52 protein-coding genes (2 of these 52 only partly in view) are annotated in these 56,824 nt (G+C 68.4%); 28 read left to right on the plus strand and 24 right to left on the minus strand.

What is annotated here, in order from left to right:
* On the minus strand, positions 1-16 hold the 5' end (the start) of the coding sequence (locus ABTV68_RS02325) for an ROK family protein (protein WP_433676007.1). Its footprint begins 1,127 nt before the window's first position; the window shows 16 of its 1,143 coding nt (coding positions 1-16); its start codon is at positions 14-16; the stop codon falls past the left edge of the window.
* 321 nt (positions 17-337) lie between these two features.
* On the opposite strand from ABTV68_RS02325, the gene ABTV68_RS02330 reads away from it, so the two are divergent.
* From ABTV68_RS02330 to ABTV68_RS02360, 7 genes are all read left to right on the plus strand, one after another.
* A complete protein-coding gene (locus ABTV68_RS02330; protein ID WP_433676008.1) occupies positions 338-1,108 on the plus strand; it encodes an SDR family NAD(P)-dependent oxidoreductase in 771 nt (256 codons plus the stop codon).
* Between the two features lie 196 nt (positions 1,109-1,304).
* A complete protein-coding gene (locus ABTV68_RS02335) occupies positions 1,305-2,591 on the plus strand; it encodes a M18 family aminopeptidase (RefSeq protein ID WP_433676009.1) in 1,287 nt (428 codons plus the stop codon).
* Between the two features lie 670 nt (positions 2,592-3,261).
* Entirely contained in the window at positions 3,262-5,160 is a 1,899-nt protein-coding gene (locus ABTV68_RS02340; protein WP_433676010.1) for an MDR family MFS transporter, read from the plus strand.
* Between the two features lie 423 nt (positions 5,161-5,583).
* The gene (locus ABTV68_RS02345) at positions 5,584-7,047 is read left to right on the plus strand and encodes a purine-cytosine permease family protein (RefSeq protein ID WP_433676011.1); all 1,464 of its coding nucleotides are present in this window, start codon (positions 5,584-5,586) and stop codon (positions 7,045-7,047) included.
* Positions 7,044-7,601 (plus strand): cysteine hydrolase family protein, encoded by a 558-nt coding sequence (locus ABTV68_RS02350; RefSeq protein ID WP_433676012.1) that lies wholly within the window; start codon positions 7,044-7,046, stop codon positions 7,599-7,601. Before ABTV68_RS02345 ends, ABTV68_RS02350 begins: the two co-directional genes overlap by 4 nt.
* Positions 7,602-7,709: 108 nt before the next feature.
* Positions 7,710-8,309 (plus strand): GNAT family N-acetyltransferase, encoded by a 600-nt coding sequence (locus ABTV68_RS02355; protein WP_433676013.1) that lies wholly within the window; start codon positions 7,710-7,712, stop codon positions 8,307-8,309.
* 74 nt (positions 8,310-8,383) lie between these two features.
* A complete protein-coding gene (locus ABTV68_RS02360; RefSeq protein ID WP_433676014.1) occupies positions 8,384-8,578 on the plus strand; it encodes a hypothetical protein in 195 nt (64 codons plus the stop codon).
* A gap of 2 nt (positions 8,579-8,580) precedes the next feature.
* Here the strand turns inward: ABTV68_RS02360 and ABTV68_RS02365 are convergent, their stop codons facing one another.
* The 4 genes from ABTV68_RS02365 to ABTV68_RS02380 all read right to left on the minus strand — a co-directional run bounded on the left by ABTV68_RS02365 (position 8,581) and on the right by ABTV68_RS02380 (position 11,340).
* A complete protein-coding gene (locus ABTV68_RS02365; RefSeq protein ID WP_433676015.1) occupies positions 8,581-8,934 on the minus strand; it encodes a hypothetical protein in 354 nt (117 codons plus the stop codon).
* Positions 8,935-8,943: 9 nt separating this feature from the next.
* Positions 8,944-9,999, minus strand: a complete 1,056-nt coding sequence (locus ABTV68_RS02370; RefSeq protein ID WP_433676016.1) for a hypothetical protein — start codon at positions 9,997-9,999, stop codon at positions 8,944-8,946.
* Positions 9,996-10,328 carry a PadR family transcriptional regulator gene (locus ABTV68_RS02375; RefSeq protein ID WP_433676017.1) on the minus strand — a complete coding sequence of 111 codons (333 nt, stop codon included), beginning with the start codon at positions 10,326-10,328 and terminating at the stop codon, positions 9,996-9,998. Before ABTV68_RS02375 ends, ABTV68_RS02370 begins: the two co-directional genes overlap by 4 nt.
* A gap of 136 nt (positions 10,329-10,464) precedes the next feature.
* Complete coding sequence (locus ABTV68_RS02380) at positions 10,465-11,340, minus strand: LysR family transcriptional regulator (RefSeq protein ID WP_433676018.1); 876 nt, start codon at positions 11,338-11,340, stop codon at positions 10,465-10,467.
* Positions 11,341-11,466: 126 nt separating this feature from the next.
* On the opposite strand from ABTV68_RS02380, the gene ABTV68_RS02385 reads away from it, so the two are divergent.
* Complete coding sequence (locus tag ABTV68_RS02385) at positions 11,467-14,895, plus strand: bifunctional proline dehydrogenase/L-glutamate gamma-semialdehyde dehydrogenase (RefSeq protein ID WP_433676019.1); 3,429 nt, start codon at positions 11,467-11,469, stop codon at positions 14,893-14,895.
* A gap of 118 nt (positions 14,896-15,013) precedes the next feature.
* Here ABTV68_RS02385 and ABTV68_RS02390 read toward each other — a convergent pair whose 3' ends face one another.
* The 4 genes from ABTV68_RS02390 to ABTV68_RS02405 form a co-directional block, all read right to left on the minus strand.
* A complete protein-coding gene (locus ABTV68_RS02390; RefSeq protein ID WP_433676020.1) occupies positions 15,014-15,511 on the minus strand; it encodes a GNAT family N-acetyltransferase in 498 nt (165 codons plus the stop codon).
* Positions 15,512-15,670: 159 nt separating this feature from the next.
* Positions 15,671-15,952 (minus strand): hypothetical protein, encoded by a 282-nt coding sequence (locus tag ABTV68_RS02395; protein ID WP_433676021.1) that lies wholly within the window; start codon positions 15,950-15,952, stop codon positions 15,671-15,673.
* A gap of 39 nt (positions 15,953-15,991) precedes the next feature.
* Positions 15,992-16,414: a DUF1801 domain-containing protein gene (locus ABTV68_RS02400; protein WP_433676022.1), complete on the minus strand. Its 423-nt coding sequence runs from the start codon at positions 16,412-16,414 to the stop codon at positions 15,992-15,994.
* Entirely contained in the window at positions 16,411-16,983 is a 573-nt protein-coding gene (locus ABTV68_RS02405) for an HhH-GPD-type base excision DNA repair protein (protein ID WP_433676023.1), read from the minus strand. The genes ABTV68_RS02400 and ABTV68_RS02405 overlap by 4 nt, the downstream gene beginning before the upstream one ends.
* Positions 16,984-17,026: 43 nt before the next feature.
* Here ABTV68_RS02405 and ABTV68_RS02410 point away from each other — a divergent pair, with 43 nt between their 5' ends.
* The 6 genes from ABTV68_RS02410 (at position 17,027) to ABTV68_RS02435 (ending at position 20,385) form a co-directional block, all read left to right on the plus strand.
* Entirely contained in the window at positions 17,027-17,533 is a 507-nt protein-coding gene (locus tag ABTV68_RS02410; protein ID WP_433676024.1) for a GNAT family N-acetyltransferase, read from the plus strand.
* Positions 17,534-17,605: 72 nt separating this feature from the next.
* A complete protein-coding gene (locus tag ABTV68_RS02415) occupies positions 17,606-17,839 on the plus strand; it encodes a type II toxin-antitoxin system VapC family toxin (RefSeq protein ID WP_433676025.1) in 234 nt (77 codons plus the stop codon).
* A complete protein-coding gene (locus ABTV68_RS02420) occupies positions 17,815-19,197 on the plus strand; it encodes a protoporphyrinogen/coproporphyrinogen oxidase (RefSeq protein WP_433676026.1) in 1,383 nt (460 codons plus the stop codon). Before ABTV68_RS02415 ends, ABTV68_RS02420 begins: the two co-directional genes overlap by 25 nt.
* A 121-nt stretch (positions 19,198-19,318) precedes the next feature.
* Positions 19,319-19,708: a hypothetical protein gene (locus tag ABTV68_RS02425; protein WP_433676027.1), complete on the plus strand. Its 390-nt coding sequence runs from the start codon at positions 19,319-19,321 to the stop codon at positions 19,706-19,708.
* A gap of 1 nt (position 19,709) precedes the next feature.
* Positions 19,710-20,120: a phage holin family protein gene (locus ABTV68_RS02430; protein ID WP_433676028.1), complete on the plus strand. Its 411-nt coding sequence runs from the start codon at positions 19,710-19,712 to the stop codon at positions 20,118-20,120.
* A complete protein-coding gene (locus ABTV68_RS02435) occupies positions 20,110-20,385 on the plus strand; it encodes a hypothetical protein (protein WP_433676029.1) in 276 nt (91 codons plus the stop codon). Before ABTV68_RS02430 ends, ABTV68_RS02435 begins: the two co-directional genes overlap by 11 nt.
* Before the next feature lie 12 nt (positions 20,386-20,397).
* Here ABTV68_RS02435 and ABTV68_RS02440 read toward each other — a convergent pair whose 3' ends face one another.
* Positions 20,398-21,405, minus strand: a complete 1,008-nt coding sequence (locus ABTV68_RS02440; RefSeq protein ID WP_433676030.1) for an FUSC family protein — start codon at positions 21,403-21,405, stop codon at positions 20,398-20,400.
* A gap of 255 nt (positions 21,406-21,660) precedes the next feature.
* On the opposite strand from ABTV68_RS02440, the gene ABTV68_RS02445 reads away from it, so the two are divergent.
* Positions 21,661-22,458, plus strand: coding sequence for a uroporphyrinogen-III synthase (locus ABTV68_RS02445; protein ID WP_433676031.1), 798 nt, complete (start codon positions 21,661-21,663; stop codon positions 22,456-22,458).
* A complete protein-coding gene (gene cofD / locus ABTV68_RS02450) occupies positions 22,455-23,435 on the plus strand; it encodes a 2-phospho-L-lactate transferase (RefSeq protein WP_433676032.1) in 981 nt (326 codons plus the stop codon). Before ABTV68_RS02445 ends, cofD begins: the two co-directional genes overlap by 4 nt.
* 107 nt (positions 23,436-23,542) lie before the next feature.
* Here cofD and ABTV68_RS02455 read toward each other — a convergent pair whose 3' ends face one another.
* Both ABTV68_RS02455 and fgd read right to left on the minus strand, forming a co-directional pair.
* Positions 23,543-24,196, minus strand: coding sequence for a 2-phospho-L-lactate guanylyltransferase (locus tag ABTV68_RS02455; protein WP_433676033.1), 654 nt, complete (start codon positions 24,194-24,196; stop codon positions 23,543-23,545).
* Positions 24,193-25,215: a glucose-6-phosphate dehydrogenase (coenzyme-F420) gene (fgd, locus tag ABTV68_RS02460; protein ID WP_433676034.1), complete on the minus strand. Its 1,023-nt coding sequence runs from the start codon at positions 25,213-25,215 to the stop codon at positions 24,193-24,195. Before fgd ends, ABTV68_RS02455 begins: the two co-directional genes overlap by 4 nt.
* Before the next feature lie 125 nt (positions 25,216-25,340).
* On the opposite strand from fgd, the gene ABTV68_RS02465 reads away from it, so the two are divergent.
* On the plus strand, positions 25,341-25,796 hold the full coding sequence (locus ABTV68_RS02465; RefSeq protein ID WP_433676035.1) for a hypothetical protein: 456 nt from the start codon (positions 25,341-25,343) through the stop codon (positions 25,794-25,796).
* Here the strand turns inward: ABTV68_RS02465 and ABTV68_RS02470 are convergent.
* Together ABTV68_RS02470 and ABTV68_RS02475 are read right to left on the minus strand one after the other, a co-directional pair.
* Positions 25,786-26,817: an alpha/beta hydrolase family protein gene (locus ABTV68_RS02470; protein ID WP_433676036.1), complete on the minus strand. Its 1,032-nt coding sequence runs from the start codon at positions 26,815-26,817 to the stop codon at positions 25,786-25,788. The genes ABTV68_RS02465 and ABTV68_RS02470 overlap by 11 nt on opposite strands.
* Entirely contained in the window at positions 26,814-28,229 is a 1,416-nt protein-coding gene (locus ABTV68_RS02475) for a M28 family peptidase (protein WP_433676037.1), read from the minus strand. Before ABTV68_RS02475 ends, ABTV68_RS02470 begins: the two co-directional genes overlap by 4 nt.
* Before the next feature lie 88 nt (positions 28,230-28,317).
* Here ABTV68_RS02475 and ABTV68_RS02480 point away from each other — a divergent pair, with 88 nt between their 5' ends.
* Positions 28,318-29,358 carry an AsnC family transcriptional regulator gene (locus ABTV68_RS02480; RefSeq protein ID WP_433676038.1) on the plus strand — a complete coding sequence of 347 codons (1,041 nt, stop codon included), beginning with the start codon at positions 28,318-28,320 and terminating at the stop codon, positions 29,356-29,358.
* Positions 29,359-29,699: 341 nt separating this feature from the next.
* Here ABTV68_RS02480 and ABTV68_RS02485 read toward each other — a convergent pair whose 3' ends face one another.
* The 3 genes from ABTV68_RS02485 to ABTV68_RS02495 form a co-directional block, all read right to left on the minus strand.
* Positions 29,700-31,025, minus strand: a complete 1,326-nt coding sequence (locus ABTV68_RS02485; RefSeq protein WP_433676039.1) for an MFS transporter — start codon at positions 31,023-31,025, stop codon at positions 29,700-29,702.
* A 95-nt stretch (positions 31,026-31,120) separates the two neighbouring features.
* A complete protein-coding gene (locus tag ABTV68_RS02490; protein ID WP_433676040.1) occupies positions 31,121-31,945 on the minus strand; it encodes an ABC transporter permease in 825 nt (274 codons plus the stop codon).
* Positions 31,942-36,708 (minus strand): ATP-binding cassette domain-containing protein, encoded by a 4,767-nt coding sequence (locus ABTV68_RS02495; RefSeq protein WP_433676041.1) that lies wholly within the window; start codon positions 36,706-36,708, stop codon positions 31,942-31,944. Before ABTV68_RS02495 ends, ABTV68_RS02490 begins: the two co-directional genes overlap by 4 nt.
* A gap of 151 nt (positions 36,709-36,859) precedes the next feature.
* On the opposite strand from ABTV68_RS02495, the gene ABTV68_RS02500 reads away from it, so the two are divergent.
* Both ABTV68_RS02500 and ABTV68_RS02505 read left to right on the plus strand, forming a co-directional pair.
* Positions 36,860-37,918, plus strand: coding sequence for an enoyl-CoA hydratase/isomerase family protein (locus ABTV68_RS02500; protein WP_433676042.1), 1,059 nt, complete (start codon positions 36,860-36,862; stop codon positions 37,916-37,918).
* Complete coding sequence (locus ABTV68_RS02505; RefSeq protein WP_433676043.1) at positions 37,915-38,832, plus strand: DnaJ domain-containing protein; 918 nt, start codon at positions 37,915-37,917, stop codon at positions 38,830-38,832. The genes ABTV68_RS02500 and ABTV68_RS02505 overlap by 4 nt, the downstream gene beginning before the upstream one ends.
* A gap of 162 nt (positions 38,833-38,994) precedes the next feature.
* On the opposite strand, the gene ABTV68_RS02510 is transcribed toward ABTV68_RS02505, so the two are convergent.
* Positions 38,995-39,720 carry a FadR/GntR family transcriptional regulator gene (locus ABTV68_RS02510; protein WP_433676044.1) on the minus strand — a complete coding sequence of 242 codons (726 nt, stop codon included), beginning with the start codon at positions 39,718-39,720 and terminating at the stop codon, positions 38,995-38,997.
* Positions 39,721-39,764: 44 nt separating this feature from the next.
* Between ABTV68_RS02510 and ABTV68_RS02515 the strand changes: the two genes are divergently transcribed.
* Positions 39,765-40,625: an amidohydrolase family protein gene (locus tag ABTV68_RS02515; protein ID WP_433676045.1), complete on the plus strand. Its 861-nt coding sequence runs from the start codon at positions 39,765-39,767 to the stop codon at positions 40,623-40,625.
* Between the two features lie 340 nt (positions 40,626-40,965).
* On the opposite strand, the gene ABTV68_RS02520 is transcribed toward ABTV68_RS02515, so the two are convergent.
* On the minus strand, positions 40,966-41,718 hold the full coding sequence (locus tag ABTV68_RS02520; RefSeq protein WP_433676046.1) for an SDR family NAD(P)-dependent oxidoreductase: 753 nt from the start codon (positions 41,716-41,718) through the stop codon (positions 40,966-40,968).
* Positions 41,718-42,575 (minus strand): fumarylacetoacetate hydrolase family protein, encoded by an 858-nt coding sequence (locus ABTV68_RS02525; protein ID WP_433676047.1) that lies wholly within the window; start codon positions 42,573-42,575, stop codon positions 41,718-41,720. The genes ABTV68_RS02520 and ABTV68_RS02525 overlap by 1 nt, the downstream gene beginning before the upstream one ends.
* Positions 42,576-42,673: 98 nt before the next feature.
* Here ABTV68_RS02525 and ABTV68_RS02530 point away from each other — a divergent pair, with 98 nt between their 5' ends.
* Both ABTV68_RS02530 and ABTV68_RS02535 read left to right on the plus strand, forming a co-directional pair.
* On the plus strand, positions 42,674-43,969 hold the full coding sequence (locus ABTV68_RS02530; protein WP_433676048.1) for an L-fuconate dehydratase: 1,296 nt from the start codon (positions 42,674-42,676) through the stop codon (positions 43,967-43,969).
* The gene (locus ABTV68_RS02535; protein WP_433676049.1) at positions 43,962-44,939 is read left to right on the plus strand and encodes an aldo/keto reductase; all 978 of its coding nucleotides are present in this window, start codon (positions 43,962-43,964) and stop codon (positions 44,937-44,939) included. The genes ABTV68_RS02530 and ABTV68_RS02535 overlap by 8 nt, the downstream gene beginning before the upstream one ends.
* Positions 44,940-45,031: 92 nt before the next feature.
* On the opposite strand, the gene ABTV68_RS02540 is transcribed toward ABTV68_RS02535, so the two are convergent.
* Positions 45,032-45,676, minus strand: coding sequence for a bifunctional 4-hydroxy-2-oxoglutarate aldolase/2-dehydro-3-deoxy-phosphogluconate aldolase (locus ABTV68_RS02540; protein ID WP_433676050.1), 645 nt, complete (start codon positions 45,674-45,676; stop codon positions 45,032-45,034).
* A gap of 429 nt (positions 45,677-46,105) precedes the next feature.
* Here ABTV68_RS02540 and ABTV68_RS02545 point away from each other — a divergent pair, with 429 nt between their 5' ends.
* Together ABTV68_RS02545 and ABTV68_RS02550 are read left to right on the plus strand one after the other, a co-directional pair.
* Complete coding sequence (locus ABTV68_RS02545) at positions 46,106-47,833, plus strand: ABC transporter ATP-binding protein (protein ID WP_433676051.1); 1,728 nt, start codon at positions 46,106-46,108, stop codon at positions 47,831-47,833.
* Entirely contained in the window at positions 47,830-50,061 is a 2,232-nt protein-coding gene (locus tag ABTV68_RS02550; protein WP_433676052.1) for an ABC transporter ATP-binding protein, read from the plus strand. The genes ABTV68_RS02545 and ABTV68_RS02550 overlap by 4 nt, the downstream gene beginning before the upstream one ends.
* Before the next feature lie 75 nt (positions 50,062-50,136).
* Here the strand turns inward: ABTV68_RS02550 and ABTV68_RS02555 are convergent, their stop codons facing one another.
* Positions 50,137-50,343, minus strand: coding sequence for an AsnC family protein (locus ABTV68_RS02555; protein ID WP_433676053.1), 207 nt, complete (start codon positions 50,341-50,343; stop codon positions 50,137-50,139).
* 296 nt (positions 50,344-50,639) lie between these two features.
* On the opposite strand from ABTV68_RS02555, the gene ABTV68_RS02560 reads away from it, so the two are divergent.
* On the plus strand, positions 50,640-52,070 hold the full coding sequence (locus tag ABTV68_RS02560) for a serine hydrolase domain-containing protein (protein ID WP_433676054.1): 1,431 nt from the start codon (positions 50,640-50,642) through the stop codon (positions 52,068-52,070).
* A 207-nt stretch (positions 52,071-52,277) separates the two neighbouring features.
* Here the strand turns inward: ABTV68_RS02560 and ABTV68_RS02565 are convergent, their stop codons facing one another.
* Complete coding sequence (locus ABTV68_RS02565; RefSeq protein WP_433676055.1) at positions 52,278-54,314, minus strand: bifunctional aldolase/short-chain dehydrogenase; 2,037 nt, start codon at positions 54,312-54,314, stop codon at positions 52,278-52,280.
* 122 nt (positions 54,315-54,436) lie between these two features.
* Here ABTV68_RS02565 and ABTV68_RS02570 point away from each other — a divergent pair, with 122 nt between their 5' ends.
* On the plus strand, positions 54,437-55,204 hold the full coding sequence (locus ABTV68_RS02570; RefSeq protein WP_433676056.1) for a DeoR/GlpR family DNA-binding transcription regulator: 768 nt from the start codon (positions 54,437-54,439) through the stop codon (positions 55,202-55,204).
* A 2-nt stretch (positions 55,205-55,206) separates the two neighbouring features.
* Here the strand turns inward: ABTV68_RS02570 and ABTV68_RS02575 are convergent, their stop codons facing one another.
* Complete coding sequence (locus ABTV68_RS02575; protein ID WP_433676057.1) at positions 55,207-56,631, minus strand: D-alanyl-D-alanine carboxypeptidase; 1,425 nt, start codon at positions 56,629-56,631, stop codon at positions 55,207-55,209.
* 134 nt (positions 56,632-56,765) lie between these two features.
* Between ABTV68_RS02575 and ABTV68_RS02580 the strand changes: the two genes are divergently transcribed.
* Positions 56,766-56,824: the beginning of a glycosyltransferase family 2 protein gene (locus tag ABTV68_RS02580; protein ID WP_433676058.1), read on the plus strand. Its footprint extends 694 nt past the window's final position; the window shows 59 of its 753 coding nt (coding positions 1-59); it begins with the start codon at positions 56,766-56,768; the stop codon falls past the right edge of the window.

The raw sequence follows: 56,824 nt of genomic DNA on the forward strand, positions 1-56,824 counted from the left end.
GCGATGATGCGAACACAGCGGACTCCCTTCCGTTCGAGCGAGTATGACGGAAAGTGTCATACTCGCGCAAGAGGTGCCGTGCGATGCTCTCGCTCCCGGCGACGGGAGATGTCACGATCCGTCGCCGAGAGCCGCGATGCGGGCCTGTTCGCTCCCGCGCTCTCCGCTCCCGGCCTCCGTTGTGTCACGGTCCGTCGCTCGAGAGCCGCAATGCGGGCCTGTGCGGCTTGGTCCTCTTCGCACCCGGCCGCCCGATGTGTCACGATCCGTCACCGGATGCGGTGGGTCGGACTGCTCGGCCTAGCCTCGAATCATCCCCACACGAGAGCGAGGAACGATGTTCGAAGAGCTGCGCGCGCGCACGGTGCTGGTGACCGGCGGCGGATCGGGCATCGGAGCCGGGATCGTCGATGCGTTCCTCGAGCAGGGCGCCCAGGTGATCAGCGCGGACCTGTCGTTCTCGGAGGAGGTACTGACGCCCGCCCGCGAGCGCGAGTGGCGCGTGCGGCTGGATGTTTCAGACGCTGACGCTGTTGCGCGGGTGGTGACCGAAGCGACAGATGTTGTCGGAGTGATCGACACCGTCGTCACCGCAGCGGGGACGTCGACGATGGACTTCGCCATCGACACGGACCCGTCCGACTGGGATCGCAACCTCGACGTGAACGCGAAGGGTTCGTTCCTCGTCGCGCAGGCCGTCGCGCGGATCCTGGTCGAGCGTGGGCTGCCGGGCCGCGTGGTGTTCATCTCCTCGCAGGCGGGAAAGAACGGATATCGCGGGATGACCGCCTACGTCGCGTCCAAGCACGCCGTCCTCGGCGTCACGAAGTCGATGGCGGTGGAGTTGGCTCCGCGCGGCATCACGGTGAACGCGATCTGCCCCGGGATCATCGAGACGCCGATGAAGCATCGCGAGCGAATCCAGGGTGGCGTCCTGCGCGGGATGACAGCGGAGGAGATCGCCGCCGAGGACCGCTCGCAGGTGCCCCTCGGTCGTACAGGCACCGTCGAGGACGTCGCCGGCGTCGCCCTGTTCCTCGCCAGCGACCTCGCGAGCTACATGACCGGCCAGGGCATCAACGTCACCGGCGGCATGACCATGCACTGACCCGCGAGACTTCCGCCTGTGGGTGACAATCACCGCAACGCGGCGTTTCTCGCCCACATTCGGAATTCTCGCGGGGTTTTTCGGGTACCGCGGGGGCGTGCCGGTACGGGGGCGTGCCGGTGCCGCGGGGTGCGCCGGTACGGGGGCGTGCCGGTACCGCGGGGGCGCAACGGGGGGAGCGGCATAGGCTGGAGGCATGAGTGTCACGCCCGCCGCCATCCGTCATGCCGAGGACCTCGCCGACTTCGTCGCGGCCTCGCCGTCGAGCTTCCACGCTGCGGCAGAGGTCGCCCGTCGGCTGCAGGATGCGGGATTCACGGGACTCGAGGAGACCGACGCGTGGCCCGCGCAGCCGGGTGGACGTTTCTTCATCGTGCGCGACGGCGCGGCGATCGCGTGGATCGTTCCTGCCGCGGCCACGGCAACGACGGCCGTGCACGTTCTCGGCGCACACAACGACTCCCCGGGCCTCAAGCTCAAGCCGAAGCCGACCACCGGGTCGCGGGGCTGGCTGCAGATCGGCGTGGAGGTCTACGGCGGCCCGCTGCTGAACTCGTGGCTGGATCGTGAGCTGCGTCTCGCGGGCCGCCTCGCCATGGCCGACGGGTCCGTCGTGCTCGCCGACTCCGGTCCGCTGCTGCGCCTGCCGCAGCTGGCGATTCATCTCGACCGACAGCAGAACGACGGACTCTCCCTCGACAAGCAGACCGGCACCCAGCCGGTCTGGGGTCTCGGCGACCCCACTCAGGAGGACATCCTCGCGGTCATGGCGGACTCCGCCGGCGTCGACGCGGCCGACATCCGCGGGTTCGACCTGATCACAGCGGATAGCGCTCGCGGTGTGGTCTTCGGCAAGGACGACGCCTTCTTCGCCAGCGGGCGACTGGACGACCTCGCCTCGGTGCACGCCGCCGTGGTGGCCCTCATCGACGCGGCCGACGGCTTCGACGGCGAGCACATCGCGATGCTCGCCGCCTTCGACCACGAGGAGATCGGCTCGGAGACCCGCTCCGGCGCGGCAGGCCCGATCCTCAGCGACGTCATCGCGCGCATTCGCGACGGCCTCGGCGCGGATGCCCAGGATGCCCACCGCGCCATGGCGGCGTCATGGTGCCTGTCCAGCGACGTCGGTCACTCCGTGCATCCGAACTTCGCGGGCCGCCACGACCCGGTCGTCCAGCCCCTGCTCGGCTCCGGACCCATCCTCAAGATCAACGCCAACCAGCGCTACGCCACCGACGCCGTGGGCGCGGCGGCCTGGGCCGGATGGTGTGAGGCCGCGGACGTGACATCGCAGGAGTTCGTCTCCAACAACGACGTGCCGTGCGGATCGACGATCGGCCCGATCACTGCTGGCCGCCTCGGCATTCGCACCGTCGATGTCGGCATCCCGATCCTGTCGATGCACTCCGCGCGTGAGCTGGCCGGCGTCGCTGATCTGCACGCCCTGTCACGTGTTGCCGGGACTTTCTTCACGTCCTGAACTACGCCGGTGCCCGGTGCCCGGTGCCCGGTGCCTGGTGCCTGGTGCCTGGTGCCTGGTGCCCGGTGCTCGTCCGGCGTCAGGCGCCCTCCGTTCGTCGCCCGTCGTCCATCGCCCGTTCGTCCATCGCCCGTCGTTCGTTGTCCGTCGTTCGTTGTCCGTCGTTCGTTGTCCGTCGTCCATCGCCCGTTGTTCGTTGTTCGTTGTTCGTTGTTCGTTGTTCGTTGTCCGTCGCCGCTCGTCCGGTGTCAGGCGCCTGTCCCCCCTTCGTCCGGTGTCGGCCGCCCGCCCGCCCGCCCGCCCGCCTCGCCGCCCCGTCGCCCGTCGCCGGCCGCCCGCCCCCGCCGCCCCGCCCGCCCGCCGCCCCCGCCGCCCGCCGCCAGGTGTGGTCTCAGTATTTGCACCACACCCGGGTCTTCAGCACATGTTCTGAGAGCGGAGGCGGGCGTGGTCTCAGGATCTGATGCCGGCGGACGGTGTCGGCGCAGTCACTGCGACCAGCCGAGGCGGGCGTCGACGAAGGAGGCGGGCGTCGAAACGGGTGCGGGGCTTGCTGTGCGAACGCTATGCGTTGGGCATGTGGTTGACCCCGTCAACTTGTGCTGCGCGTGCTTCGAGGAGCACCATTCTCCTTTGGGATTCGCATCGTCAAGCGACCCGGGGGAGAACCATGAGCACGACGGCGACAGCGGTCGACGCGGGAAGCGGGTCTGGGGCACCCGTGATGAATCACCGGCAGATCCTGCTGGTGATCTATGGACTGATGGCCGGGATGTTCCTCAGCGCACTGGATCAGACCATCGTCGGGACGGCGATTCGCACGATCGGTGATGACCTGCACGGTCTCGATCAGCAGGCCTGGGTGACCACGGCGTATCTGATCACGTCCACGATCACCGTTCCGATCTACGGCAAGCTGTCCGACATCTTCGGGCGCCGACCGCTCTATCTGTTCGGCATCGTCGTTTTCATCATCGGGTCGCTGCTGTCCAGCTTCTCGACGTCGATGATCATGTTGGCCGGATTCCGCGCCTTCCAGGGCCTTGGCGCCGGCGCCCTCATGTCGCTCCCGTTGGCGATCATGGGCGACATCCTCGCCCCGCGCGAGCGCGCCAAGTACCAGGGCTACTTCCTGGCCGTCTTCGCCGTGTCGTCCGTGGTCGGTCCGCTCGTGGGCGGCGTGTTCGCCGGAGCCTCCGAGATCCTGTGGGTGGCCGGCTGGCGCTGGGTCTTCCTCATCAACGTGCCGATCGGCATTATCGCGCTGGTGATGGTGTGGGCGTTCCTGCACCTGCCGAAGCTGGGAGAGCACGCCAAGCCCCGCATCGACTGGTGGGGTGCCGCAGCCGTGATCATCACGCTCGTTCCGCTGCTGCTCGTCGCTGAGCAGGGGCGCGAATGGGGCTGGTGGTCGATTGCCGCGATCGCCTGCTACGGCATCGGCGCCATCGGCCTGGTCGCGTTCCTGCTGATCGAGCGCGCGATGGGCTCGGACGCGATCATTCCGCTGCGCCTGTTCCGCTCCGGGGCCTTCACGATGTCCACCGTGCTCGGCTTCCTGGTCGGCTTCGGCATGTTCGGTGCCATGCTCACGCTGCCGCTGTACCTGCAGATCGTGACGGGTCTGACGCCCACGGAATCGGGCCTCGCCATGCTGCCCATGGTGCTCGGCCTGATGATCTCCTCCGTCGCCACCGGCCAGATCATCGCGCGGACCGGCAAGTACGGCATCTTCCCGATCACCGGCACGCTCATCGTCGCGCTGGGCTATGTCATCTACACCTTCCTGCACTGGAACACCCCGTTCTGGTACCTCTGCATCGGCATGTTCGTCACCGGTCTCGGGTTCGGTCAGCTCATGCAGTCGCTGACGCTCGCCACGCAGAGTGCGGTGGAGGCGCGCGATATGGGCGTCGCGACGAGCGCGTCGCAGTTCTTCCGCCAGATCGGCGGAACGCTGGGCACGGCGGTGCTGCTGTCGGTGCTGTTCACCGCGATGGGCCCGAACATCACCACGGCGATGGGCAACAAGGCCGACCTGACCGCTGGACTCGACGCGGCGCTCAACCCGGCAATCGCAGACGCGCCGAACAACGACGGAGTGATGAAGCAGATCTGGACGCCGATCGTCGACCCGATTCGCGCGAGCGCTCCCGGCGTCGACTGGACCAACGCGGATCAGCGATCCGCCGTCGTCGAGAAGGCAGTGCCCACGATCATCGATCAGCTCGAGTCGGGCGACGGCACGCAGGGAGCCTCCCCGGACAGCACGAGCGACACCTCGTTCCTCGTGGGTGCCGACTCGGTGCTCACCAAGCCGTTCCTCGTCGGATTCACGACGTCCGCCGTCACGGTGTACTGGGTGGGGCTCGGTGCGATGGCACTCGCGTTCATCCTGTCGCTGTTCTTCCGTCCGCCGCCCCTGCGTCAGCGCTCCGCTCTGCAGGAAGCCGCAGACAACGCGGCGGCTGCGGCCGGCGACGCGGATGTGGAACTGGACGTCACGCCCGAGGTCGCGCCCGCGCTGACGCGCCGCGAGCTCCGCGAGCGCGGTGGCACCGGGTCCTGAACCCTTGCGCGGATCCTGAGCGCACTTCGTCTCGCTTCGTGCGGATCCTGAGCGAGCGAAGCGAGACGAAGGCCCACACCGACGGCGTGCGTCGCGAAGGTCCACGTTGACGGCGCGTCGCGAAAGCCCTTCGCCTCGTCGCTGGAGCTCCTCGCTCAGGAACCCGGGGACCTTGGCGCCGTCGGCGGCACGGGATTCCGAGCGTACGTCGTCTCGCCGGCGCTCGCTCAGCAACCGCGAAGCGAGACGACGGGCTCGCATCACCGACGCACGCCGCGGGGTGCCACCGCCCACCGAACCCCTGTGACGCGTCACAATGACGCGATTGCGTCACGAGCGCCGGAATCTGCGCAGCGGGGTCTCGGGGTTCTGCCAGGATGTGTGACATCCACCCCTTTATTCGGCGAGCCTCGGAGGCAGGTCGTGTCAACAGAAGCAGTGCAGTCCACCCTGATCGAACGCAACGGAATCGACCTGGTTCCAGAGGCGGAACGCACCGCGAAGCCGCGTGATCTGTTCTGGCCCTGGTTCGCGGCGAACGTCTCGATCTTCGGCGTCAGCTACGGCGCCTGGATCCTCGACTTCGGGATCTCGTTGTTGCAGGCGACGATCGTCGCGGTCATCGGCATCGTCATCTCGTTCTTCCTCTGCGGCGTGATCGCCATCGCGGGCAAGCGCGGATCGGTCCCGACGATGGTCCTCTCGCGTGCCGCGTTCGGCGTCGACGGGCAGAAACTCCCGGGCATCATCTCGTGGATCACGTCGATCGGCTGGGAGACGGTGCTCGCGATCACCGCGGTGCTGGCGACCGGCACGATCTTCCGCCAGCTCGGGTGGTCCACCGACGGAGCCGGCGGCGTGATCGTCAACATCGTCGCGACCCTTGTCGTGGCGGCGCTGATCATCGGTGCCGCCGTGCTCGGCTACCACACCATCATGAAGCTGCAGTCGGTGCTCACCTGGATCACCGGCATCATGACGCTGGTGTTCCTGCTGCTCACGTTCAGCTACATCGACTGGGGAACGGCGTTCAGCCAGCCTGCCGGCAGCGTGGCGAGCATGATCGGCGCGCTCGTCTTCACGATGACCGGATTCGGTCTCGGCTGGATCAACATCGCGGCCGACTGGACCCGCTACCAGAAGCGCGACACCCCCGGCAGTAAGATCGTCGCCTGGAACACGTTCGGTGGATCCATCGCCCCGATCGTGCTGGTGATCTTCGGCCTGCTGCTCGTCGCATCGAACAAGACCGTCACCATCGCTGGAGAGGAGATCGGGCTGGCGCAGGCCATCAGCAGCGATCCGCTGGGTGCCGTCGCGTCGATCCTCCCCGTGTGGCTGCTCTTCCCCTTCCTCATCGTCGCGATCCTCACCCAGGTCTCCGGTGCGGTGCTCGGCATCTATTCGTCCGGCCTGACCCTGCTGAGCCTCGGCATCAAGATCCCGCGCCCCACGGCCGCCGCGATCGATGGTGTGATTCTCACGCTCGGAACGATCGCCGTCGTGTTCTTCGCCAAGGACTTCATCGGCCCCTTCCAGACGTTCCTCACCACGCTCGGCGTCCCGCTCGCGGCGTGGGCCGGCATCCTCATCGCCGACATCCTGCTGCGTCGCAAGGACTACGACACGGCGGCGCTGTTCGACGGCAAGGGGCGCTACGGATCGATCAACTGGACGGCGATCATCATCTTCGTGGTGGCCATCGGCATCGGCTGGGGCTTCGTGGTAAGCACCCTGTTCCCGTGGCAGGGCTACTTCCTGACGATGTTCGGCTGGCTGGATGACTGGGGCTACGCGAACCTCGGCGTGCTGTTCGCACTGGTGATCGGCTTCGTGGCCACGTACCTCTTCACGAGGGGGGCCGTGCGCCGCCAGGAGCTCGCGTGACCATTTCCGACGACGCGTGGCTGGTCGTCATCGACCCGCAGGCGATCTTCGCCTCGGCGGATTCGGAATGGGGCTCGCCGTTCTTCGCGGCGGCGATGCCCCGCATCCGGGAGCTGGCCGAGGCATTCGGTCCGGAGCGGACCATCGTGACCCGCTGGCTGCCCACCGCGGATCGCGCGTCCGCCTGGGGCGACTATTTCCGGGCCTGGCCGTTCGCCGATCAGCGGGCCTCCGACCCGCTGTTCGACCTCGTTCCCGAGGCCGAGGGCCTGACGTCGCTGCCGACGCTGGATCTGCCGACCTTCGGCAAGTACGGTGCCGCACTGGAGGCGATCACGGGGCCGGCACCGCACCTGGTGCTCGCCGGTGTCTCCACGGACTGCTGTGTCGTGTCGACCGCGCTCGCCGCCGCGGACGCCGGCGCGTGGGCCACGATTGCGGTGGATGCGTGTGCCGCCTCCACCGCGGAGAACGGCGCCGCCGCGCTCGCGGTGATGGGTCTGTATCCGCCGCAGCTGACGCTGGCGGGGACCGCGACGATCCTCGGAGCCTGACCTCCGCGCAGAGATGGAAAACGCCTCGCAGATCGCGATCTGCGAGGCGTTTTCCATCTTCCTCAGCGGTCGCGGTTCAACGTCCGAGGGGCGTGGCAGGATCGGGGCATGACGGAGGAACTGGCGCAGGCGTGGGTGCGCGGATGGGCGGTGTCCCGTGGTGCTCCCGTCCGACGCGAGGGCGATGCGTGGTGTGTGACGCTGCACGCTCCGACCCGCGACGAGGAGTATGTGCTGATCAACCCGTCGCCCGATGAGATCGCGCTGACGCGCCAGCGCATCACGGACCCGCGCATCTGGCTCACGATCCTCGGGGCGCTCAAGGGGTCGATCGAGGGACTGGAGGTGCAGTCCCGTGTCGAGACGCTGATGGATGCGCCACTCGTACCCGGCCAACTCCATCCAGGGGTGACCATCGAGGTCATCGACGGCGTCGCCCACGCGGCGATGATGGCCGACGGCCTCGCCGCAGCACGAGGACAGATCGCTGTCGTCGGCGACATCGCGGTTCTGGACCGCATCGAAACCCATCCCGACTTCCGGCGTCAGGGGCGCGGGTGGGCGGTGGTCGAGAGTCTGCAGTCGTGGGCGTACGGGCAGGGTGCACGCCACGGCGCGCTCCTCGCATCTCCCGACGGTCGCGCGCTCTACGCGGCGCTCGGCTGGCGAGACACCATGCCGGCCGCGACTTTCGTCAGACGCGGATGAACGGGAGGTGTCGCGTCGTGCTGCATGCGTGATACTCGAGGCCGCCTCGTGGCGGAGGCAGTTGGGCGATCGGCGTGGACGATGCCGCCGAACTGGACGTGCGTGAGGCTCGCGGGCCCGGTGGTGGCGGGAGCCGGGCGCTCGGTGCGGAGGGCGCCGCCGAGCCCGACGTGCGTGAGACCCGTGCTAGCGAGAAGCAACTTGGGCGGCCGATGGTGCGCGGCAGGCTGGTCGCTGCTCGCGGCGGAGCGATGCTCGTCGGTCGCTGACGTCAGCTCTTGAGACGGCGGAGCCCGACGACGAGGAGCCAGATGCCGATCGGCAGGGGAGACACGACGACGAACACGAGCAGAAGATGCCACGCGACGAGGTTCTGGCCGCTGATCAGGGGTACGAGCCCGGCGACCGCCGCGGCGGCGACGGGAGCCAGCGTGACGATGAGCTTCTGCGTCCGCGTCCACACGGGCGACAGCCACATCATCACGACGCCCGCAATCCAGCCGAGCACCGGGATGAGGTAGCCGCCGATCGCGACCGCGAGTCCGGTCGCGACCGCCATTCCGGAAGTCGCGAGGCTGTCGCGGCCGTAGAGGCGTCCCGAGGGCGCCGGCTTCTCAGCTGTCATGATCATCCATCATGCCGTCGACGGCGGGTTCTGTGTGCTGCGACGGCGCTGAACCTCGATGAGAAGCCAGGCCGCGACCAGCGTCGCTGCGGCAGGCAGGATTGGCCAGAGCGCCAGGGGAATGTTCCACTGCAGCAGGAGCGGCTGGGCGAGCAGCGGGTTCGGTACCTGGAAGCTGCCGGTCGGATCGTCCACGATTCCCGGCGCCTGCGCCGCGATGGTCGCACTCACGGTGATGGCGGCGACGGCAGCCGCGATCGGAACGACAGCGGCGACGATCTTCTGCCAGCGCCGCCAGATCGCCGAGGCGCTCACCATTGCGAATCCGACGAACCAGCCGACGACGGGAAGAACGAAGCCGCCGAGCGCGAACGCGAGCGCCGCCGCGATCGCGAACCTCGGTGATGCGGGTTGCAGACGACCGGTGGACATCAATCCGCGTACGAGAAGCCAGACCCCCACGCCAGACGCGGTGAGCGGGAGGACCAGCCAAGCCGCGACGATCGAGCTCCACAGCACGTCGTAGCTCCCGGGGAGAAGAGGGTTCGGATCCTCGGCGTAGGTCGCGAAGCGGCGTGGTATCCCGGCCGCGGCACCGAACGCAGCCGACAGGCCGAACCCGATCACCACGGCGCAGAGCACGAGGGGGATCAGCGTTGCCGCCCACTTCTCGCCACGGCGCCAGGTCGGCGATGCCCAGAGCATCACGACTCCACCGATCCAGCCGATCACCGGGAGTAGAAACCCCGCGAGGGCGTACACCGCGAGGGCCGAGAGAAGGTACGCCACGGAAGAGGTGCCGGTGCGTGGCGTGGTGTTGGTCGGGTGTGGCTCGGCAGACCCGGTGGCGTCGATGGGGTGGACGTCGCGGGCGGATGCAGCGACGAACGCCGGGTCGCCGAGCTCGGCGATGCGCGTCACGGCGTCCGCTTCATTCAGCCCCTGCAGCGATTCCGCGATGCCACCGCGCAGCTCTGCGGCGGTGGTGGCGTCCACGCCGATGAGCACGCGGTCCAGCTCACGGAGATAGTCACGGGCCGGCGAGGCCAGCTGTCCTTCGTTCATCGTGTGCTCCCATCGATCATGTGCTCCACGGCGCGGGTGAACGGTCCCCACTGTGCGCGAAACGCCTCCAGCTCCTGCCGGCCGGCGTCGGTGAGTCGGTAGTACTTGCGGACCGGACCGGCATCGGACGCCTGCTCATACGTCGCCACGACGCCCCGCTCGCGCAGGCGCGACAGCACGGGGTAGAGCGTGCCGATGCTGGCGATCAGCCCAGGTCCGGTGAGCTCTTCCGCGAGCTGCCAGCCGTACATCGGCTCACGCGACAGGAGGCCGAGGATGCAGTGCTCGACCACCCCCTTGCGCAGCTGCGCCCCGATGTCCGGTGTCATGCATCACAAGCTACCTTGCGACGCATGACACCGCAATCCGGTGCGGCGCGTACATGACCATGCGCCGGATCCATGAGGCTTCTCGCGTTTCGCTCATGATTCGGCGCAGGCTCATGGATTCGCCGCAGCCGGTACCTCACACGGCCGCGGCGAGGGCCTCGCGCACGGCACGGACCGCGGGGCGTTGCGCTGCAGCCCGCCGAGCGGCGGAGAAGACCACGCGTTCCGGCGAACCGGGCAGATCGAGCAGCCGCACCGAGGGTCGCTCGCCCGCCCACACCAGGTCCGGCAGCAGCCCGACTGCATGCCCCGAGCGGATCAGACGGATGTGCGCCATGAGGTCGGCGGTCTCGAAGCGCACGTCAGGCTCAAAACCCGCCGCTCGACACACCTGGAGCGCCCACTGGCGTGACGCGGTGTCGGCGGGCTCCAGCACCCAGGGGCGATCCGCCAGCTCTGCGAGGGAGCGCGCCGGATCGTCCGGTCCGAGCGCGGCGCGGATCGTGTCGTGGGCGAAGGCGACGTGGTCCAGATCGGGAAGGCGCGGGCGCAGGTAGCCCGGATACTCCTCAGCGATCGCCAGATCGAAGCCGCGGGCCGCCACCTCGAACAAGCCCTCTTCGGGTGCACGTTCGCTGACCTCCACGCGCAGGTCGGGGTGCTCTTCGGCCAGGCGCGTGAGTGCCGCCGGCAGCACAGCGTGCGCGGCTGACTGGAACACCGCGATGCGGACCGTACCGCCCACTCCCGACACGGTGCGGGTCAGGTCGTCCTGTGCCTCGGCAAGCCGATCGAGGATCGCCTCCGCGTGCTCGACCAGCGTCCAGGCCTGCGGTGTCAGCCGCACCCGTCGGCCCGATTGCTCGAGCAGCGTCGCCCCGGCTTCGCTCTCGAGCACCTTCAACTGCTCGGACACCGACGACGGGCTGTAGCTCAGCGCTTCCGCAACGGCCGCGAGCGTGCCGCGACGACTCAACTCCACCAGAAGGCGCAGTCGGCGGGGATCAAGCATCGGAGGGCTCCCTCAATTCATCGGCAAAGGCGAACGGTATTCATCGAAATCATTCGCTGTACCGAACATACCCTGCGGCCTCACACTGAGATCATCCCCACCCCTGACACCAGCCCAGGAGGCATCGTGGCCGAGAGCACCACCATCACCGACGAGGTCCGCACGTCCGACGTCGTCGCGACCGTCCGCCGTTGGCTCGACGAAGCCGCCAAGCATCCCGTCGACCCCGCCGCCGAGCGTCTGGCCGGCGTGCTCAAGGACGAGCACGGCCTCGACTTCACCGTCGGATTCGTGGACGGCGTCATGCGCCCGGAGGACCTGGACGTCGCCGCAGCGAAGCTGAAGGAGCTGCGCAGCCTCACCCCGTCCTTCCTCCCCGCCTACCTGCGCGGCGCGATCGGCCTCGGCGCCGCGTTCGCCCCGATCGTCCCCGGCATCGTGATCCCGACAGCTCGACGCGTGCTGCGCGGAATGGTCGGTCACCTCGTGCTGGACGCGACGCCCGCCAAGCTGGGTCCGGCGATCGCGAAGCTGCGCCAGGGCGGCAACCGCCTGAACCTGAACCTCCTCGGCGAGGCCGTTCTCGGCGAGAAGGAAGCCGCGCACCGCCTCAAGGGCACGCACGAGTTCCTCGCCCGCGACGACGTCGACTACGTCTCCATCAAGGTCTCCGCCGTGGTCAGCCAGCTGTCGATGTGGTCGTTCGACGAAGCCGTCACGAAGGTGGTCGAGAAGCTCACCCCGCTGTACGAGACTGCTGCCGCCGCGGAGAAGGCCGGCAAGTCGAAGTTCATCAACCTCGACATGGAGGAGTACCGCGACCTCGACCTCACCATCGCGGTCTTCACGAAGCTGCTCGACCAGCCGCAGCTGAAGGACCTCGAGGCCGGCATCGTGCTGCAGACGTATCTGCCCGACGCCCTGGGAGCCATGCAGCACCTGCAGGAGTGGTCGGCGCAGCGTGTCGCGGCGGGTGGCGCCCCCATCAAGGTGCGTGTCGTGAAGGGTGCGAACCTCGCGATGGAGCACGTGGATGCCGCCGTGCACGGCTGGCCGCTCGCTACCGTCGCCAGCAAGCAGGATGCCGACACCAACTACAAGCGCGTGCTCGACTGGGCGATGACGCCGGAGCGCATCACCAACCTCCGGCTCGGTGTGGCAGGACACAACCTGTTCGACGTCGCGCACGCCTGGCTGCTGTCGAAGGCTCGCGGCGTTCAGGCTGGTGTTGAGTTCGAGATGCTGCTCGGGATGGCCACCGGCCAGGCGGAGGCCGTGCGCGGTGACGTCGGTCAGCTCCTGCTGTACACGCCCGTGGTCAACCCGAGCGAGTTCGACGTGGCGATCGCCTACCTGATCCGTCGCCTCGAAGAGAACGCCTCGCAGGACAACTTCATGTCTGCCGTGTTCGAACTCGACTCCGACGCCGGGCTGTTCGCCCGTGAGCAGGCGCGCTATGAGGCGTCGCTCGCCGAGTTCCTCCGCACCCGCGACGAGGCTCCCGCGCCCAACCGGGTGCAGAACCGGCTCACGGAGACTCCGGACGCCCCGTCGACCGGTTTCCGCAACGAGCCCGACACCGACCCTGCCATCGCGGCGAACCGCGCCTGGGGTCGCGCGATCCTGGAGCGTGCTGTGACGAGCGACGAGGGCGTGGCGATCATCGCTGACGCACACGTGCCGACGGCTGCCGCGCTGGAGAGCGTCATCGCGGGCGCTCACGACGCGGGGGCGGCGTGGGGAGCGCTATCGGGCGACGAGCGCGCCGAGATCCTGCACGGTGCCGGTCGATCGTTGGCCGCCAACCGCGGGCGTCTGATCGAGGTCATGGCCTCCGAGGCGGGAAAGACCATCGCCGAAGCCGATGTCGAGGTCAGCGAGGCGATCGACTTCGCGCACTACTATGCCGAGCTCGCGCGCGGGCTCGACCACATCGATGGTGCCACCGCCGTGCCGTCACGCCTCACGGTCGTGGTGCCGCCGTGGAACTTCCCGACCGCCATTCCCGCCGGTGGCGTGCTCGCCGGTCTCGCTGCGGGTTCGGCTGTCATCATCAAGCCTGCGCGACTGACCAAGCGCACCGGTGCCGTGATGGTCGACGCGCTCTGGCAGGGCGGCGTGCCGCGCGAGGTGCTGCGTCTGGTCGAGCTCGCCTCGGGTGAACTGGGGTCGAAGCTCGTCGCCGACGAGCGGGTGGACCGCGTGATCCTCACGGGCTCGTCCGAGACCGCTGAGCTGTTCCGCTCCTTCCGACAGGACCTCCCGCTGCTCGCGGAGACCAGCGGCAAGAACTCGATCATCGTGACCCCTTCCGCCGACCTGGACCTGGCTGCGGCTGACGTGGTCAAGAGCGCCTTCGGCCACGCCGGACAGAAGTGCTCAGCCGCGTCGCTGGTGATCCTGGTGGGTTCCGTTGCCAAGTCGGAGCGGTTCCGCCGTCAGCTGGTGGACTCCGTGCGGTCGCTCCGCGTCGGCTACCCCACCGATCCCACCACGGTCATGGGGCCCATTGTGGAGGAGGCGAAGGGCAAGCTGCTCTCGGGACTCACCACGCTGGGCAAGGGCGAGAAGTGGCTCATCGAGCCCAAGCAGCTGGACGACACCGGCAAGCTCTGGTCGCCCGGCGTGCGCACCGGCGTGAAGAATGGCTCTGAGTACCACCTGACGGAGTACTTCGGTCCGATCCTCGGCATCATGGAGGCCGCGAACCTCGAGGAGGCCATCGCGATGCAGAACGCCGTGGATTACGGACTCACCGCTGGTCTGCACTCGCTCGACCGCGACGAGGTGGCTACCTGGCTCGGCAAGGTCCAGGCGGGAAACCTCTACGTGAACCGCGGGATCACCGGCGCTATCGTGCGTCGCCAGCCGTTCGGTGGCTGGAAGCGCTCCGCGGTGGGCGCCGGTGGAAAGGCGGGCGGACCGAACTACCTGCACGGTCTGGTCGACTGGCGCGACGCCGCTCCGGAGGCGCGTCCCGTGACACTGACCGCCGCCGTGGAGGCGGTCGTGGCCGCCGCCGGCGACGAATGGCTGCGTGCCGCGGCCGCGACTGACGAGCGTGCCTGGCAGGACGAGTTCGGTGTGGCACGCGACGTGTCCGCCCTCGGCGTCGAGCGCAACGTGTTCCGCTACCTGCCGACCCCGGTGACGGTTCGCGTCGCCGGCGATGCGCCGGAGGTCGAGGGCGTTCGCGCGGTGCTCGCCGGAGTTCGTGCCGGATCATCGGTGACGGCATCGTTCGCGACGGCTCCGTCGAAGAAGGTTGCGGCGGCACTCACCGCCGCGGGTGTCGACGTGTCGGTCGAGAAGGATGCGGCCTGGCTGAAGTCGCTCGCCAAGAAGGGCTCGTCGACCGCACGGATCCGCCTCGTGGGTGGCTCGGCGGCCGACGTGGCCGCTGCACTGAAGGGTTCGATCGACGTGGCCGTGTGGTCGCACCCCGTCACCAGCGCGGGTCGAGTGGAGATGCTGCCCTTCCTGCACGAGCAGGCGGTGTCGATCACCAACCACCGCTTCGGCAACCCGACCACGCTCTCCGACGGTCTGCTCTGACCGCTTCGTAGCGCACGTGGCCCTCGAACTCTGAGGTCGGGGGCCACGTTCGCGGTGCGGACGGCGGCGATGCTCGCGGGGCTCGCGACATGGCATCGCGAGCCTCGCCGCCTCCCCGTCAGAGCGTCGGAGAGAAGCCGAGTCGGGTGTACAGCGCGTTGGCGGCGGCAGAGGTTCCTTCGCCGACGCGCAGCGAAATGGTCCGATCAGACCGACGCTGACACGCGGCGATCGCGGCCGTCATGAGAGCTCCTCCCACACCGCGCCCTCGAAAACCAGGGTCAACGAACAGATCGATCACGAACGGCCCGGGCAGATCGGCATCCCAGATTGACGCGGCCGTTACCAGGATCGCGCCGGCCGGCTCATCCGAGACGAAAGCGATCTGGCTTGCGTCGAGGCGTAACTCCCCGAAGTCGCCAGCGAACGTCATGTCGATCTCCGCGATGGCATCTTGCAGGTCAGCGGCCCCGATATCTGGCGGGTAGCTGACGAAGTAGAGGGCGGCGAGATCATCGCGATCCGCAGCCATGATGTGGCGGAGCGACACGTGTTCCGGGATGGCGTCGAGCACAGGCGACGGAATGAGCTCCAGGGTGCGGATGCCGTCGAGCACGATGATTCCATTCGGTGATCTCGATAGTCGCGAGTTCTTCATCTCGCGTGGAACTTGAGTGCAGGCCGCTGGCGCTCCGGTTCTTGGCGCACCTCGTCTCGCGCCGCGTTCCTGAGCGCACGAAGGGCCCCACCAGCCCAACGCGACGGAGGTCCGCTCTCAGCCGCCGGCACGCGGGGTGATCGTGATGCGGCCGGCCGTGAGCGCGTCTTCCGTGGGGTTGCCGCCGTCGGGGCTGGGGACCTCGATGGGGAGCTCCTGCTCCGCATCCCAGATGGCGCGGGCCTCCGCGGCGGACGGTGCCCACACCTCATCGAACATGCCGATCGTCCCGCCGGACGTTGATCCGTGCTGTCCGCGGTTGTAGAAGAAACCGATGGTGATCGCCACGATGACCACCACCGGGAGCGCCGCGGTGAACCACCCCAGGATCTCGCTCATGCTTCGAGGCTAGGTCGGCTCCGCGGGCGCGGCAAGCCCTCAGGCGGTGGTGATCGTCATCCCGGGGATCTCGTCCGCCACCGCCAGAGCGTACGAGCGCTCGATGATGCGGCGCAGCACGGACAGGTCGATCGTTGCGAGGTCGTTGAGGTAGAGGCAGCCGCGACTGACCGTGTGCGGCCCCAGCAGCGCAAGATCAGCGGCGTGGGGCTCAGCACCCTCGAGGAGATAGACGGTGCTGGAGGCCTTGCGGGGTGCGAACGCCGCGATTGGCATGTCGCCCTCGGTCCCGGTGGGGTACCGGTAGTGGCAGGACCCGAAGCCGATGATCGTGCCCCAGAGTGCCGGCTCGAGGCCGGTGATCCCGCCCAGCAGCTCGATGAGGGTCTCCGCATCGCGACGCCGCTTGTCGGGAGTGACGGCCGCAACGAATTCCGCGACGTCACCACCGGTGGGCTTCATCTCGGTGCCTTGGCTGCGGCCTTCACGGACTTCTTGAACTCGCGAACCTTCGCCAGCGACTCGGGGGAGGTGATGTCGGCGACGGACCGAAACGACCCCTCGTCCCCGTACGATCCGGCCGCCTCGCGCCATCCTGCCCCGGTGAATCCGTACTGCTTGCCGAGCAGCGCGAGGAAGATCCGTGCCTTCTGATCGCCGAAGCCGGGCAGCGCCTTCAGCCGCTTGAGCACGGTCGCACCGTCGGGGTCGTCATGGGTCCAGATCTGCGAGGCGTCGTCGTCCCAGTCGCTCGCGATCACTTCGCACAGCGCCTGCACGCGTCCCGCCATCGAACCCGGGTAGCGATGCACAGCGGGTGTCTGCTTGAACGCCTCCGTGAAGGCCTCGGGGTCGTAGCCCGCGATTGCCGCCGCGTCCATCGTCCCGACGCGCTGCTGGATCTTCAGCGGCCCGGAGAACGCCGTCTCCATGGCGACCTGCTGGTCCAACAGCATGCCGATGAGCAGCGCCAGCGGGTTCTCGGTCAGGAGTTCGTCCGCTGCGGCGTCGTCCGTGATGTGCAGTCCCATGGGTCCAGTGTGCCAGTCGAAGCGCGTACTTCGGATGGGTAGTGTGGCCGACGTGACCGGTCATCGGGAGTTGCAGGCGACGGACGTCGATCGGGTGCTCGATGCCTTCACATCGGATGCCACCGAGATGAGCCGTCAGGGCAACGTGCGCGACATGGCCTCAGCCCGCACCTATGTGACCCGGATACTGGACAATCCCGACGTGCGCACTCTCGTCGCCGTCGACGATGACGATCGGCTGCTCGCTTTCGCTGCCGTTTCGGTCGATCGTGAACATGCAAACGGCTGGGCGTTCTATTGGGCGCACCCCGATGCCCGACGGCGAGGCATCACGTCCCAACTCGTGCGCGCACTGGCAGACCGCGAGCTCGGCGACGGTGGGCTCTACCGGCTCGAACTTGGTTATCGTGCGAACAATCCGGCTTCCGGACGTGTTGCTCGGGCGGCCGGTTTCGTGCAAGAAGGGCTCGAGCGTGAGAAGTTCGTTGTGAATGGCGAACGAGTCGACGTCATCACAGCGGCCCGCCTCAAGACCGATCCGGTCTGGTGAAGGCCCAGCCAGGGAGCTCTCGCACGCTGCGCCTTCCGCGAGTTCGATGCGCTCGGCGTCGAGCAGATGTCGATGGTGTCCCTGCTGCCCGAGGTGCACGCGCTGCGCCAAGACATCAGCGCGTACGACGCCATGTATGTCGTGCTCGCCCGCGCGGCACGGTGCTCGATGCTGACGCTCGATGCCCGGCTGGCGGCGTGCGCGTCGGACTGCGCGGTGCTGCCGCAGTCTCGCTGTTTGCCTGACTGCTCCGGCACAGGGGTGGATGGGAGGATGGAGGGGTGTCCGACGTCTCCGATCTTGTAGCAGCCGCCCAGCACACACCCGTCGTGGTGATCGGGGGTGGGATCGGGGGACTCGTCGCCGCGTATGAGTGCGCGAAGGTCGGCATGCCGGTGATTCTGCTTGAAGCGTCCGAACGCCTCGGCGGATCCGTCCACACCGTGGAGATCGGCGGAGTCCGAGCCGACGCGGGTGCGGTCTCCTTCGCCGCAGACGGGGCCGTCGACAAACTGCTCGCCGCCCTGGGGCTGGCGGAGCTGGGGCTCGACGACAAGCGAGTCGCGCAGCAGGCCACATCCCGCTCGACGACTTCCGCGCGGGGCTTCGTCTCTCTTCCCGACGGCGTGCTGGGTATCCCTGCGAACCCGTTCCTCACCGACGTCGTACGCGTGGTCGGGTGGGGCGGTGCCTGGCGTGGATACCTCGACCGGCTGCGTCCGCCGCTCACGATCGGACATGAGAATCGCCTCGGGGCGCTCGTGCGCAAGCGCATGGGGGCCAAGATCGAGCAGCGTCTGGTGGCTCCCGTCACCCGCGGATCCCTGGGGCTCGCGCCCGACGAGGTGGATGCGTCGGTCGCCGCTCCCGAACTGAACCCCGCCCTGACGCGACAGGGCTCCCTGTCCGGTGCCGTTGCCGAGCTGCTGGGAACGGCTTCCGCACAGCCTCGGCTCACCCTGGCGCAGGGGATGGACACCCTGGTCGCCGCGCTGGAGCGCCGCATCAGCGAACTCGGCGGACGCATCCTGATCGGAACCGCAGCCGAGGCCATCGTTCGCAGCGGCGACGGCTACCGCGTGACCGGCCGGACAGTCGCCGAAGCACAGGGCGATGAGGGCACACCCGAGACGGAAGAGTTCTCCGCCGCGGTCGTTGTCGTGGCCGCAGACGAGCATGCCGCGCGTCCGCTGCTCCGCGACCTCGTCACCCTGCCCGCCACATTCTCGCCGCAGGCCCGCCTGACCACCGTCACCGCGATCGTCGACACGGATCCGACCTGGGCTGCAGGCATCTACCCCCAGCTGGCCGATTCCGACATCGCCAGCATCGACGACCTCACCGCGCAGTGGGGGAGCGGCAGCGGAACGCGGATCATCCGCGCTCGCCTCGGGGGCGTCGTCTCCGCAGCGGACGCAACCGCACAGCTGGAGCGCGTGCTCGGAGCTCCCGTCCGCGATGCCGTCGTCGTGGACTTCGACGCAGCCCCGCACCGCGAGCAGCGCGGATTCGCCGCCGCGGCCGCGCGACTGCGTGACCCGAACCTGTGGCCCGCGGGACTCGGTGCCACCGGCGCCTGGCTATCCGGGACGGGGCTCGACGCAGTCGTGACGGACGCTCAGAACGTGACCGAAAGGCTGCGCCGCGGAGCGCTCTTCAGCTGACCGATGCCCGTGATCACGCCGGTTCGCTGCGCTGCGCTGGCTGACAGAGCGGTGGATGCCGGAATCGGAATATAGGGTTACGCTGGTCACGCACACCAGCAGACGCTGCGGGGGAGGACCCATGAAGGGCAAGATCGGACTGGTCGTCGGCATCGGCATCGGATACGTTCTCGGAACGCGCGCCGGGCGCGAGCGCTACGAGCAGATCAAGGAAGCCGCGGGCAAGGTCTGGAACCTGCCCCAGGTGCAGACACAGGTCGCCAAGGTCGAGGATCTGGCGAAGTCTGCGGCGCTCGCTCTGCCGCGGACGCTCTGGAACACCGGCGTCAAGGTGGCCAAGGCGGCTGCCGCCTCGGGCACCACGGGTGAGAAACTCGACCGGGCGACCGCCACCGCACGCGCGGAGGCGCCGACGGTGAAGCGAGCCGCCGCCGAGTCGATCGACGAGGTGGTCGAGGCCGCTGACGAGGTCGCGGAGAAGCTCAAGAAGCCCCGCACGAAGAAGGGCTGACATGACGACTCCACGCGGATTCCGCGACCGCGCCGATGACGGCCTCCTCACGCTGGTGGGCGAGGTTCCCGAGCTTGTTCGTAACCTCGTCATCGCCGAGTTCAACGCCGCCAAGGGGTGGGTGACGCGCACGGCGAAGCACGCCGGCATCGGCGTGGCCTGGTTCCTGGCAGCGCTGTTCTTCCTGTTCTGGTCGATCCCGGCGCTCGGCACGTTCTTCATCGCCGGCCTCGCCTCGTGGATGCCGGTTTGGCTGTCCGCCCTCATCGTGTTCGTCATCATGCTGCTCATCGCCGCGGTGCTCGCCGTGCTCGGAGTCTTCCGGATGAAGAAGATCGCCGCCGACGAGAACCCGGTTCAGGCTGCGCAGACCGACGTGAAGATCGTGAAGGATATCGCTGATGAGCTCTGATCGCTCCGCCTCCGTTCCCCGCACCGCCGTTCCGCTCGGGATCAACGACCCGGTGGAGGCCGCACGTGCCGAGCTCAAGGCCGCGCTGAGCGCGATCGAAGAGAAGGTCAATGTGCCGAAGCAGGCGCAGAAGGCCACCGTCAAGGCTCAGCTGTTCGCACGTCGCGAGCCGCTCAAGGCCGCACTCGTCGCCGTCGGCGTCGCCGTCGCGGTCGGCGGCATCGTGTGGTCCGTGGTGCGATCGTTCACCGATCCCCGCGACTGATCCGGACGGTGGTCAGCGCCGGCTGAACGTCCCCGGCCGGGTCAGATATCCGACGCCGACGCCGACGGCGACACCCACGATCGTCTCGATGCCACGATCGAGGATCAGTCCCGTCGTCGAGGTCGGCGACGCCAGGTGCACCATGAGCAGCGCCAGTGGCGTGATGAACAGCAGCGCCAGCACGTAGTTGCGCCCCACGAGGAGTTCTACGGCGAACTGCAGCACGATGACGATGAGCAGCGCCACGAGTGTCGGCGGGTTCCACCACAGCAGGACCGCGGCGAGTGCCAGGCCGATGATCGTGCCGACGATGCGCTGAACCCCGCGCACGAGCTGAGGGACGAACTCACGCGCCGCCAGCGGGACGACCGCGGACACCATCGCCCAGTACGGATGCCCGATGCCGATCGCCGTGGCGATCGTTCCCGCGATCAGCACCCCGGCTGCGGCGCGGATCACGTGGCGCAGTTCGATGGGGCGTGGCTCAGGGCGCGCGCCCGCAAACGAACGGCCGCGCCGGACGGCGCCCGTCGCTCCGAGGAGGATCGAGAACGCGGCGACGGACACGCTCACCACGATGGCCGGGACGAGCGCCGACGGCGACGACGGAATCGACGCGCAGGCCGTGAAGGCGAAGGTCGGGAATAACGCGCCCGGCGGATGCCAGCGCTGACGATCACTGAGCGCCGCGGAACCCGCGGCGAGAGCGGCGGCGAGCGGAATCACGAGCCAGGAGCGAGCCGGTGACAATCCCACCAGCACTCCGCCGATCACGGCCGTCACCAGCACCGCACCCGCCATCGATTGCATGCGCAGCCGATCGGCGTAGTCCGACGAACGGCCATACAGCGAGGTGAAGGCGCCGAACGCTGCGTAGATCGACCACTCCACGTGATCGATGCTGAACAGAACGAGCAGTGGCACCGCGATCGACAGCCCGGCGCGCAGGGCGACGCGGTGTGCACCGGAGTGCGGACCGAACCCGAGCAGGCCCTGCAGGAGCGGATGCCGGTCGGTCATCCCTTCATTGTCTCTCATGCATCTGAATGCACCATGGAAACCCCGGATCACACGCGAATGCGGCTCCGAACCTGTGCCGGAACTGGGGACAGGGGAAACGAAACGCCGGATCGGGGGTATATTCAAGGGAAACAGGCAGTTGCAATGGTGCGGACACTGCCGGTGGCGTGCGCCCACGCGCATCTTTCGCCCGGGTCCGCCACTCTCCCTGAGATCGTCATCCTTCTGGCGGTCCACGCCCCTGAGAGAGTTGTCATGACTACAGCCAACGAACATCACGAGAAGCCGCTCACCGGCTGGCGCGTTCTCGTCCCCCGTGGTGGTCCCTGGGGCGACGGGGTCGCCGCCAGCCTGCGCGATCAGGGTGCCATTCCGGTGGTCGCCCCGCTGATCAACTTCGCCGCGACCACCGATGCGCCCGCCCTCGACGATGCCCTGCGACGACTGCAGGACGGCGAGTTCGACTGGCTCACGGTCACCAGCGCCACCACCGTCGACGTCCTCTATGCCCAGCGCACCGTCGTCCCCGCGAAGACGCGGATCGCGGCGGTCGGCGAGACCACGGCAGCGGCGCTGCAGGCAGCCGGGTACACGGTCGACCTCGTTCCGGCGGAAGACAACTCCTCAGCCGGCATGGCCGCCGACCTGATCGCACTGGAGACCGAGCCGAAGAAGTTCCTCACCCTGCGGAGCGAGCAGGCGAAGCCGGTCCTCACGGAAGCACTGCTGGCTGCCGGGCATGACGTTCACCAGGTGGTCGCGTACCGCACGGTGGGCGTGCCGGTGACCGAGCGCATCGCTCGCGACGTCGCGAACGGACGAATCAACGCCATCCTTGTCACGTCGGGTTCTGTCGCGGCTCAGGTGCGCGAGCAGTTCGCGGTGATCCCGGACGAGACGATCATCGCCGCGATCGGTCCGCGCACGGCGAAGGACGCCCGCAGCCTCGGCCTCAACGTGGACATCATCGCCGACCAGCAGACCGTCGACGCGCTCATCGCCGCGGTCTCCAAGTTCCCGCTGCCGCACGCCGCCGACGAGTTCGCCCGATGAGGCGCGTCGTGATCCTGGCCGGCGGTGTCGGCGGATCACGATTCACGCTGGGTGTGCGTGAAGCGCTTCGTCGTCGCGGCGAGGCGCACGAGATCACCGTCATCGCCAACACCGGTGACGACCTGTGGTTGAGCGGCGTGCGACTGCAGCCCGACATCGACTCGCTGCTGTACGCGCTCGCGGGCATGAACGACACCGAGCGCGGCTGGGGCAGAGCCGGCGACACGGAGCGCGCCAACGCGGAACTGCAGGCGTGGGGCGGCGGCTGGCCGTGGTTCACGCTAGGTGACCTGGACCTGGGAACGCATCTCGCCCGCACCGGGTGGCTCCGTGACGGCGCTTCCGTCTCTGAGGTAGTGAAGCGGCTCAACGGTCGCTGGGACCTCGGGGCGCGCATCCTGCCGATGACCGATACCGAGGTGGACACCATCGTCCATCTGCGGGATGGGTCGCACCTGCACTTCCAGGAGTGGTGGACGCGTCACCGTGCCACCCTCGCGCCGGCGCGGTTCGTGAATCCCGGCATCGAGCAGGCGACCCCGGCCGTCGGCGTGATGGAGGCGATCGCGAACGCGACCGACGTGTTCCTTGCGCCGTCCAACCCGGTGGTCTCGATCGGTCCGATCCTCGCGGTACCCGGGATTCGCGAGGCGCTCGCGCTCGCGCCGGCTCCGGTCGTGGGTGTCTCGCCCGTGATCGACGGTGCTGTGGTTCGGGGGATGGCGGATGTCTGCCTGCCTACGATCGGCGTGGAGACCTCGGCTGCTGCCATCGCGGAGCATTACGGCGCACGCGACCGCGGCGGGCTGCTGGACGCCTGGCTGATGGCCGAAGAGGACGCAGAGCTCGCGCTGGACGTGGCTGCGTGTGGCGTTGACGTGTCGGTGGTGCCGCTGTGGATGCGTGACGTCGATACGTCCGCGGCGCTCGGCGACGCTGCGCTGTCCGTCCGCGACGACGAGGGCGTCGAGGGCTGACACCCGTCGTACGTGTGACCCCTTCGTCTCACTTCGCGTTGCTGAGCGAGCGCCAGCGAGAGGAGACGCGGCCAGAAACCGCGGGAGCGGGGACGGGGACCCAGCGCTCAGGAACCGAGCGAGCGGGTACGGGGGCCGAGCGTGAGGTCGGGGGCATCGCGGGCGGCGGCGAGTTGCGCGGGTGTGTCGATGTCATGGCGCAGTGACGCGGCAGCCGCCAGCGGCGTGGCCCCCGCGGCGAGATGCCGGGCGTACGAGCAGCGACCGAAGGACGGATGCAGCGCCCGCGGGTGCTGAGCGGTAAGCATCACCGTGCCGAGGCCATCGCTGTCGGACACTGCGCCGAACGGCACGTCCGCGGCGAGATCGAGCACCGCATCCAGGTCATTCGGATTCAGGGTGGGAAGGTCGGCATGAATGACGGCGACGGGGCCGCCACTCACGCGCCCGAGTCCCAGACCGACCGCGTCGTTCAACGACTGCTCAATGGAGTCGTGACGGGCCGCAGCGGATACGGAGTCACCGTCCGCGATGACCTCTAGCTGCACGCCCGTGACCTCCCGCCGCGCCGCCTCTGCGAGCCCCACATCGGAGGTCACCAGGATGACCCGCTCGACGCTCGTCGCGGCGGTGATCCGCTCCAGGGTGTCCAGCGCGATCGCGCGTGCCAGGACAGCGTCGGCACCGAGGCGCGACTTGCCGTACGAGGTGTGCTTGACGGGGACGATCACCGCCCACCCGGTCCGCGGAGTGACGCTCACTGCTGTGCGGCGGCCTCGCGCGCACGCAGCCGGGGGAGCACCTCTTCGCCATAGAGACGCAGGAACGCCTCCTGATCGTCACCGGGATCGTGGAACACGAGGTGCCGGAATCCGAGGTCGCGATAGTGCTCGATGGCGGCGACGTGCTGGTCCACATCGTCTGACACGATGAATCGCGAGGCCGCGCGCTCGATCGGCAGCGCATCCGCCAACCGCTCCATCTCGACCGGGTCGTGCACGCTCATCTTCTCCTCGGCCGAGAGCGCCAGGTTCGCCCAGAACCGCGTCTTCTGCTGTGCCTCGGCGATCGTGGGCGCCAGCGAGACCTTCACCTCGATGAGGGTGTCGATGTCGTCGCGCGTGCGCCCCTCCTTGCCGAGCCCGTCGTCCAGAGCCGGCAGGAGCGTGTCGGTGTACAGCGCGTCATCCTTGCCGCTCGTGGTGATGAAGCCATCCGCGATGCGACCTGCGAGTCGCGTGGCCGCCGGCCCTGCCGCACCGATGTAGATCGGCACCTGCTGGTCGGGGCGATCGTAGATCGTGGCGTCGTGGGTGCTGTAGTAGATGCCGTCGAACGTGACGCGCTCCTCGCTCCAGAGGCGACGGATCAGCGTGATCGCCTCCTTGAGCCGCTGGAATCTCTCCGGGGAGTCGGGCCAGGTCTGACCCAGCGTCACCTCGTTCAGCGCCTCTCCGGTGCCCACACCGAGGATCATGCGGCCCGGGTTCATGACCCCGAGAGTGCCGAACGCCTGTGCGATGACTCCCGGGTGATAGCGCAGCGTGGGAGTGAGGACGGAGGTTCCCAGCAGCACGCGCTCGGTGCGCTCGCCGAGGGCAGCCAGTAGCGGAATCGCGGCCGGAGCATGACCGCCCTGGTGACGCCACGGCTGCAGGTGATCGCTCACGAACACGGAGTCGAAGCCCGCCTGCTCGGCGACACGACCGAAGTGGACCAGCTCGCGCGGGCCGAACTGCTCCGATGACGCCTTGTAGCCCAGTCGCAGCGGAACGCTCATTCTGGCTCCCTTCCTCTCCCGCCATCCTTTCACTCGGAGGGATCGACGGGGCCGTCCGGGGATCGTTAGGGCTTCGTAGCGATTTCTCCCTGCCGCGTGTCGGTGGACGCTGGCAGACTGAGGAGATGGTGACGCTGCTCTTGGACTCCGCGAATCTCGAGATCTCGTTGTCCGTCACCGAGCGCGCGGCCGCCTTCGCCCCCACCAGCACGATTCGGGTTGCGCGGACGGACATCACCCGCGTTCAGCTGACCGACGATCCGTGGACGTGGCTGCGCGGAGTGCGCAAGCCCGGCACGCAGATTCCGGGTGTGATCGCTGCGGGCACGTGGCACTCGGTCGCGGGCACCGACTTCGTGGTGGTGCGCGGTCGTCGAGAGGGAGTCGTCATCGAGCTGACCGAACACGCGCCGTATCAGCGACTGCTCCTCACGACCCGTCACGGACTCGCGCTGGTGAAGGCGCTCCGCCTGGACGCCTCCGAAGAGCTCGAAGAGGTGTCGGAGATGGTCGCGCACGCCGCCCCGAAAGCTCCGCGCAAGCGCACTCCGAAGAGCGCCACTCGGCCCGCTACGACCTGACGTCGAATCGCGCAGCGATCCAGTCGGCAGCGTGTGAGGGCGCATACCGGGCCCGCATGGTTCCGGAGTGGTGCGACGGCCACCAGCGCGCGGTGAGATCCATGCCGGAGCGTCGATAGACGCGTAGCAGCCTGGCCGTCGAGAGGGCGGGCGCGACCTCGTCGAATCGTGCCGCATCGATGCGCACCGGTGCTCGAAACCCGCGCAGGGTGGCGACATCATTGGCGCGGAACGACGCGTACAGTCGGCGGAACAGCTCACGGCGAGAGCGCCCGCCGATGCGCGCGGGTGCGATGGCGCCCCAGGATTCGGGTGCCGACAGCTCGGTCAGCGAGAGCCGATCCAGGTCACCCCAGCGTGACCGGGCGAGGTCGCTGATTCCGTCCGTCGCGATCAGTTCACGCAGCCGCTCGTCCGTGGTGCTCGCGCCGCGAAGCATGAGCGCGATGAGAGCCGACACCACGCCCGTCCCCGGCACCCAGCTCGGGAGCGCCATCGACAGGCGGATGCTGAGGTCCATGCGGGTCACCGGCGTGAACGCCGCTGTGCCCCGCAGACGCGAGCGAGAGTCGGGCTCGGCGGTGACCGAGGCGAAGAGTGCAGCGACCGCGCCCTCGGAGTGTCCGGCGGCGACCCAGTCATCCCCGAGCCGCTCGTCGATGTCCTGTCGGGCGCGCACCATGGCGCACAGCGACGCTCCGAGCGGCTGGCCGATCAGATACGGGTGCTCGCCCGCGCTGCCGATGCCCGGATAGTCGGGTCGGAGCACCGCGATCCCGCGGGCGAGCAACGCGTCGCAGAGCGCGTCACCCTGCGACATCCGCCGCCACTCCGGGTGCGTGGGCGATCCGATGCTCGGTGCTGATCGACGGGACGCGCCGGTGGTCATGTGGCCGAAGACCACCACGGGATAGCCGGTGCTGGGCGCGGTCGTGTGTGGCAGATGGGCAAGACCGGTCTCGGCGGTGCCATCGGAGTCGAAGACCACCGCGCGGGTGCTGCCGTGGACGGGCTCGCTCACCAGCGGCCTCGTGGCAGGAGACGACGGATTGCTGCGGGCATGGTGCCGAGCAGTGATCCGCGTCGGCGGTCGGCGTCGTCGATCACGTCGGCGAAGAATCGTGCGACCGGGGCGAGCTGGTCGACGTCGATGCGATCGATCGTGTCGACGTCGTCGTACAGGTAGAGCGGGCCGGAGATGAGACTCACCGTCGGGACGCCGGATACCAGCGTGAACGATGCGTCGGTGGGGATGCCGCCGGCGAAGAACTCCAGTGGTGCTGCCCCCATCAGCGTTGTCGAGTGCAGGGCGTTGCGGCGCACCGCGCGCGCGATGCGAGCGGTGAACGCGGGATTGACGTTGAGGAAGATGCCGCGCGGCTCGGTTTCGCCGGTGGAATGGAACCCGCCGTCCGGACCTTCGACCGCCCGAAGCCCGATGTGTTCGATCGTCGTGTTCAGCACGATGTTCCACGGCGAGCTGCGGGACAGGACGTAGCGGCGCGCGAACTCCTGATGCGCCTGATAGCCGGTGAAGTGGGTGTCGAAGGTGACGAACAGCAGCGTCTTGTCGCGGCGGGCGCCCTTTGCCGCCGCCCGACCGTAGTGCTCGGCGAGAGCGATGACCTCGGCGGTTCCCGACGCGTCCTCCACGGCACCAGCGCCCACGGAGTCGTGATGCGACTGGACCATGATCGTGTCGGCGCTCGTGCCCGGCAGCACGCCCATCACCGTGCGCGAGATGACCTGTTCTCGTGTGACGTCGAGCGTGAGTGTGGCGTTCTTCTGGAGAACCGCACGCAGCTGCTGACCGCCCGCTCGAGTGACCCAGACACCGGGGAGCGGAAACAACGTCCGGCGGTAGTACTCGTTGTGGTAACCGAGGGAGTCGGGGTAGTCCCGCAGCACACCGATCACGCCGACCGCGCCCGCAGCCGCGGCCTCGCGCATCGTGCGTGCGAGTGAGGTGACATAGGGATTCCGACTCCGCAGCACGTCGCGGCGCAGGACGCGCCGGCCCGGATCATGGATGAACAGCGTCAGCGGCAGGGTGTGCGCGAGCGTCATGTCGAAGGTGAGGTCGAACAGCACGATCGCCCCGCGCACATCATGCCTGCGCACGCGGTCGGCACCGATGTCGACGACGGGCGCGTCCACGTGATGCCTGACCTCCCCGGTCCAGGTGTGACTCGCAAGTGCCGAGTGCAGGATCGGCGAGCAGTCGATGCTCGTGTCGCCCACCGCGAGGCCGTGCTCCCGTGCGCGCCAGGCATACGACGCCACCTCGAGGGTCTGCGTCTCGAGTCCGGCATCCGCGAAGCGGCGTTCCACGTAGGCTGCCGCAGCCGTGCCGCCGGGCGTGCCCGTGGCACGCGGGGAGAGCGCGATCAGGTCCGCGATGGTCGTCATCATCTCGGGAGCGGTCAACGTCATCACCCCAGGCTAGAAATCCATCTGCTTTGGATCGCGGGATACATCAATTCCGTCAGGTTCTGAGGACCTTGAGTTTAGGATTCGTCACATGGAAGACGTTGACAGCGCCGCGCCTCGCTCCCTCGACGAGATCGACCTCGCCGTGTTGCACGCACTGCAGATCGACGCGCGGTCACCGTGGACCCGCATCGCCGCCGTCATCGGCGTCGATGCGGCAACGGTGGTCCGGCACTGGAGCGCCCTGCGTGCGGACGGGCGCGCCTGGTTGACCGCCTGGCCCACTCCGCAACGCTGGTCGTCCACCACCGATCTGGGCGTGGCGCTCCTCGACTCGCGCACGCCTGCCGACGCGCTCGCGGCCGTCGCCCAACAGCCCTGGGTGCTGAGCGTGGACGAGACGTCCGCGGGATACCTTGCGCTCCTCGCCACGTGCGCGGGGCTCGCGCGGCTGGGCGATCGGGCGCGGGAGCTCGCCGACGTCGGCGCGCCGGTGGTGCGGATGGACGTCGCCGCATCGATCGTGGCGGAGGATTCGACCTGGCGACTCGCGGTGCTGTCGGCCGCGCAACAGCGTGCCCTGCGCGCCGGGGGACCGACCGACGCGGCCGGGAAGGGAGCGGGGGCACCTCCCGTGGTCAAGCCGGTCGCCGCCACGAGGCAGGTCGCGGCGGCGACCGTGGCGGAGATCGCCGCCGCCCTGGACGAGGACCCTCGCATGCCCGCCGCGACGCTGGCACTTCGCCTGGGCGTCTCCGAGGCGACCGCTCGCCGCACCCTGGAACGCGTGACCGCGGCCGGGCTCCTCCGATTCGGCTGCGACCTTGCGATGCCCGCGGCAGGCTTTCGTCGCGGTGTCGTTCTGTGGGGTCGGAGCGACGATCCTGAGGGAGCCGCCGCCCGCGCCGCGCGATTGCCAGAGGTGCATCGGGCGGGGATCCTCGTGGGTGCGGCTCCGTTGTTCGTATGCCTGCGGGCGCGGTCCCTCACAGCCCTTCCCACCGTCGAACGGTCCTGGGGCGCGGACGTGGAGATCAGCGATCGCTGGACCGTGCTTCGCAGCATGAAGCGCAACGGACACGTGCTGGATGCCGACGGGCGTTCCGTCGCCCGTGTCGCGCCAGCGTGGTGATGTCCCCGGCATCGGGTGTACGCGTCGGGCGGGCGCCGGGTGTGTGCGGTGGGCCGGGTGGTCTCAGTTGTTGCCGTTCCGTCGCAGGTGTTCGACATCTAATGCGACCGGCGATCGGGGTGGTCTCAATAGATGTCCTGGATTGCATCGCCGTCGACGGTTTCTGAGACCAACCATCATGCCGACGCCAATTCGGATGTCGATGTCGGTGTCGACGCCGACGCCGACGTCGATGTTGACGGATGCGGATGCTGGGGCCAGTGATCGGCGGAGCCGCAACACCGACCCCTCCAACGGGACCCTGACCGCTTCCGATCCCGGGGCAGGCGGGGTCCACCCACCTAGGAAACCGGGATGGACCCCGATCGCAGGCGGGCATCGAGACGATAGCGCAGCAGCGGGATGAGGCTGAGTGTGCAGAGCGTGGCGGGGATCACGGAGACGCCGATCACGATCGCCCACTGCGCGCCGGCGCTCTGTGGTGCGGCGTCGCCGGTGGAGGTCGCGTAGCCGCCGATCGACAGCACAAGGCCGAGAAGGGCGGGTCCGAGGGCCAACCCCAGCAGCTCGAATCCCGACCAGACACCCGCGATCATCCCGATGCGGTTGACGCCGCTGCGTGCCGCGTCGTCTGCGGCGAGGTCGGGAAGCATGGCGAGCGGAAACAGCTGGGCTCCGGCATAGCCGACGCCCACGACCGCGGCGGCGATGAACATCGGCAGCGCTTGTCCGGTGCGGGCGGTGAGGAGGGCGAGCAGGCCGACGGTCATCACGACGGTCGCCACGGCGTAGCCGCCGCGCTTGCCGATGCGGGCCGACAGCCGCGACCACGCGGGCGTGAGGATCACGGCGGGACCGACGAAGCAGACCAACGCGATGGTGGCGGCGGAGGGATCGTGCAGCACGTGGCGTGCCACGTAGACCACACCGCCGAGCACCATGCCGATACCCACGGCCTGAAGCACGAACGCTGCGATGAGCACGCGTGCATCGGCCTGACGCAGCACGATCGCGAGCTGTGTGAAGAGTCGGCCGCCTGCTTCTTCGGTGCGCGTCAGAGGCACGGAGCGGGTGCCCCACCAGACGCCGAACGTGCCGATCAGGATGAGTACCGCCATCGCCCCGGCCATCGCACGATAGCCGACGATGCCGCCGAACGTCTCTACGAGCGCCGGTGCTGCTGCGCCGGCCACGAGGATCGCCAGTGTGAACACGATCACTCGCCACGTGATCATCCGGGTGCGCTCGTCATAGTCGTCGGTGATCTCCGCCGACATCGCGAGATACGGCACCTGGAAGAACGCGTACACGGTGGCCGAGGCCAGGAACGCGACGAGCACCCAGAGTGCAGCGGCCACGGGCGGTGCGGTCGGCCCGAAGAACATCGCCGTGAAAGCGAGCGCGAGCAGGATTCCGGCGCGCAGGATGAAGGGCCGTCGCCGTCCGCGTGGGTTCTGGGAGCGATCACTGAGTCGACCCGCCACGGGGTTGAGGAAGAAATCCCACGCCTTCGGGGCGAAGACGATCATTCCCGCGATCGCCGCCTCCACCCCGAGCAGATCGGTGAGGAACGGCATGAGGATCAGGCCGGGCACGGTGCCATACGTTCCCGACGAGATGCCGCCGAGGGCGTAGCCCACTCGAGTGCGGCGCGACAGCGCAGTCATGGGGTGATGCTATGGCGAACGGTCCATGTGGGTCCGTCGTGTGCCGCAGATCCGGCATCCGCAGTGTCGAGGATGCCGTGATCCGTCACGTGGCCTCAGTCGATGTCGCGTCGCCACGTGGTGACGGTGCCGATCGCGGTGAGCAGCACGGCGTACCCGGCCAGGACCAGCGCACCCACCCACCACGCGGGGGTATCGGAGGAGGCGCCGGCATCGCCCGCGATCGCCAGCAGGCTGTGACCCACGAGGATGTCCGATGCGGCACCCGGCAGGTACTGGAGCGGAGCCTGCAGCTGCTCGACGAACATCCCCGCCATCCGGATCACCGGTTCGACGAACTGCGTGAACGCCAGCACCACCACGATGGCGGCCACCTGGTTGCGGATCACGCTGCCGACCCCGATGCCGACCAGCGTCCAGAGAATCAACGCCAGCACGACGCGTCCGGCCAGGGCCCACGTATCGGCGCTGTCGAGAGCGGTCTGCTGACCGAAGACCGCGAGCATTCCCGCCCCACCGGCGATGGTGGATGCAATGGCCACGACACCGTAGATCGCACCCATGACCACGCCGACGATCAGCTTCGAGCTGAGGACCACGCCGCGACGGGGGTTGGCCAGCAGCGTCGGCACGATGAGCTTGTGGCGGAACTCGCTGGTGACCATGAGCGTGCCGAACAGCAGCGGGAGTGCGTAGCCGCTGCTGGCGGCGAGTGAGTAGATCCAGGGCGCCACCTGATCGGCGGGCAGCGGAATCGGCTGACCGCCGGGGAGACTTCCCGATGCGCTCGCACCGACGGCAGCGCCGAGACCGGCGGCGAACATTAGCAGGTAGGCCACGAGGATGACGCCGGTCACCCACCAGCCCACCGTCGTGAACTGTTTGGTGAACTCGGAACGGGTCGCGTTGCCGAGGCTCATCGGCCCTCACCTCCGTGGTCGTTGTCGTCCGCTTCTGTCTCGTCCCTGTCGCCGAAACGGCGGAAGAAGGCGTCGGCGGCGTCGTCGGATTCGGTGCGGTCATCGCGCCGCTCCCACGCGTCACGCGGTACCGGATCCTCTTCCTCGAGCGAGTCATCGTCGGTGTCCTCGGTGAACGGCGCGAGGGGGATCTCGATCACGCGCGTCGAGAGATCCTCGCTCGGCGCGTCGCCCTGCAGCGCTGAGGTGACACTGTCCGCCGCGTAGGGCGCGGTGCCGGTGTCGTGCGTGGGGTCGACCGATCCGGGCTGCATCAGCTCGTCGCCCGCGGGGTCCGTGCCGGGGCGGGAGCCGAGCAGCAGATCGTCGAACGACAGCTCGCCGGTGATCGGGTTCGCCTCGTAGGTGAGCACGGTGGGTGCCGGTGCGACCCGGTCCGAGTGGTCGTGGTCGTCGTGCTCCGGCTGTTCTTCGGTGGCGTCTGCGTCCGCGATTTCGTCCGTCGCGACTGCGGCGTCGTCGTCAGCAGCGCTCGCCGGCACGTCCTCGGCACTGCGCTCGTCGTATTCCGAAGCCCCAGACCAGCTGTCGTCGCCGACACCGCCTTCGTTTGCGTCGGCTTCGGTGTCCTCGCTCCCGGCGACGGGTGAATCGTCCGTCGCCGCGGGCGCGTCGTGATCGGGCGTTGCAGGCGCCTCCGTCGCGACATCCTGGTGCTGGGAGGTCTCGGCTTCCGAGGCGTGGGTCTCCGTGACATCATCGGACCCGCCGTCGGCGGCATCCGCTGACGGCGCCGTCTCCGTCGGGACCACGGGGATCGCGCCCGTGCGGATGATGCCGATCTCGCCGGTAGCATCCACGGCGTACTGAGTCTCGGCGGCGAGCTCGTCGGCGCGGATGACACCGATCTCACCGGTCGACGCCACCTCGAACACCGTGTTCTCCTCCGCGTCGTCGCGGGGCGGCTGAGGTGGAATCCAGCCGTCGTCAGACCCGTGATCGTGCTGTGGGGCCCATGCCGAGTCATCCGTGGTTTGCGATGACTCACTCTCGGACGGCGTCGTCGCGGAGGCGGGCGCGCGGAACAGGGGCGGAGTGGCGGGCGCCGGGCTCGGCTCCGGAGCATCCGTTGCCTCGAAGACCGGGATGTCGAAGGCGGATCCGTCGTGCTCCGGGATGTCGCTCTCGCTTGCCGGTGCGGGTGCATCGGCGTCGACGGACACGGGTGCTGCTGCCGCAGACTCGTTCGTTGGCGCGAAGGCGCGGTCGGCGTCATCGATCGGGCTCCCCGCTGCCGCGTCATCCCGCTCCTCAGCACCGGGGGCAGCCGCGGCGTCCGTGGAACCGTCGGTGGTGGAACGGCCTGCGGATTCGACGTCCTGGCTCTCGGGAGCGGGGACCACGGGGATGAGCTCGGTCGGCAGATCCCAATCTCCTGCCGGTTCGGCGGGCGCTCCCGACGGGACGTCAAGCGTGGTGTCGGTCTTGCTCGTCTTGGCGGGCGCGCCTGTGCCCTGCGCATCGGTATCGGCAGCGTTCGGTCCGGCTTCGTTGCTCTCCGTGCTCCCGAAAAGCTGGTCCAGCGTGCCGATGGCATCCGTGACAACCGGTGCCGCAGTGCCGACTGCGGGGGAGGCGGTCTCTTCGGCAGCCTCCGCCGTGCGCCGACGCGACAGGCGCCACCACGGCCGACGCTCCGGCCGCTCGGGCGCGACGACGGGCGACTCGTGCTGTGCGGGCTCGTCGGCGTCCTGCTGTGCTGCCGATACGGGATCCGGTGCTGCCGCGGCGGCTGTCGTCGCTGTTGCGGCGGACACCGGCAGCGCCCAGTCCGGCGTGGTCGCGTCGTCGCGGTCGTCTTCGTCGGTGTCTGTTGCCGCGGCGTCCGCGGGCGTCTCGCCGGCGTCTGCTGCCGTGGCGTTACTGTCGGTGTCTGTTGTCGTCTCGTCAGCGTCCGCCTCCACCTCGCGGGAGGCGAGGTCGTGGGAGTCGTTGGTGTCGAGAGCTGCGCCAGAGTCGACATCGTGCTCGGCATCTTCGGCGTCCGCGTCGCGGTCGGTCGGCTCCTGTGTGCTTTCCGCAACATCGCCTTCGTGCGTGCGGCTCGCGGATTCCGGGGCGAAGGCGTCGTCCTCAGCGGGCACGACTGTCGCGTGGCCTTCCTCGGCAGAACTGTCGGCGGGGGCATCGCTCGCCGGCTCGCCGTTGCCGGCACCGTCCTCACCGAACGGGTACCTCATCGGTGCGGGCATCCACCAGGCGCGCGGGGCAGCCTCGGGCGCGACATCTGCGTCACCGAGGTCCGACCCCTCGGTGACGTGGGCGTCGCCGAGCGTCGTCGGGGCGTCGTCGGGCTCCGCGGCCGCCGGATCGAGCGCATCGTCCGCCACAGGATCGTCCGCCACAGCGTCGTCCGCCACAGCGTCGTCCGCCACAGGATCGTCCGCCACAGGATCGTCCGCCACAGCGTCGTCCGCCGGCTCGGAAGCACTGGTGGCGTCGGGCTCCTGCGTGCTCGCCGCAACATCCTGCTCGCCGGACGAGATGATGGCGTCGTCAGCGTCAGCGTCAGCGTCAGCGTCAGCGTCAGCGTCAGCGTCAGCGTCAGCGTCAGCGTCAGCGTCAGCGTCAGCGTCAGCGTCAGCGTCGGACTGGTCGGCGGAGACCTCGGGCGCGTTGCTGGGCGAGGCATCCGGGTCGGACGGCACAGCGTCGGTGGTCTCATCGTCCTCTGCGTCTGCCAACGACGTCGTTCCGCTGGGGACACGGATCTCGGCGGGCATCCACCACGCCGTGCCGAGTCCCGCCGGCCCACGCTCATCAGGGCGCGAACCGTGATCCTGGTCCTGCTCGAACTCGTCGGCGCCTGTCGGTTGCTCGTCGTCGGTCGGCGTGGCCTCTTCGTCACTGCCGAACGAGGCCTCATCGGCGGAGTGTGCGCCCTCCTCGATCGGTGCTGCGGTGTCGTGCTGATCCGTTGGTGCGTCGTCGAAGGCGTCGGAGAAGTTCGCGGCGTCGGAAGCCGCGTCGTCGGCGGCGCTGGCCTCAGCCTCAGAAACCGTGTCGTCGCCGCCCTCGGCGTCATTCGCGTCGTCAGCCGAGTCCTCCGGTGCGCCGCCCGTGGCGGAGTCCTCATCAGACGTGTCGTCGTCGGCGTGATCGTTCGTGGCGTGGTCGTCGTGCGTAAGCTCGCTGCCATCAGCGGCGGTGCCCGTCGCGGCACCGCTCGAGGCGTCGTCGTCCGAGCTTCCAACAACCTCGTCGCCGGCTGCGTCGTTCGCGTCGCCGTCGTCCGAGTCTCCGACAGCGTTGTCGTCGTTCGCGTCGCCGTCGTCCGAGCTTCCAACAGCGTCGTCGTCGGCTACATGGTCCGGGACGACCTCGGCGTCGAAGCTTCCTGTCGCGTCATCGATCGTGCCGGCATCCGAGCTCTCCGCATCCGCATCCGCATTCGCGATCTCGTGTGGCTCGCCGGGCTCGCTCTGTTCCGCATCGGCGTCGGTTCCCGCACTGTCACTCTCGGCAGCAGCAGTGTCGGTCGTCTCGGGGTCAAAGGCGCCACTCTCGACTGCCGATTCTTCGCCGGCGTCGTCAGCGACAGGCTCGGAGGCAAGAGCCGCGGCTCCACCGACGGCCACGGCGGCCGCCGTAGCACCCACACCTCCAGCGCCTCCGGCTCCGTCAGCAGTGGCCCCGACTGCGTCACCCGCCGAGGCATCGGACACCGTGTCAGCACGCGGAGCTCCGGCGCCCACTCCCGGGGCAGCGCTTGCCGAGACCGCGCCGACCGACCCCGTCGCTGCGCTCGCGGGCCCTGCGGTCACGCTGTCTCCGCTTGCCAGCGTTACGCCCGAGGCCGATGGATGCACCCGCGTGCCGTTGGTCAGCTCGAAGAACACCTCTTCCAACGACGGGCCCTTGCGCTGCAGGAGAGAAAGCGGAACGCCAGCACTGGCCGCCGCCGCGCCCACCTCCGCGGTCGTCGCGCCGCGCACCGTGAGCCCCGAGCGGAGGAGTTCTGCGGTGAGTCCGGCCCGACGCAACGCATCGGTGAGCGCGCCACGGTCAGGACCGTCGACCACCGTGGCGGACTCCTCGTCCGCGAGAAGATCTCCGAAACCGCCCTGGAACACCAGACGCCCCGTGGCGATCATGATGAGCGCATCGGCGGTCTGCTGAACCTCCGCGAGCATGTGAGAGGACACCAGCACGGTCCGTCCCTCGGCCGCGAGGGCACGCAGGAATCCGCGGATCCACGTGATGCCTTCGGGATCAAGCCCGTTGGTCGGCTCGTCCAGCACGAGGACGCCGGGGTCGCCGAGGAGCGCCGTCGCGAGCGCGAGCCGCTGGCGCATGCCGAGCGAGTATCCGCCGACCTTGCGCGTGGCTGCCCCGCTCAACCCCACCAGCTCGAGCACCTCAGGAACCCGCGAGAGCGAGATGCCCGCGGCACGGGCGTAGACCTTGAGGTGATCGGCGGCGGTGCGGCCCGGGTGGAAAGAGGTCGCTTCGAGAACGGCGCCGACGGTGCGTGCCGGGTGTGACAGACGTGCATACGGCGCGCCGTCGATCAGCGCCGAACCGGAGGTGGGCGAGACCAGTCCCAGCAGCATGCGCAGCGTGGTCGTCTTGCCCGCGCCGTTCGGACCGAGGAAACCGGTCACCACACCGGGCTCGACGCGAGCGGTGAGGTCGTCCACCGCGGTCACCGCCCCGTAGCGCTTCGTGAGGCTCCGGAACTCCAACACGTGTCCTTCGGGCATGTGCCAGCCTCTCTTCGTCGCGAATCAGGTCATCTCATTGTGGCCGATTCGGCGTTTCTCCGGTGAATCATCGGCGATTCCGGAGCGCGTCCGCCACCGCTGCGTGGGGCCGGTGACTGATGCTCCCTGTCGCGAGGGTAACCTAGGCCGGGTGAGCACGCCACAGTCGGACGCCCCGGTGATCGTCCAGATGACGGGCGGCCTCGGACAGCTGACGCTGAACCGGCCGCACACCCTCAACGCGCTGAGCATCGACATGATCGAGATCATGCTGGTGGCTCTTCGCGGGTGGATATCCGACCCCGATGTCTCCGCCGTGCTGATCGACGCGGCGGGCGATCGCGGGCTGTGTGCGGGCGGCGATGTCCGCGCCGTTCGCGAATCCCTCATCGGCGGACGCCCCGATGAGGCGCTGCACTTCTTCCGTGAGGAATATGCACTGGATCTGCTCATCCACGAGTACCCGAAGCCGGTGGTGGTGTTTGCGGACGGGATCACGATGGGCGGCGGTATCGGCCTCTCCGGCCACGCCGCGGTGCGCGTGGTGACCGAGCGATCGCAGCTGGCGATGCCGGAGACCCGCATCGGGTTCACTCCCGACGTCGGGGGCAGCCTGCTGCTGGCCCGCGCACCGGGACGCATCGGGGAGTACCTCGGGCTCACCGGCGTCGCGATGAACGCCGCCGACGCGATCTGGGCCGGGTTCGCCGACCAGCTCGTTCCGTCTGATCGGCTCCCGTCGGCGTTGGACGCGTTGCGTCATCGTGCCGACCCCGGAACGCCGATCGAGCTCCTCATGCTGTTCGACGAGACTCCCGAGCGCTCCCGCCTGGAGGATGCTCGGGAGTGGATCGACGACGCCTTCTCCCGCGACACCGTTGGCGAGATCGTCGACCGCCTGCGAGAGATCGGCGGCGATGCTGCGGCGACGGCCGATCTGCTGGGCGAGCTGTCGCCGAGTTCCCTCGCTGTGACACTGGCTTCGATCCGTGCGGCTCGCGCATCGGATGACCTGCGGGCCGTGCTCGAACAGGAGTTCCACGTGGGGGCGTTCCTGTCCGGGCGTCCCGACATGGCCGAAGGTATTCGCGCTCAGCTCGTCGACAAGGACCGTTCTCCGCGTTGGTCTCCTGCGACCATCGCCGAACTGCCGGCCGGTCTCGGAGAGGAAGCTCTCGCGTTCCGCGCCCCGACGGCGCTCTTTTCGTGAGCGGCTCGCCCCTGGCCGCGTCCGCCTATGAGGTGCTGGGCGTCGCCCCGGATGTGACCGACGAGGAGCTGCGTCGCGCCTACCGGCTGCGGTTGCGCGAAGCACATCCCGACACCGGGGGCGATGCCGCGCTCTTCGTGCGCGTGCAGGCTGCGTGGGAACTCGTCGGGACTCCCGCCGCACGCGCTGCCTACGACCGCGGACGGGGGACCGCCTCCGCGCCGCATCCGACGTTCGCCCCGGAGCCCACCGTGCGCAGCCGACCCGCGGACACCCGCCCCGGCCCGCGCAGCCACGGCCAGCCCGGTGGCTACAACCGTGAACGGTACCTCGTGGGCATCCGGGAGTGGGCGGGTCGCGGAGTCGCGCTTGCCGACCCGTATGATCCGGCGCTGGTCCGCTCCGCGCCGCGAGAGCTGCGTCGGCTCCTGGCCGATGCTCTCGCGGAGGAGAACACGGCGCGCTCGCTGTCAGACCTGGGCATGGGCTACACGATCTGGCACGACGTCGCCGTGCCGCGCATCGGCGGAAAGCTCGATCATGTGGTGCTCGGCCCGAGCGGACTGTTCGCGCTCACGAGCGATGACTACGCCGCCGCCGTGAAGTTCCGTCGCGGTGAGGTGATCGGCGATGGCGTGGACGCGGCACCCGTGGGGGCGACGGTGGCCGCCGCGCGCGCACTCGGCAAGGCTGCGGGTGTGCGCTTCGGGGGCGTGATCGTGGTGCTGCCCGACACCGACGTTCCGGAGCAGATCACGGAGCTCGGTCGAGTCCGCTCCCTGGCCGCGGTCGTGGTGGGTCGCAGTGCGCTGACGACGGTACTGCGACGCGGAGTGACCGGCGTCCGGGATCTCGGTGGGACGGAGATCTTCGACGTCCGCACACGATTGCAGGCGGCGATTCGGTTCGTCTGACACGGGAGGGCCCGGATGCGTCGCCTCGTGACGCGTGGTCCGCGTCCTGCGGTGACTGGTCGGCGGGCGAGTGTTCGGCTGACGACGTGTCGGGCCGGACGCGCAGGCGTCGTCGTCCTGACGCGTCGGACCCGAAAGACGTCCGATCCGCCCGTCAGGACATCAGAGCGGGTTGCCCGCCTCGTCGTCGGTCGCGCCGTCCGCCGCAGCTGAGGCCGCAGCGGCCTTGCGCAGCCACCGCTCGATACCGGAGACATGCACCGATGCGAGCGAGGAGGCGAGCTCGGGGTCATGCGCGGCGATCGCCTCGGCAATCGCCTGATGCTCGCTGAGGGTGCGCTCGACCGCGCCATCCTGAGTGAGGCCGCGCCAGAGTCGCGCGCGCACGGTCTGGCTGCTGAGGCTGTCAAGCAGGCTCGAGAGGTAGTTGTTGCCCCCCATGCGCGTGATTGCGCTGTGGAAGCGCAGGTCGTGAGCGACGAGTTCCGCGACATCGGTCAGCCCGAGCGCCTGATCCATTTCCGCTTCCAGGGACGCGACGTCGTCATCGGTGGCCTTGAGCGCGGCGGCCGCGGTGGCGTGCGCTTCCAGCACGCGACGCACGGTGAAGATCTCCAGCAGCGACTCGTCGTCGTGCATGTCGACCACGAAGGAGATCGCCTCCAAGAGGAGGTGCGGTTCGAGGCTGGTGACGTAGGTGCCGTCGCCACGGCGCACATCGAGCACGCGGATGACCTCCAGCGCCTTCACCGCCTCGCGCATCGAGTTGCGTGAGAGCCCGAGGCGCTCGGCGAGTTCCTTCTCCGGAGGCAGGCGATCGCCCGGTCCCAGTTCGCCCCGCACGATCATCGCCTTGATCTTCTGGATCGCCTCGTCAGTCACCGCCATGGGGTCATGATAGCGAGACATCCGATGTCCGGCAGGATAGACGCATGCAGATCCTTGACGCGCATCTTCACCTCTGGGACCCCGCCGTTCTCGACTATGGCTGGCTCAGCGGTGATCTGGACCGCGCATTCGGTCCGGAGGAACTCGGGCACGCGCTGGCCGGGATGTCGGATGACCGCGCCTTCATCTTCATGCAGGCTGACGCACGTGCCGACCAGGCGCTGGACGAGGTGGACTGGGTGGCGTCGCTTCCGCTGCCGGTGCGGGGCTTGATCGCCTTCGCGCCGCTGGAAGAGGGCGCTCGAGTCTCGGATCATCTGGCCGCGCTCACATCCCGACCACGCGTGGTCGGCGTGCGACGCCTGCTGCAGAGCGAGGCGCCCGGCTTCGCCCTCACTCCCGACTTCCTGACCGGGGCGGAGCTCGTGGCGGCGCACGGGCTCGTGTTCGACGCGTGCGTCCGCGGACAGGCGCAGCTTCGCGATGTCGCGGCGCTCGCGGATGCGCTGCCGCAGTTGAGCATCGTGCTCGATCACCTCGGCAAGCCCACCGTCGGCTCGGCGCAGGCTCCGGCGTCGCCAGCCGTGGATGGATGGGCCCAGTCCATGCAAGACCTCGCTGAGCGTCCGAACGTGGTGTGCAAGGTGTCCGGCCTGCCGGGTGAGAGCGACGGTGCCTTCTCTGCCGCGCAGTTCGAGCCCTTCCTGGACACGGCGCTGGAATCTTTCGGGGCGGATCGCCTGCTCTACGCGAGCGACTGGCCCGCCTCGTTCGCCGGCGACACCGCGGCGGGCTACGGCACCTGGGAGCAGATCGTCCGCGATTGGATCGCGTCGCGCGGCCTCGACGCCGACGCGGTGCTGCGGACGAACGCCGAGCGGGTCTACGGACTCGACCCGCTCTGAAGCGCCCGCGTCCTGAAACGAGGATGATTTCGCGCGCGGAGGACGACGCGGCCGCTTTGGTCCTCGTTTGGACGAAATGTCCTCGTTTGGCGGCGTGATCAGGACCCGGCGGCCGTCACCGCTGCCCTCGCAGCGGAAATGAGAAACGGCGCCCAGCCAAGGGGGGTGGCTGGGCGCCGCTTGGACTGACGCAATGCGGCAGCCCGCTAGGCCTGACACTCATCTCGGGTGATGAACATCAGAAGATGTGGACTCGACGGAACGAATCGTTTACAGCGTAGCGCGTTGTGGGCGAGGTCGGGCGAACTTTTGCCCCTGATGGAGAAAAATCTTGTTCTCGTCACGAACGCGGACGTGGACGCAGCTGTGCCATGCCACCGTCGACCTCGATGAAGGTGCCCGTTGTGGACCCGGAACGCGGGCTCACCAGGTACGCGACGGCGTCTGCGACCTCATCGGGTGACACCAGGCGGCCGTGGGGCTGACGTGCTTGGAGGGCGGCGCGCTCCGCCTCGGGGTCGGTCTCCTTCTCCAGGAGTCGACCGATCCACGGCGTGTCGGCGGTCCCCGGGTTCACCGCGTTGACGCGGATGCCCTCGTGCAGGTGGTCTGCCGCCATCGCGCGGGTGAGGGAGAGGACCGCACCCTTTGTCGCCGTGTACAGCGCGCGCTGCGGAAGACCCGTGGTGGCCGCGATCGATGACGTGTTGCAGATCGCGGCGGAGGGCGACCGGCGTAGCCAGGGGAGCGCGGCGCTCGTCACTCGTGCGATGCCTGTGACGTTGATCGAGAGCACCCGCGCCCACTCGTCGTCGTCGTTCGCGGCGATGTCGCCCTGCGCGCCGATGCCGGCGTTGTTGATCAGGATGTCGATGCGGCCGTGATCAGCGGCGACCTGCTCGATCGCCTCGGTGACGCTGGCGCGATCCGAGATGTCGGCGCGATAGGCAGAGAACGCGGCATCGGCGATGTCGGGGTTGAGGTCCAGCACCGCGATCGTGGCACCCTCCTCGTGCAGGCGGCGACCGATCGCGGCACCGATTCCCTGCGCGCCGCCGGTGACGACGGCGACGAGTCCGTCCATGCTTCCCATCAGTTCTTCTCCCATGCGGTGAATTCGTGGCGCTGGCGACCCAGGCCGTCGATCTCGATCTCGACGACATCTCCGGCCTTGAGGTACGGGAACTTGCCGCCGAACGCCACGCCCTGCGGAGTTCCGGTGAGGATGAGGTCGCCGGGCTCGAGCGTGACGTACTGCGACAGGTGCCAGACGATGTGGTTGACGTCGAAGATCATGTCGTTGGTGTTGGAGTCCTGGCGCGGCTCGCCGTTGACGAAGCTGCGCAGTCCCACGTTCTGCGCGTCGATCTCGTCGGGAGTCACCAGCCAGGGGCCGGTCGGATTGAAGCCGAAAGCGATCTTCCCCTTCGACCACTGACCGCCCGAGACCTCCATCTGGAAGGCGCGCTCGGAGACGTCGTCGCAGATCACGAAGCCGGCGATGTGAGCTGCGGCTTCCTCCGGCGAGTCGAGATAGGCCGCACGGGTGCCGATGACCACGCCGAGTTCAACTTCCCAGTCGGTCTTCTCGCTGCCGCGGGGGATGGTGACGGTGTCGTTCGGGCCCACGACAGTGTTCGGGGTCTTGAGGAACATGATCGGGATGGTCGGTGGTTCGGCACCCGACTCGCGCGCATGCGCTGCGTAATTCTGGCCGATGCAGATGACCGCGCTCGGGCGTGCGATGGCTGCGCCGATGCGCAGGGCATCCGCGCCCTCGAGCTCGGTGAGCTCGCCGGCATCGATCGCCGCCTGCGTGCGGGAGATCGGATCGTTCTCCAGGAAGGCTCCGTCGATGTCGGCGGTGACGGCACGCAGGTCCAGCGTGCGATCGGCGGTGATGACGACGGGGATCTCCTCGCCGACGGGACCCAGACGTGCGAACTTCATCGATGCTCCGTTTCCGTATGGCCGCGTCAGGCGGCGTCAATTGACAGTATAGACATCCGATGTTTAATCTGTGAGAGCCCGATCCAAGGAGATCTCACGTGAGCCGTATCGTCGCCCTCGAAACGACAGACATCCGCTTCCCCACATCGCTGAGCCTGGACGGCTCCGACGCGATGAATCCGGACCCCGACTACTCGGCCGCCTACGTGCGCATCGTGACCGACGCCGATGACGGCATCTCCGGTCACGCGTTCGTGTTCACGATCGGTCGGGGCAACGACGTGCAGGTCGCCGCCATCGACACGCTGGCTGGTCACCTGGTGGGCCGGGAGATCGAGCCGCTGCTGGATGACATGGGCGGCACCTGGAAGGAGATCAACGGCGACTCGCAGCTGCGCTGGCTGGGCCCGGAGAAGGGCGTCATGCACATGGCGATCGGCGCCGTGATCAACGCGCTGTGGGACATCAAGGCCAAGCGCGCGGGTCTCCCGCTGTGGCAGCTGCTCTCGCAGCTGAGCCCGGAGGAGATCGTCTCCCTCGTCGACTTCCGCTACCTCACCAACGCCCTCACGCCGGAGGATGCGCTGCAGATCCTCCGCGACGCCGAGCCGGGCCGCGCTGAGCGCACCGAGCGCCTGCTCGCCGAGGGATACCCCGGCTACACCACCAGCCCCGGCTGGCTCGGATACTCCGACGAGAAGCTGGAGCGACTGGCGCGCGAGGCGATGGCGGACGGCTTCACCCAGATCAAGCTGAAGGTCGGCGCCGACCTGCAGGACGACATCCGGCGCTTCCGCAAGGCGCGCGAGGTGTGCGGTCCGGACTTCCCGATCGCCATCGACGCCAACCAGCGCTGGGAGGTGAGCGAAGCGATCGATTGGGTGAACGCGCTTGCCGAATTCCATCCCGCCTGGATCGAGGAGCCCACCAGCCCCGACGACATCCTCGGGCACGCGGAGATCGCGCGCGGCGTCGCGCCGATCCGCGTCGCCACGGGGGAGCACGCCCAGAACCGCATGATCTTCAAGCAGCTGCTGCAGGCCGAGGCGATCTCCGTGATGCAGATCGACGCCGCGCGCGTCGGCGGCGTGAACGAGAACATCGCGAACCTGCTGCTCGCCGCCAAGTTCGACGTCCCCGTCTGCCCGCACGCCGGCGGCGTGGGTCTGTGCGAGGCGGTGCAGCATCTGTCGATGTTCGACTTCGTGGCCGTCTCCGGGTCGAAGGAGGGGCGACTGATCGAGTTCGTCGATCACCTGCACGAGCACTTCGTGATCCCCACCGACATCCAGGGTGGCAACTACATGGCCCCCACTGCGCCCGGCACCGGCATGGAGATGAAGGCGGAGTCGCGCGCGCAGTACACCTGGACGGGAGCACACGCGCATGCGTGAGACGGTCGCCGCGCTCGCCGGGTTGCCGACCCGTCTCGGATACGGCGCCGCGAACCTCGGGAACATGTTCCGCGAGGTGTCCGACGATGAGGCCTGGGAGGTTCTCGAGGCAGCCTGGGACGGCGGGGTGCGTTACTTCGATACCGCACCGCACTACGGTCTCGGGCTGTCGGAGCGACGCCTCGGCGCGTTTCTGCAGACCAAGCCGCGGAACGAGTTCATCGTGTCGACGAAGGCGGGTCGGCTGATCCGCCCGAATCCCGATGACGACGGCGGTCTCGACCTTGAGCACGCCTTCCATGTGCGCACGGACGTGCGCCGTGAGCCCGGCTACGACGGTGTCGGCGTGCGGACGTCGCTCGAGGAGTCGCTGGAGCGAATGGGGCTGGACCGCATCGACGTGCTCTATCTGCACGATCCGGAGCGTTCGGGTCACTTGGACCAGGCTGTTGCCGAGGCGTATCCCGCGATGCAGGAGATGCGTGCCGAGGGGCTGGTGACGGCAGTGGGCATCGGATCGATGGTGTCCGATGCGCTGGCGCGATCGGTGCGCGAGGCGGACCTCGACGTGATCATGATCGCCGGCCGTTACACGCTGCTGGAGCAGCCCGCCGCAGTTGACGTGCTGCCGGCATGCCATGCTCGCGATACCGCCGTGGTGGCTGCCTCCGTGTTCAACTCGGGGCTGCTGGCGACAGCCGTTCCCTCACGCGACAGCCGGTACGAGTACGGCGGAATCCCGGAGGACATCTGGGAGCGCGTGACCCGGATCGCTGCGATCTGTGACAGCCATGGCGTGCCGCTTCCTGCCGCGGCGCTGCAGTTCCCGTTCCAGGATTCGGCTACCGCGTCGGTCATCGTGGGAACGGCTCGAGCGGAGCAGATCCGCCAGAACCTGGAGTTGGTCAACGTGCCGATTCCTGCCGCGCTGTGGGACGAGCTTCGTGCCGAAGGGCTGATTCCAGTCTGACGCTCCCGCGAGAAATGAGAAGGTCACCTCCACGATGTCGCGGAGGTGACCTTCTCATTTGCCAGCGTGGGCTCGGCCACGAGAGTGCTGAATCAGCCCTCGCGGATGGCGCGCAGTGCGTCAGCGAAGAGACGTGCCCGTCGCGTGATCTCCTCGTAGTCCTCGGACGCGAGCGCTGAGCCGGGAACGAGGTCGCCGCCCGCACCCGCGGCAACCGCACCTGCAGCGAACCAGGTTGCCAGGTTGTCGGGGGTCACGCCGCCCGTCGGCATCAGCGGGACGTTCGGGAACGGACCGCGCAGTGCGCCGAGGAAGCCGGGGCCGCCCAGCGAGGCGGGGAAGATCTTGACGACGTCGGAGCCCAACTCGACAGCGGACATCACCTCGGTGGGGGTGAGCGCGCCGGTCATCGTGACGGTGCCGGTCGCCTTCATCGCCTGTGTCAGCTCGGGGCGTGTGCCGGGGCTCACGAGGAACGCGGCACCGGCGTCCGCTGCCTCGCGCGCCTGCTCCGCGGTGGTCACGGTGCCCGCTCCCACGTAAGCGGACGCGCCGTACGTGGCGATGGCACGCGCGATCACGGCGGCCGCGTCGGGAGTGGAGTAGGTGACCTCGATGCCGCGGATTCCGCCGGCGATCAGGGCGTCGATCGCGCGCATCGCGTGCTCGGGCGACGGAGCGCGAAGCACGGCGAGCACACCGGTGGCGCGGACAGGGGCGAGGACGTCGGTCGTCATGTCAATAACCTCACTGGCGCGAAAGAGGGGGAGGGCACCGGTGCGAGCCTACCCGGCTCGGCTGAGGCCGCCGCGCGCCCGCCGCAACGGCGCGACTCCGAGGGCGCCCGCATCCGCCCCGACGGGTTTGCCGCGCGTGCTCATGCGTGGATCGTCACCACATCACCCGCGAGACTTCCGTCTGTGGGCGACGCTCGGCGCGATGCGGTGATTGTCGCCCACAGAGGGACGTCTCGCGGGACATAGGGACGCCGGAGCGGGGTGACGATTGCGCTGGCGGCGGGCCTGCCCATACCTCGCCGACCAATGTCGGAGGCCTGTGCTTCGCTGAGAGCGGACGCCGTGACGTTGCCGAGCAGACGCGGAGCGCGTAGCGTAGTCCGTCGCCTCGCGCGCACCCGTGCGAGGAAATCCTGCATCGGAGAGAACGTGCTCGGAAGAATTCTCGTCCGGTACCTGGGTCGATATTGGCCGTGGCTGACCGCCGTCGTGGTGTTTCAGTTCGCGTCCGCGCTCGCATCCTTGTACCTGCCACACCTGAACGCAGATATCATCAACACCGGCGTCGCGACGGGCGACACCGGCTACATCCTGTCCACCGGTGGGTGGATGCTGCTGATCTCCCTCGGGCAGATCGCCGCATCACTCATCGCCACGTACTTCGCCGCCCGCGCCTCGATGTCGGCGGGTCGCGACATCCGAGCCGACGTGTTCGGCAAGGTCTCCGGTTTCTCCGAGCGCGAGGTTTCGCAGTTCGGTCCCGGCTCCCTCATCACCCGCAACACGAACGACGTGCAGCAGGTGCAGATGCTCGCGATGATGGGCTCCACCATGCTCGTCACCGCACCGCTGCTGGCTATCGGCGGCATCATCATGGCGTTGCTGCAGGACGTCGGTCTGTCGTGGCTGCTCGCGGTGGCCATCCCGCTGCTGCTGATCGTCGCGGTGGCGATCATCAGCCGCATGGTGCCGCTGTTCCGCTCCTACCAGGCCAAGCTCGACGCCGTGAACCGGGTGATGCGCGAGCAGCTCACCGGTGTGCGCGTGGTGCGTGCCTTCGTGCGCGAGCCGATCGAGGAGGGCCGCTTCCGCGAGGCGAACACCGACATCCGCATCGTCGGTCGCAAGGTCGGATCGCTCTTCGTGGTGCTTTTCCCCGTCGCCATGCTGATCCTCGACGTCACCATCGTGGGCGTCATCTGGTTCGGCGGCATCCAGGTGGACGCCGGCCACGTGCAGGTCGGCACGCTGTTCGCGTTCATGCAGTACGTGATGCAGATCCTCATGGGCGTGCTCATGGCGAGCTTCATGACCATCATGATCCCGCGCGCTGCCGTCTCCGCCGACCGCATCAGCGAGGTGCTGGAAACCCCGTCCACGCTGGCCGCTCCGGAGCGGCCGGTCGCCTCGTTCCCCGAGACCGGAACGGTGTCGTTCACCGACGTGTCGTTCCAGTACCCGGGAGCCGACGCGCCCGTGCTGTCCGGCATCACGTTCCGCGCCGACAAGGGCGAGACCGTGGCCATCGTGGGATCGACGGGTGCCGGAAAGACGACGCTCGTGTCGCTGATTCCGCGCCTCTTCGACTCGACGACCGGTTCCGTCCGCGTCGATGGCGTCAATGTGCGCGAGGCGGACCCGGAATCGCTGTGGTCGCGCCTGGGTCTGGTGCCGCAGAAGGCGTTCCTGTTCAGTGGCACGATCGCCTCGAACCTGCGGTTCGGGCGCGAGAGCGCGACGGACGAAGAACTCTGGCACGCATTGGAGATCGCGCAGGGTGCCGACTTCGTCCGCGAGATGCCGGATGGGTTGGAGTCGACGATCGCGCAGGGCGGGACGAACGTGTCCGGCGGCCAGCGCCAGCGTCTGGCCATCGCGCGGGCCATCGTGCGCCAGCCCGAGATCCTCATCTTCGATGACTCGTTCTCCGCGCTGGACCTCACCACGGACGCCCGCCTCCGGGAGGCGCTGTGGCGCGAGCTGCCCGAGGTCACCAAGATCGTGGTCGCCCAGCGCGTATCCACCATCACCGAGGCCGACCGCATCATTGTGCTGGAGGACGGCACGATCGCGGGTATCGGCACGCACGAGGAGCTGCTCGCCACCAGCGAGACCTACCGTGAGATCGTCGAGTCGCAGCTGGGGGTGGACGCATGAGCGAGACAAAGAGCAAGGCGGCTGAAGACGCCGCCGTTCAGGAAGAACTCGAGCAGGCGCAGGCCATGGCACAGGCCATGGAAGCGGGCGAGTGGGCGCAGGGCGGGAAGGCCAAGAACTTCTGGCCCAGCTTCAAGCGCATGATCGGTCTGCTGCGTCCGTATGCGGTGGCCTTCATCGGGGTGTCCATCCTCGGCGCCATCAGCGTGGTGCTTGCGGTGGCCGCACCGAAGGTGCTCGGTGAGGCGACCAACCTCGTGTTCGAGGGAGCCATGTCGAGCATCGCCGCGGCCATCCTCGGTGCCAGCGCGACTCCCGGGATGGACCAGGCCGCCGTGGTGGAAGCACTTCGGCAGATGGGCCAGGCCGACTTCGCCAATGTCATCGCCGGGCTGAAGGACTTCGAGCTCGGTGCCGGCGTCAACTTCGATGCCCTGCGCCTCGTGATCCTCGCGGTGCTGGCGATCTATGTCGCCTCGGCGCTGCTGAACTGGATCCAGGGTTACGTGGTCAACGTGATCATGGTGCGCGCCATGTGGTCGCTCCGTGAAGAGGTCGAGGCGAAGATCAACCGGCTGCCGCTGGCGTACTTCGACCGCGTGCAGCGTGGTCAGCTGATCTCGCGCGTCACGAACGACATCGACAACATCACGCAGACGATGCAGCAGTCCCTGTCCGGCGCGGTCACCTCGGTGCTCACCGTGCTGGGCGTGCTCATCATGATGTTCTCCATCAACTGGATCCTGGCGCTGATCGCGCTGGTGTCCTTGCCGTTGATGGGTGTCATCTTCGGTGTGATCGGCCCGCGTTCGCAGGCTGCCTTCAAGGTCCAGTGGGCTCAGGTCGGCAAGCTGAACGCGCGGGTGGAGGAGTCCTTCTCTGGTCACGCGCTCGTGAAGGTGTTCGGACGCGAGAAGGCATCCGCCGAGGCGTTCGCGGTTGAGAACGAGGAGCTGTACAAGGCGTCGTTCAAGGCGCAGTTCCTGTCCAACATCATGATGCCGGCGATGATGTTCATCGGCTCCGTGGTGTACGTGGGAATCGCCGTGGTCGGCGCTCTCATGGTGGCCGGCGGAACGCTTCGCCTCGGTGACGTGCAGGCCTTCCTGCAGTACTCGCAGCAGTTCACTCAGCCGCTCTCGCAGCTGGGTGGCATGGCTGCGGTGGTGCAGTCGGGTACGGCGTCTGCCGAGCGTGTGTTCGAGCTGCTGGACGAGGAGGAGCAGGAGCCCGACGCGACCAATGCTCCGGCACTGGTGGCCGGTCCGGGCGTCATCGAGTTCCAGGACGTCAAGTTCGCCTACTCGCCCGAGAAGCCGCTGATCACCGGTCTGTCCTTCCGGGTGGAGCCCGGTCAGACGGTGGCGATCGTCGGCCCGACCGGTGCGGGGAAGACGACGCTGGTCAACCTGATCATGCGCTTCTACGAGCTGGACGGCGGTCGCATTCTCCTGGATGGCCAGGACATCGGGGAGTTGACCCGCCACGACGTGCGTTCGCGCACCGGAATGGTGCTGCAGGATCCGTGGCTGTTCGCAGGCACGATCCGCGAGAACATCCGCTACGGACGCGAGAGCGCCACCGACGAGGAGATCGTCCAGGCGGCGGTCGCCACCCGCGTGGATAACTTCGTGCGTTCGCTGCCGGACGGTTACGACACCGTGCTCGACGAGGATGCCTCCAACGTGTCGGCGGGTGAGCGTCAGCTCATCACGATCGCCCGCGCGTTTGTGGCACAGCCCTCCGTGCTGATCCTCGACGAAGCGACCAGCTCCGTCGACACCCGCACCGAGGTGCTGCTGCAGCACGCCATGGCAGCGCTGCGCGAAGGACGCACGTCCTTCGTCATCGCACACCGCCTGTCAACCATCCGCGACGCCGACCTCATCCTGGTGATGGAGCACGGTGACATCGTGGAGCAGGGCAACCATGAGGAGCTCATCGCGAAGAAGGGCGCGTACTGGAACCTGTACCAGTCGCAGTTCGAGCACGCGGTGAGTGACGGCGAGGAAGCGCCCGCGACCGGAACGATCCCGGTGCTCACCGGTGCCGTTCCCGTAGTCACGGGATCCGTTGCGGTGGCAACGGGGGCCGAGTCGGTCGCCGTGGGTGCTGTCACGGTGGCGGAGGGTGCGCCGGTTCCCGGCGAGACGCCTGCTGCTGCGGCCGAGGAAGCTGGTGCGGCGGAAGCGTCCGGCGAGGGACGGGCTCGTTCCACCGACGCCTGACGCCTTCATCCGATGGGCCCGGCCCCGCGTACGCGGGGCCGGGCCCATCGGCGTTTCTGGGGCAGATTTCTGATGTCACTGCCGGCCGAAGCGACGGTGAACAGCCTGCTTGCTCACGCCGAGTGCGCTGGCGATCGCCTGCCAGGAGTATCCGAGGTTGCGGGCTCGGCGGACCTGGGCTTCTTCGGCTCGGGCGAGCTGCTGACGGATTCCCGTGAGCCGGTGCAGCTCAGCGATCGGCTCGCCGGAATCCTCAGCGGCGATGGATGTCTCAATGGTCATGTCACACCTCCATCGTCAATATATGTTGACGCGTGACGGGTGTCAACATATATTGACGTTTGGTGTGGGCGATCGCGATCCGCGTAGGGCGTGGCCGCCACATGAACCTGCGCTCGATCCCTGACTGATTCGCCGAATTGCTCATGGATTCGGCGCATGCTCATGGATTCGCAGCGCCGACTCAGTGCCGGGGAGCGGACCCGGCCAGGAAGCCCGTCGGGGGTCCGGCGCGAGCGACCAGGGGAGACGCATGCGCCAGCTAGGGGTCCATGTATCGCCCATGAAACCATGGGGCTATGACCGCAGAGCTCACCCGTCTCGTCCCACATCTCACCGGTTTCCTCGACGACTGGATCGAGCGGCAGCGCGTGATCCACACCGTCCCCGGGATTCAAGTGGCGGTGCGTGTCGGCCCCGAGCTGCTGTACTCGCGTGCCTTCGGGGTCGCGGATGCGGCGACCGAGGAGGAACTGACCACGGGCCACGTGTTCCGAATCGCGTCTCATTCCAAGACCTTCACGGCCGCCGCGGTGCTGCAGCAGGTCGAAGCTGGACGACTTCGCCTGGACGACACGGTGGCGCAGCACATTCCGGAGCTGGCGGACGCCCCGATCGGCTCATCGAGCATCCGGGAACTGCTCGGGCACCAGTCCGGAGCCGAGCGAGATGGCCGGGCGGCAGATTTCTGGCAGCGCGAAGCTCCTTTCCTCGACCGGGATGCCCTCATCGCGCAGCTTCAGCACGAGCGGGTGTTCCCGGCCAACGCCCACTTCCACTACTCGAACCTCGCGTACTCGCTCCTCGGGCTCATTCTCGAAGCCGCCACGGGCACCTCCTACGACGTCGTCATCCGCGACCTCCTGAGCCCGATGTCCGAGGCGATGAAGGAACCCGTCCGGATCGGCCCGGAGCTCGGCGTCGACGGTGGGTTCGGCCCTGCGGAACGCTCGGCATCGGGTCACGGCATTCCGCGGGCGGAACGCGGGGGCGCCGACGGCGCGGATCGCACGCCGCCCGTCATCCCGCCGGTGGATACGCGATCCGAGTCTGCGGCAACCGGCTTCTGGGCCAACGCGGAGACGGCGTCCGCCTGGGCCGCCGCACACGCCCTCGGCACGGGACTGTTCCTCACCGACGACACCAAGCGTCTGATGCAGCGTGATGAGTCCAAGATCTCCACCGGTGGCACGACGCGCTGGTACGGGCTCGGCTGGATCATCCGCAAGATCGGCGACCGTCGGGTGATCGGCCACTCGGGTGGCTTCCCGGGCCACATCACGCAGACCTGGGCCGATCCGAAGACCGGCCTCGCCGTCAGCGTCCTCACCAATCGCATCGACGGCCCCGCCAGTGCCCTGGCCAACGGCATCATCGCCGTCCTCGACCTCGCGATCGACGAAGCCGGCGAGAAGACCGACGAGCTCCTCGAACCAGGTGCCGCCGGGCGGTACCTGTCGCTGTGGGGCGACGTGAACCTCGTGCCGCTGCCCGGCGTCGTCCTGCAACTGTCCGACACTGCGCTCGACCCCGCGGCGGGAGCGGTGGTGATGCACGGCGATGACGGTGTCCTCCGCGCGGAAGCGGAGGACGGGTTCGGAGACGCGGGCGAAGCCGCTGACCTGCACCGCGACGCGTCCGGTGCCGTGACCGCCGTCACGATCACCGGCGTCACGCACTACCGTCCTGACGTCTACTTCGATCGCGAAAAGGTCATGCTCGCGCCCTGAGCGCACACGTGAACAGAAATGGGGCCCTGGCGCATGGCCAAGGCCCCATTTCTGTTCGCCTGCGAGCGGAGGGTGCGCGGTTCTCGAAGGAGGTCGCTGCGTCTTCAGGCCGACCGGACTGTGCGGCCCCGCGACCCGCCGCACTCTCGTGCGCCGGCCGGAGATGCAGACCCGCTTGGCTGCCGAGTCCGCATCTCCACCCCGATCTCAGCGGAGGAACGCGGCCGCGACGCCGGAGTCCACCGGGATGTGCAGGCCGGTGGTGCGGGTGAGCTCGGGGCCGGTGAGCACGAACACCGCGTCGGCCACGTTCTCGGGCACGACCTCGCGCTTGAGGATGGTGCGGTTGGCGTAGTACTGGCCGAGGTCCTCTTCCTTCACGCCGTAGGTCGCGGCGCGGTTAGCACCCCAGCCCGAAGCGAAGATGCCGGAGCCGCGGACCACGCCGTCGGGGTTGATGCCGTTGACCCGCACACCGTGCTCGCCGAGCTCGACCGCCAGCAGACGCACCTGGTGCGCCTGGTCCGCCTTCGTCGCCGAGTAGGCGATGTTGTTCGGGCCGGCGAACACGCTGTTCTTCGACGAGATGTAGATGATGTCGCCGCCGAGCTTCTGCTCGATGAGGATCTTGGCCGCCGCCTTCGACACCAGGAACGAGCCCTTGGCCATGACGTCGTGCTGGAGGTTCCAGTCCGCCTCCGTAGTCTCCAGCAGCGGCTTGGACAGCGACAGGCCGGCGTTGTTGACCACGAGGTCGACGCCGCCGAACGCCAGCACCGCGGCGTCGAGTGCGGCCTGGACCGCCTCACCGTTCGCGACGTTCGCGGCGACACCGATGGCAACGTCCGTGCTACCGAGCTCTGCCGCGGCGGCCTGAGCCTTCTCCAGATCCAGGTCGGCAACGACGACGCAGGCGCCCTCCGCGGCGAGGCGGGTGGCGATGGCCTTGCCGATGCCCGAGGCGGCACCCGTGACGAAGGCGATGCGGCCCGCGTGGGACTTCGGCTTCGGCATGCGCTGGAGCTTCGCCTCCTCCAGTGCCCAGTACTCGATGCGGAACTTCTCCGCGTCGGAGATGGGGGAGTAGGTCGACAGCGCCTCGGCACCACGCATCACGTTGATGGCGTTGACGTAGAACTCGCCCGCGACGCGTGCCGTCTGCTTGTCCTTGCCGTAGGAGAACATGCCGACGCCCGGGATCAGGATGATCAGCGGGTCAGCGCCGCGCATGGCGGGCGACTCGGCCGTGGCGTGCGCGTCGTAGTAGGCCGCGTAATCGGCGCGGTACTGCTCGTGCAGCTCGGCGAGGCGTGCCTTCGCTTCCTCGACGGTGGCGGTGGTGGGCAGATCCAGCACCAGCGGCTTGACCTTCGTGCGCAGGAAGTGATCGGGGCACGACGTTCCGAGCGCGGCCAAGGGTGCGAGCTTCTCCGACGCGAGGAAGTCGAGCACGGCGTCGCTGTCGGTGAAGTGACCGATCATCGGCTTGTCGTGCGAGGCGATGGCGCGCAGAGTGGGGGCGAGGGCGGCGGCGCGTTCGCGACGCTCGGCCTCGGGGAGGGCCTCGAAGCCGGCGACGACGCCGCCGAACGGGGCCGGGTCACCGTGCTCGGCGATGTACGCGGTCGCGGTGTCGATGATCCAACGGCTGTTGGCCTCCGCCTCGTCCGACGTGTCGCCCCATGCCGTGATGCCATGGCCGCCGAGGATCGTACCGATGGCCTGCGGGTTCTGCTCCTTGATGGCCGCGATGTCCAGGCCCAGCTGGAATCCGGGGCGGCGCCAGGGCACCCACACCACCTTGTCGCCGAAGATGGTGCTGGTGAGCTGTTCGCCGTCGGCCGCCGTGGCGATCGCGATGCCGGCGTCGGGGTGGAGGTGATCCACGTGTGCCGCGTCGACGAGCCCGTGCATCGCCGTGTCGATGGACGGTGCCGCGCCGCCCTTGCCGTGCAGGCAGTAGTCGAACGCCGCGACCATCTCGTCCTCACGGTCGACGCCGGGGTAGACGTCGACGAGCTTGCGGAACCGATCCAGGCGCAGCACCGCGAGGCCGGGCTCCGTGAGCGTGCCGAGGTCGCCGCCCGATCCCTTGACCCAGAGCAGCTCGACCGGCTCGCCGGTGACCGGGTCCGTCTCGGTACCCTTCGCGGACGTATTGCCCCCCGCGTAGTTGGTGATGCGCGGGTCGGCTCCCAGGCGGTTGCTGCGGGAGAGCAGATCGGTGACGGCGGGGTTGGTCATGAGGCTCCTTCGTGCACGACGGTGTGATGCCACGGTAGCGCGCCAACTTTCGTTCGTCAATAGAAATGCTTTCGTTTGAAAGTCCGAACTTCGTGACAGACTGTCCGAGAAGGGTGGTGACGATGTCTGAGGCGGACGATCGCGGACTGCGGATCCTGGAGATCCTCGAACAGCGCGAGGAGGTCACCGTGCTGGATCTGGTGTCCGAGCTCGGTGTCTCGGCCGTGACCGTGCGCAAGGACGTCGAGAACCTGGAGCGTCGCGCGCTCGCCGAGCGCACGCGCGGGGGAGTGCGGTCACTGCGCGGCGGTGTCGAGGGAGCCTTCGGTGACCGGCTCGCCCAGGGCGTGCGCTCGAAACAGGCGATCGCGGCTGCCGCAGCCCGGCTGGTCCCCGACGGTGCGGCGATCGCCGTCGACGCATCCACCACGTCCTACTTCTTCGCCCTGGAGCTCCTGGCGCGCCGCGAACTCACCGTGATCACCAACTCCCTGCGCATCGCGAGTCTGCTGTCGTCGCAATCAGATGCGGAGATCGTGATGATGGGCGGATCGATCCGTCGCGCGAGCGAGGCCACCACGGGCGCCGACCCGGGTGCGCTCGCCGGTTTCGGGCGTATCCGGACGGCCTTCTTCGGAGCCGCCGGACTGTCTCTCGAGCGCGGACTGCTGGAGGTCTCGCTCGCCGAAGCGGAGACGAAGCGCGCCATGGCGGCGATCGCCGACGAGGTCGTGGTGCTGGCGGACGCGACGAAGTTCACCGGTTTCGGCATGCATCCGGTGCTGGGCGTCGACCGGCTCACCCGCATCATCACCGACCGTGTGCCGCAGCCGATGCGCATGGACTGGATCGAGACCGACGTCGTCGTGGAGATGCTCTCCCCCGAGTGAGGTCAGTTCAGCCCGAACAGCTCCACGGGATGGGTCAGCCGCCACCAGGCGTCGGGACCAGGAAGGTCGTCCGTCAGCTCCAGATCCACCGTGGTGGCACCGAGCGCTCCCGTCACGGTGAGGGTGCCCGCCTTCGCGCCCGCTGACGTTTCGTCGCCGAGCTTCACCTCGCGCGTGACCGTGGGCAGCTTCTGCCAGATGCTCACGTCGGCGTCCGAGGCCGTACGCACCGTGGTCGATGCTCCCCACGCCGTTGTCACCGTCGCCACGTCGGTTCCCGCGGGTACCGCGGTTGCCGGTGTCAGCAGCGTGGTCAGCTGATCGTAGAGGGATCGCGATACGGCATCCCGATCGTCGGAACTCTCCTGATCCAGCGCTACGGCGTACGCCCGCACGCGGGTGCCCGCGATGTCGATGTCCTTCGCCGACAGCAGGTTGTAGCCCTCCAGCGTTCCCGTCTTCAGCCCCACCACCCCGGGATCGCCGATGATGCCGTTGGTGTTCGTGACGAGGCCCGCGCCCGGGATCTCGACGCTCTGCTTCGCCGCGATCTCGGCGACCACCGGGTTCTGCAGCGCGATCTCCGCGAGTCGGATGAGCGCCTCCGGGGTGGCCGTGTTCTCGTGATCGATGCCGGTCGGTTCGACCACGGTGATATCGGAGAGCCCGACCTTCGCCAGCCACGCGTCCGCCGCCGCCACATAGTCCGCGTCCGTGGGCCAGAACTCCTCCGACAGACGGTCGGTGTAATTGCCGGCGGAACCCAGGATGATCCCTTCGAGCAGCTGGTACTCCGTGAGGGTTCCATCGACGGGAACGTCGAGCGCGGACTCGTCCGAGCGCAGGTAATCCCAGTACGCATCGCTGTCCGACTGGGTGAAGGAGAACTCGCGACCCGGCTGGCCGAGCTCCAGCGGCTCCGCGTCCAACACCGTCATCACGGTGACGATCTTCGTGATGCTCGCCATCTGCGTTCGCTCAGTCGTGGAGGCGTACGTGGGTCCGCCTTCATAGCCGATCGCGGCGGAACCGACCACAGGCCACGTCGGCAGCTGCGTGTCGGCCGCTACCGGCTCCACCGCGAGCGGGGAGATCGTGGGCGGCAGGGAGGCGAGCGGCCACAGCAACGTCGCCGCGACATAGCCGCCGGCGATCGCCACCAGGATGCCGCCGGGAATCCAGCCGCTGCGGGTGCGGGGCATGCCCACCCCGGTCAGCAGATCCGGTGCGACGAGTGTGGCGCCTGCCGCCTCCGCGGCGATGGAAGCAGGATCGACCCACTCCAGAGCGCGCGTCGTCGGTCCGCTCGGTGTGGGCACCTCCTCCGGAGAGGCCGGAGGAGCGTCGTCAACCGCGGGATCCGCGACAAGCGCGGCCGCGTCGGCGGACCCTCGGGTGGCGGGTCCGGTGGGTGAGGCAGAGTGCACTCGCCTAACGTACCGTGACGTCGCCGACGGAGTGCTGGTGGAGCGGCCTCCACCCTGAGAGGTCCCCTGGGCTGGACCCCGAATCGACCCTGAGCCATACTGCAATTTCCTATTGATCAGGTTTGAATGGCGGGATGACTGCGACAGAGGAGTCCCGGCCGCCGAGCATCTCGGTGGTGATCCCCGTCTACAA

The organism is Microbacterium gorillae (assembly GCF_050990725.1).
Classification (GTDB): domain Bacteria; phylum Actinomycetota; class Actinomycetes; order Actinomycetales; family Microbacteriaceae; genus Microbacterium; species Microbacterium gorillae_A.

Bases quoted from the DNA above. Each gene is read 5' to 3' on its own strand.
- ABTV68_RS02355 (WP_433676013.1), top strand. From the start codon at position 7,710: ATGACGGAGGAACTGGCGCAGGCGTGGGTGCGCGGATGGGCGGTGTCC.
- ABTV68_RS02335 (WP_433676009.1), top strand. From the start codon at position 1,305: ATGAGTGTCACGCCCGCCGCCATCCGTCATGCCGAGGACCTCGCCGAC.
- ABTV68_RS02440 (WP_433676030.1), bottom strand. From the start codon at position 21,405: ATGACCGACCGGCATCCGCTCCTGCAGGGCCTGCTCGGGTTCGGTCCG.
- ABTV68_RS02570 (WP_433676056.1), top strand. From the start codon at position 54,437: ATGTCTGAGGCGGACGATCGCGGACTGCGGATCCTGGAGATCCTCGAA.
- ABTV68_RS02435 (WP_433676029.1), top strand. From the start codon at position 20,110: ATGAGCTCTGATCGCTCCGCCTCCGTTCCCCGCACCGCCGTTCCGCTC.
- ABTV68_RS02400 (WP_433676022.1), bottom strand. From the start codon at position 16,414: ATGAAGCCCACCGGTGGTGACGTCGCGGAATTCGTTGCGGCCGTCACT.
- ABTV68_RS02425 (WP_433676027.1), top strand. From the start codon at position 19,319: ATGAAGGGCAAGATCGGACTGGTCGTCGGCATCGGCATCGGATACGTT.
- ABTV68_RS02535 (WP_433676049.1), top strand. From the start codon at position 43,962: ATGCGTGAGACGGTCGCCGCGCTCGCCGGGTTGCCGACCCGTCTCGGA.
- ABTV68_RS02525 (WP_433676047.1), bottom strand. From the start codon at position 42,575: ATGAAGTTCGCACGTCTGGGTCCCGTCGGCGAGGAGATCCCCGTCGTC.
- ABTV68_RS02330 (WP_433676008.1), top strand. From the start codon at position 338: ATGTTCGAAGAGCTGCGCGCGCGCACGGTGCTGGTGACCGGCGGCGGA.
- ABTV68_RS02465 (WP_433676035.1), top strand. From the start codon at position 25,341: ATGGTGACGCTGCTCTTGGACTCCGCGAATCTCGAGATCTCGTTGTCC.
- cofD (WP_433676032.1), top strand. From the start codon at position 22,455: ATGAGGCGCGTCGTGATCCTGGCCGGCGGTGTCGGCGGATCACGATTC.
- ABTV68_RS02380 (WP_433676018.1), bottom strand. From the start codon at position 11,340: ATGCTTGATCCCCGCCGACTGCGCCTTCTGGTGGAGTTGAGTCGTCGC.
- fgd (WP_433676034.1), bottom strand. From the start codon at position 25,215: ATGAGCGTTCCGCTGCGACTGGGCTACAAGGCGTCATCGGAGCAGTTC.
- ABTV68_RS02365 (WP_433676015.1), bottom strand. From the start codon at position 8,934: ATGACAGCTGAGAAGCCGGCGCCCTCGGGACGCCTCTACGGCCGCGAC.
- ABTV68_RS02370 (WP_433676016.1), bottom strand. From the start codon at position 9,999: ATGAACGAAGGACAGCTGGCCTCGCCGGCCCGTGACTATCTCCGTGAG.
- ABTV68_RS02555 (WP_433676053.1), bottom strand. From the start codon at position 50,343: ATGACCATTGAGACATCCATCGCCGCTGAGGATTCCGGCGAGCCGATC.
- ABTV68_RS02405 (WP_433676023.1), bottom strand. From the start codon at position 16,983: ATGGGACTGCACATCACGGACGACGCCGCAGCGGACGAACTCCTGACC.
- ABTV68_RS02475 (WP_433676037.1), bottom strand. From the start codon at position 28,229: ATGACGTTGACCGCTCCCGAGATGATGACGACCATCGCGGACCTGATC.
- ABTV68_RS02485 (WP_433676039.1), bottom strand. From the start codon at position 31,025: ATGACTGCGCTGTCGCGCCGCACTCGAGTGGGCTACGCCCTCGGCGGC.
- ABTV68_RS02480 (WP_433676038.1), top strand. From the start codon at position 28,318: ATGGAAGACGTTGACAGCGCCGCGCCTCGCTCCCTCGACGAGATCGAC.
- ABTV68_RS02560 (WP_433676054.1), top strand. From the start codon at position 50,640: ATGACCGCAGAGCTCACCCGTCTCGTCCCACATCTCACCGGTTTCCTC.
- ABTV68_RS02340 (WP_433676010.1), top strand. From the start codon at position 3,262: ATGAGCACGACGGCGACAGCGGTCGACGCGGGAAGCGGGTCTGGGGCA.
- ABTV68_RS02520 (WP_433676046.1), bottom strand. From the start codon at position 41,718: ATGGGAAGCATGGACGGACTCGTCGCCGTCGTCACCGGCGGCGCGCAG.
- ABTV68_RS02490 (WP_433676040.1), bottom strand. From the start codon at position 31,945: ATGAGCCTCGGCAACGCGACCCGTTCCGAGTTCACCAAACAGTTCACG.
- ABTV68_RS02565 (WP_433676055.1), bottom strand. From the start codon at position 54,314: ATGACCAACCCCGCCGTCACCGATCTGCTCTCCCGCAGCAACCGCCTG.
- ABTV68_RS02510 (WP_433676044.1), bottom strand. From the start codon at position 39,720: ATGGCGGTGACTGACGAGGCGATCCAGAAGATCAAGGCGATGATCGTG.
- ABTV68_RS02430 (WP_433676028.1), top strand. From the start codon at position 19,710: ATGACGACTCCACGCGGATTCCGCGACCGCGCCGATGACGGCCTCCTC.
- ABTV68_RS02375 (WP_433676017.1), bottom strand. From the start codon at position 10,328: ATGACACCGGACATCGGGGCGCAGCTGCGCAAGGGGGTGGTCGAGCAC.
- ABTV68_RS02395 (WP_433676021.1), bottom strand. From the start codon at position 15,952: ATGAGCGAGATCCTGGGGTGGTTCACCGCGGCGCTCCCGGTGGTGGTC.
- ABTV68_RS02550 (WP_433676052.1), top strand. From the start codon at position 47,830: ATGAGCGAGACAAAGAGCAAGGCGGCTGAAGACGCCGCCGTTCAGGAA.
- ABTV68_RS02515 (WP_433676045.1), top strand. From the start codon at position 39,765: ATGCAGATCCTTGACGCGCATCTTCACCTCTGGGACCCCGCCGTTCTC.
- ABTV68_RS02495 (WP_433676041.1), bottom strand. From the start codon at position 36,708: ATGCCCGAAGGACACGTGTTGGAGTTCCGGAGCCTCACGAAGCGCTAC.
- ABTV68_RS02415 (WP_433676025.1), top strand. From the start codon at position 17,606: ATGGTGTCCCTGCTGCCCGAGGTGCACGCGCTGCGCCAAGACATCAGC.
- ABTV68_RS02540 (WP_433676050.1), bottom strand. From the start codon at position 45,676: ATGACGACCGACGTCCTCGCCCCTGTCCGCGCCACCGGTGTGCTCGCC.
- ABTV68_RS02445 (WP_433676031.1), top strand. From the start codon at position 21,661: ATGACTACAGCCAACGAACATCACGAGAAGCCGCTCACCGGCTGGCGC.